The 57,671-nt window shown below is 41.3% G+C and carries 49 protein-coding genes (1 of these 49 running past the window's edge); 29 read left to right on the top strand and 20 right to left on the bottom strand.

Annotation, left to right across the window (positions count from 1 at the left end; genetic code table 11):
* Positions 1 to 134 precede the first annotated feature (134 nt).
* Entirely contained in the window at positions 135 to 2,450 is a 2,316-nt protein-coding gene (locus tag H6F42_RS03455) for an NB-ARC domain-containing protein (protein ID WP_190397972.1), read from the top strand.
* Between the two features lie 110 nt (positions 2,451 to 2,560).
* On the opposite strand, the gene H6F42_RS03460 is transcribed toward H6F42_RS03455, so the two are convergent.
* A complete protein-coding gene (locus tag H6F42_RS03460) occupies positions 2,561 to 3,664 on the bottom strand; it encodes a potassium channel protein (RefSeq protein WP_190397973.1) in 1,104 nt (367 codons plus the stop codon).
* A gap of 390 nt (positions 3,665 to 4,054) precedes the next feature.
* Between H6F42_RS03460 and H6F42_RS03465 the strand changes: the two genes are divergently transcribed.
* The gene (locus H6F42_RS03465) at positions 4,055 to 4,594 is read left to right on the top strand and encodes a hypothetical protein (protein WP_190397974.1); all 540 of its coding nucleotides are present in this window, start codon (positions 4,055 to 4,057) and stop codon (positions 4,592 to 4,594) included.
* Between the two features lie 110 nt (positions 4,595 to 4,704).
* Entirely contained in the window at positions 4,705 to 5,256 is a 552-nt protein-coding gene (rsmD, locus tag H6F42_RS03470) for a 16S rRNA (guanine(966)-N(2))-methyltransferase RsmD (protein WP_190397975.1), read from the top strand.
* Between the two features lie 30 nt (positions 5,257 to 5,286).
* On the opposite strand, the gene H6F42_RS03475 is transcribed toward rsmD, so the two are convergent.
* Positions 5,287 to 5,853, bottom strand: a complete 567-nt coding sequence (locus H6F42_RS03475; protein WP_190397976.1) for a hypothetical protein — start codon at positions 5,851 to 5,853, stop codon at positions 5,287 to 5,289.
* Between the two features lie 344 nt (positions 5,854 to 6,197).
* Here H6F42_RS03475 and H6F42_RS03480 point away from each other — a divergent pair, with 344 nt between their 5' ends.
* Entirely contained in the window at positions 6,198 to 7,847 is a 1,650-nt protein-coding gene (locus H6F42_RS03480) for an ABC transporter substrate-binding protein (RefSeq protein WP_190397977.1), read from the top strand.
* A gap of 60 nt (positions 7,848 to 7,907) precedes the next feature.
* Here H6F42_RS03480 and H6F42_RS03485 read toward each other — a convergent pair whose 3' ends face one another.
* Both H6F42_RS03485 and H6F42_RS03490 read right to left on the bottom strand, forming a co-directional pair.
* Entirely contained in the window at positions 7,908 to 8,363 is a 456-nt protein-coding gene (locus H6F42_RS03485) for a hypothetical protein (RefSeq protein WP_190397978.1), read from the bottom strand.
* Positions 8,360 to 8,917: a hypothetical protein gene (locus tag H6F42_RS03490; protein WP_242018313.1), complete on the bottom strand. Its 558-nt coding sequence runs from the start codon at positions 8,915 to 8,917 to the stop codon at positions 8,360 to 8,362. The genes H6F42_RS03485 and H6F42_RS03490 overlap by 4 nt, the downstream gene beginning before the upstream one ends.
* A gap of 545 nt (positions 8,918 to 9,462) precedes the next feature.
* Between H6F42_RS03490 and ftsH the strand changes: the two genes are divergently transcribed.
* The 9 genes from ftsH (at position 9,463) to H6F42_RS03535 (ending at position 20,619) form a co-directional block, all read left to right on the top strand.
* The gene (ftsH, locus tag H6F42_RS03495; RefSeq protein ID WP_190397979.1) at positions 9,463 to 11,349 is read left to right on the top strand and encodes an ATP-dependent zinc metalloprotease FtsH; all 1,887 of its coding nucleotides are present in this window, start codon (positions 9,463 to 9,465) and stop codon (positions 11,347 to 11,349) included.
* A gap of 176 nt (positions 11,350 to 11,525) precedes the next feature.
* Entirely contained in the window at positions 11,526 to 11,915 is a 390-nt protein-coding gene (gene crcB, locus H6F42_RS03500) for a fluoride efflux transporter CrcB (RefSeq protein WP_190397980.1), read from the top strand.
* Between the two features lie 44 nt (positions 11,916 to 11,959).
* Positions 11,960 to 12,373, top strand: a complete 414-nt coding sequence (gene crcB, locus H6F42_RS03505) for a fluoride efflux transporter CrcB (RefSeq protein WP_190397981.1) — start codon at positions 11,960 to 11,962, stop codon at positions 12,371 to 12,373.
* 169 nt (positions 12,374 to 12,542) lie between these two features.
* Positions 12,543 to 12,890, top strand: a complete 348-nt coding sequence (locus H6F42_RS03510; RefSeq protein WP_190397982.1) for an STAS domain-containing protein — start codon at positions 12,543 to 12,545, stop codon at positions 12,888 to 12,890.
* Between the two features lie 75 nt (positions 12,891 to 12,965).
* Positions 12,966 to 13,388: an ATP-binding protein gene (locus H6F42_RS03515; RefSeq protein WP_190397983.1), complete on the top strand. Its 423-nt coding sequence runs from the start codon at positions 12,966 to 12,968 to the stop codon at positions 13,386 to 13,388.
* 501 nt (positions 13,389 to 13,889) lie between these two features.
* A complete protein-coding gene (locus H6F42_RS03520) occupies positions 13,890 to 15,443 on the top strand; it encodes a SpoIIE family protein phosphatase (RefSeq protein ID WP_190397984.1) in 1,554 nt (517 codons plus the stop codon).
* Positions 15,444 to 15,863: 420 nt separating this feature from the next.
* Positions 15,864 to 17,780 carry a histidine kinase dimerization/phosphoacceptor domain -containing protein gene (locus H6F42_RS03525; protein ID WP_190397985.1) on the top strand — a complete coding sequence of 639 codons (1,917 nt, stop codon included), beginning with the start codon at positions 15,864 to 15,866 and terminating at the stop codon, positions 17,778 to 17,780.
* A gap of 15 nt (positions 17,781 to 17,795) precedes the next feature.
* Positions 17,796 to 19,313 carry an ATP-binding protein gene (locus H6F42_RS03530; RefSeq protein ID WP_190397986.1) on the top strand — a complete coding sequence of 506 codons (1,518 nt, stop codon included), beginning with the start codon at positions 17,796 to 17,798 and terminating at the stop codon, positions 19,311 to 19,313.
* A gap of 217 nt (positions 19,314 to 19,530) precedes the next feature.
* Positions 19,531 to 20,619 (top strand): hybrid sensor histidine kinase/response regulator, encoded by a 1,089-nt coding sequence (locus tag H6F42_RS03535; protein WP_190397987.1) that lies wholly within the window; start codon positions 19,531 to 19,533, stop codon positions 20,617 to 20,619.
* 136 nt (positions 20,620 to 20,755) lie between these two features.
* Here the strand turns inward: H6F42_RS03535 and H6F42_RS03540 are convergent, their stop codons facing one another.
* On the bottom strand, positions 20,756 to 22,666 hold the full coding sequence (locus tag H6F42_RS03540) for a M24 family metallopeptidase (RefSeq protein WP_190397988.1): 1,911 nt from the start codon (positions 22,664 to 22,666) through the stop codon (positions 20,756 to 20,758).
* Between the two features lie 207 nt (positions 22,667 to 22,873).
* A complete protein-coding gene (locus tag H6F42_RS03545) occupies positions 22,874 to 23,419 on the bottom strand; it encodes a hypothetical protein (RefSeq protein ID WP_190397989.1) in 546 nt (181 codons plus the stop codon).
* 315 nt (positions 23,420 to 23,734) lie between these two features.
* Between H6F42_RS03545 and H6F42_RS03550 the strand changes: the two genes are divergently transcribed.
* Positions 23,735 to 24,349, top strand: coding sequence for a DedA family protein (locus H6F42_RS03550; RefSeq protein ID WP_190397990.1), 615 nt, complete (start codon positions 23,735 to 23,737; stop codon positions 24,347 to 24,349).
* A gap of 83 nt (positions 24,350 to 24,432) precedes the next feature.
* Here the strand turns inward: H6F42_RS03550 and H6F42_RS03555 are convergent, their stop codons facing one another.
* A complete protein-coding gene (locus H6F42_RS03555; protein ID WP_190397991.1) occupies positions 24,433 to 25,047 on the bottom strand; it encodes a ribonuclease HII in 615 nt (204 codons plus the stop codon).
* Positions 25,048 to 25,108: 61 nt separating this feature from the next.
* Complete coding sequence (locus H6F42_RS03560; protein WP_190397992.1) at positions 25,109 to 26,662, bottom strand: serine/threonine-protein kinase; 1,554 nt, start codon at positions 26,660 to 26,662, stop codon at positions 25,109 to 25,111.
* A gap of 570 nt (positions 26,663 to 27,232) precedes the next feature.
* On the opposite strand from H6F42_RS03560, the gene hisG reads away from it, so the two are divergent.
* Positions 27,233 to 27,865 carry an ATP phosphoribosyltransferase gene (gene hisG, locus H6F42_RS03565; protein ID WP_190398038.1) on the top strand — a complete coding sequence of 211 codons (633 nt, stop codon included), beginning with the start codon at positions 27,233 to 27,235 and terminating at the stop codon, positions 27,863 to 27,865.
* A gap of 25 nt (positions 27,866 to 27,890) precedes the next feature.
* Here the strand turns inward: hisG and H6F42_RS03570 are convergent, their stop codons facing one another.
* On the bottom strand, positions 27,891 to 28,796 hold the full coding sequence (locus H6F42_RS03570) for a phosphoribulokinase (RefSeq protein ID WP_190397993.1): 906 nt from the start codon (positions 28,794 to 28,796) through the stop codon (positions 27,891 to 27,893).
* A 245-nt stretch (positions 28,797 to 29,041) separates the two neighbouring features.
* Here H6F42_RS03570 and dusB point away from each other — a divergent pair, with 245 nt between their 5' ends.
* The gene (gene dusB / locus H6F42_RS03575; protein WP_190397994.1) at positions 29,042 to 30,040 is read left to right on the top strand and encodes a tRNA dihydrouridine synthase DusB; all 999 of its coding nucleotides are present in this window, start codon (positions 29,042 to 29,044) and stop codon (positions 30,038 to 30,040) included.
* On the opposite strand, the gene H6F42_RS03580 is transcribed toward dusB, so the two are convergent.
* A complete protein-coding gene (locus H6F42_RS03580; protein ID WP_190397995.1) occupies positions 30,032 to 30,370 on the bottom strand; it encodes a CU044_2847 family protein in 339 nt (112 codons plus the stop codon). The two genes, dusB and H6F42_RS03580, sit on opposite strands and share 9 nt — an antisense overlap.
* Before the next feature lie 72 nt (positions 30,371 to 30,442).
* Here H6F42_RS03580 and H6F42_RS03585 point away from each other — a divergent pair, with 72 nt between their 5' ends.
* Entirely contained in the window at positions 30,443 to 33,244 is a 2,802-nt protein-coding gene (locus tag H6F42_RS03585) for an SUMF1/EgtB/PvdO family nonheme iron enzyme (protein ID WP_190397996.1), read from the top strand.
* A gap of 536 nt (positions 33,245 to 33,780) precedes the next feature.
* Here H6F42_RS03585 and H6F42_RS03590 read toward each other — a convergent pair.
* Complete coding sequence (locus H6F42_RS03590; RefSeq protein WP_242018314.1) at positions 33,781 to 34,071, bottom strand: type II toxin-antitoxin system RelE/ParE family toxin; 291 nt, start codon at positions 34,069 to 34,071, stop codon at positions 33,781 to 33,783.
* The gene (locus H6F42_RS03595) at positions 34,061 to 34,327 is read right to left on the bottom strand and encodes a hypothetical protein (RefSeq protein ID WP_190397997.1); all 267 of its coding nucleotides are present in this window, start codon (positions 34,325 to 34,327) and stop codon (positions 34,061 to 34,063) included. Before H6F42_RS03595 ends, H6F42_RS03590 begins: the two co-directional genes overlap by 11 nt.
* A gap of 226 nt (positions 34,328 to 34,553) precedes the next feature.
* On the opposite strand from H6F42_RS03595, the gene H6F42_RS03600 reads away from it, so the two are divergent.
* The 5 genes from H6F42_RS03600 to H6F42_RS03620 all read left to right on the top strand — a co-directional run bounded on the left by H6F42_RS03600 (position 34,554) and on the right by H6F42_RS03620 (position 38,561).
* Positions 34,554 to 35,180, top strand: coding sequence for a Uma2 family endonuclease (locus H6F42_RS03600; protein WP_190397998.1), 627 nt, complete (start codon positions 34,554 to 34,556; stop codon positions 35,178 to 35,180).
* Positions 35,181 to 35,192: 12 nt separating this feature from the next.
* Positions 35,193 to 35,408, top strand: coding sequence for a hypothetical protein (locus H6F42_RS03605; RefSeq protein WP_190397999.1), 216 nt, complete (start codon positions 35,193 to 35,195; stop codon positions 35,406 to 35,408).
* A 5-nt stretch (positions 35,409 to 35,413) separates the two neighbouring features.
* Positions 35,414 to 35,692: a hypothetical protein gene (locus H6F42_RS03610; protein ID WP_190398000.1), complete on the top strand. Its 279-nt coding sequence runs from the start codon at positions 35,414 to 35,416 to the stop codon at positions 35,690 to 35,692.
* Between the two features lie 58 nt (positions 35,693 to 35,750).
* Positions 35,751 to 36,878 (top strand): LPS export ABC transporter periplasmic protein LptC, encoded by a 1,128-nt coding sequence (lptC, locus tag H6F42_RS03615; RefSeq protein WP_190398001.1) that lies wholly within the window; start codon positions 35,751 to 35,753, stop codon positions 36,876 to 36,878.
* A 108-nt stretch (positions 36,879 to 36,986) separates the two neighbouring features.
* Positions 36,987 to 38,561 (top strand): glycosyltransferase family 39 protein, encoded by a 1,575-nt coding sequence (locus H6F42_RS03620; RefSeq protein WP_190398002.1) that lies wholly within the window; start codon positions 36,987 to 36,989, stop codon positions 38,559 to 38,561.
* Positions 38,562 to 38,779: 218 nt separating this feature from the next.
* Here the strand turns inward: H6F42_RS03620 and H6F42_RS03625 are convergent, their stop codons facing one another.
* From H6F42_RS03625 to H6F42_RS03650, 6 genes are all read right to left on the bottom strand, one after another.
* Positions 38,780 to 40,009, bottom strand: a complete 1,230-nt coding sequence (locus H6F42_RS03625; RefSeq protein ID WP_190398003.1) for a hypothetical protein — start codon at positions 40,007 to 40,009, stop codon at positions 38,780 to 38,782.
* A gap of 153 nt (positions 40,010 to 40,162) precedes the next feature.
* A complete protein-coding gene (locus H6F42_RS03630) occupies positions 40,163 to 40,903 on the bottom strand; it encodes an alpha/beta hydrolase (protein WP_190398004.1) in 741 nt (246 codons plus the stop codon).
* A 309-nt stretch (positions 40,904 to 41,212) separates the two neighbouring features.
* Complete coding sequence (locus tag H6F42_RS03635) at positions 41,213 to 43,165, bottom strand: WD40 repeat domain-containing serine/threonine-protein kinase (RefSeq protein ID WP_190398005.1); 1,953 nt, start codon at positions 43,163 to 43,165, stop codon at positions 41,213 to 41,215.
* Between the two features lie 140 nt (positions 43,166 to 43,305).
* Positions 43,306 to 43,863 carry a CDP-diacylglycerol--glycerol-3-phosphate 3-phosphatidyltransferase gene (gene pgsA / locus H6F42_RS03640; RefSeq protein ID WP_190398006.1) on the bottom strand — a complete coding sequence of 186 codons (558 nt, stop codon included), beginning with the start codon at positions 43,861 to 43,863 and terminating at the stop codon, positions 43,306 to 43,308.
* A gap of 49 nt (positions 43,864 to 43,912) precedes the next feature.
* Positions 43,913 to 45,193, bottom strand: coding sequence for a glycosyltransferase (locus H6F42_RS03645; protein WP_190398007.1), 1,281 nt, complete (start codon positions 45,191 to 45,193; stop codon positions 43,913 to 43,915).
* Between the two features lie 121 nt (positions 45,194 to 45,314).
* Positions 45,315 to 46,994, bottom strand: a complete 1,680-nt coding sequence (locus H6F42_RS03650) for a glycosyltransferase family 39 protein (protein WP_190398008.1) — start codon at positions 46,992 to 46,994, stop codon at positions 45,315 to 45,317.
* A gap of 542 nt (positions 46,995 to 47,536) precedes the next feature.
* On the opposite strand from H6F42_RS03650, the gene H6F42_RS03655 reads away from it, so the two are divergent.
* The 6 genes from H6F42_RS03655 (at position 47,537) to acsF (ending at position 54,706) form a co-directional block, all read left to right on the top strand.
* A complete protein-coding gene (locus tag H6F42_RS03655; RefSeq protein WP_190398009.1) occupies positions 47,537 to 48,886 on the top strand; it encodes a nitrate/sulfonate/bicarbonate ABC transporter ATP-binding protein in 1,350 nt (449 codons plus the stop codon).
* A gap of 114 nt (positions 48,887 to 49,000) precedes the next feature.
* Positions 49,001 to 50,731 carry an ABC transporter permease subunit gene (locus tag H6F42_RS03660; protein WP_190398010.1) on the top strand — a complete coding sequence of 577 codons (1,731 nt, stop codon included), beginning with the start codon at positions 49,001 to 49,003 and terminating at the stop codon, positions 50,729 to 50,731.
* A 168-nt stretch (positions 50,732 to 50,899) separates the two neighbouring features.
* Positions 50,900 to 51,628 carry a heme oxygenase (biliverdin-producing) gene (locus tag H6F42_RS03665; RefSeq protein ID WP_190398011.1) on the top strand — a complete coding sequence of 243 codons (729 nt, stop codon included), beginning with the start codon at positions 50,900 to 50,902 and terminating at the stop codon, positions 51,626 to 51,628.
* Between the two features lie 63 nt (positions 51,629 to 51,691).
* Complete coding sequence (gene hemN / locus H6F42_RS03670; protein ID WP_190398012.1) at positions 51,692 to 53,092, top strand: oxygen-independent coproporphyrinogen III oxidase; 1,401 nt, start codon at positions 51,692 to 51,694, stop codon at positions 53,090 to 53,092.
* Between the two features lie 4 nt (positions 53,093 to 53,096).
* Positions 53,097 to 53,513: a bacteriohemerythrin gene (locus H6F42_RS03675; RefSeq protein ID WP_190398013.1), complete on the top strand. Its 417-nt coding sequence runs from the start codon at positions 53,097 to 53,099 to the stop codon at positions 53,511 to 53,513.
* Positions 53,514 to 53,629: 116 nt separating this feature from the next.
* Positions 53,630 to 54,706: a magnesium-protoporphyrin IX monomethyl ester (oxidative) cyclase gene (gene acsF / locus H6F42_RS03680; RefSeq protein ID WP_190398014.1), complete on the top strand. Its 1,077-nt coding sequence runs from the start codon at positions 53,630 to 53,632 to the stop codon at positions 54,704 to 54,706.
* A gap of 70 nt (positions 54,707 to 54,776) precedes the next feature.
* On the opposite strand, the gene H6F42_RS03685 is transcribed toward acsF, so the two are convergent.
* Positions 54,777 to 55,757 carry an FkbM family methyltransferase gene (locus H6F42_RS03685; protein WP_190398015.1) on the bottom strand — a complete coding sequence of 327 codons (981 nt, stop codon included), beginning with the start codon at positions 55,755 to 55,757 and terminating at the stop codon, positions 54,777 to 54,779.
* Between the two features lie 48 nt (positions 55,758 to 55,805).
* On the opposite strand from H6F42_RS03685, the gene H6F42_RS03690 reads away from it, so the two are divergent.
* Entirely contained in the window at positions 55,806 to 57,539 is a 1,734-nt protein-coding gene (locus H6F42_RS03690) for an energy-coupling factor transporter ATPase (protein WP_190398016.1), read from the top strand.
* 91 nt (positions 57,540 to 57,630) lie between these two features.
* Here the strand turns inward: H6F42_RS03690 and H6F42_RS03695 are convergent, their stop codons facing one another.
* Positions 57,631 to 57,671, bottom strand: partial view of a tetratricopeptide repeat protein gene (locus H6F42_RS03695; protein WP_190398017.1) — the 3' portion only. The gene runs 2,959 nt beyond the window's last position; the window shows 41 of its 3,000 coding nt (coding positions 2,960–3,000); its start codon lies beyond the right edge, outside the window — the gene reads right to left on this strand; the stop codon is at positions 57,631 to 57,633.

The following is a 57,671-nucleotide window of genomic DNA, read 5'->3' on the forward strand; positions in this document are numbered from 1 at the left end:
GGATCAAAACTAAACTCAATCACTTTGCTCTCAAGTCTAAACTCTACTTCAATGCTATTAGGGCTAGTTTCTCTCAACTCCAAAAACTGGCTATTCCTTCCACGTAACATCAGTTACTAACAAGTAAATTCGCCATGCCTTTAAAAGCGTCAGTTCTAGGCTTAGCAAAAATCCATAAGGCGAGACAGCAAAGACGCTGGAAGCGACAGGATACGCGCTGGTGTCAGGCTGCCATCGTCTCTGTTTCTGGACTCAAGCGCTTTCTGGCGGGTGAAGATATCGGTGATGACTCGTTTATCAGGATTTGCCAAGCTGTCGGAATTGAAAATTGGCGAGATATTGCAGAAAGTAGTGAAGCATCCAACCTGACTCAAAAGAATTCTCGGAAACGCGATCGCCAGTTTGCTACTAGAAAACCAATAACCAAAATTGATCGTGCTGCCTTACTTTGCCTTCCAAATCAGCGATTACCACCGCAAACTAATGAATTTCTAGGACGTAAGAGCGACCTAGAGAAACTGCTACATTTTATGTCACTAGACTACCGATCGCCAATTATTACTATCAGTGGCATGGGCGGGGTCGGTAAAACTGCTCTAGTATTACAAGCCGCCTATCTGTGCTTAGAATATCGATATTTGCAGGAAAATAGAGGCGATTTAAAGTTACTGAGTACTCCAGATTTAGAAGTTTTACCGCCGCAATTTGAGGCGATTATTTTTGTGTCCGCAAAAGAGAGCAATCTACTACCCACAGGAATTACCGCCAAGCTCAAACGTCAGGTTAGTTTGCTCGATATCTTCCAAGCGATCGCCACTACCCTTGATGCGCCAGCCATTACCCAAGCAATTAATCCTGATGAACAATTCCAAAAAGTGCGGGAATCTCTGAGCGCCCAATCTACACTTTTGATCATTGACAACCTAGAGACTATTGAAGATAAAGAGAAAATCATTAGCTTTCTCAATGACTTACCCAACACAACCAAAGCAGTGATCACCAGTCGCGAACTGCAAGTTATCTATGCGCCACTGCGTTTAGGTGCATTATTAGAAATGGATAGTTTGCAGTTAATTGCCCAACAAGCAGATGAAAAGGGAGTCAATCTTAGTGATGAGGAGATATTCCAGTTATATCAACGTTTTGGCGGCGTTCCTGTAGCTCTGATCTATGCGATTGGACAACTAGCTAATGGGTTTTCCTTCGCTAATCTAATTGATCCAGCAATCCAATTATTTGCAGATATTGGTAGATTTTGTTTTGAAAATTCTGTTCAATCAATTTCCCATAGACCCGCTTATCAGTTGCTATTGGCGATCTCATTATTTCACCAAAGCCCTAGACATGAGGCGCTAATTTCTGTCGCAGGACTAGAAGCAAATGATGTCATTGCCAGTGAAAGTTTAACAAAGTTGCAGAGGCTCTCTTTGGTCTTTCAAGAAGGAGAACGCTATGGAATGTCATCGCTGACCCGTGAATATGCACTCCAAGAATTGCAAAGGAAAAGTGAAAAAGAAGCAGAAATGCGCGATCGCTGGATTAATTGGCATTTGGAATTTTCTCGGAAATATGGCGGCAAGGATTGGGGAGATTGGCATTCAAATTATGATTACCTAGAAGAAGAATGGGAAAATCTTGCCTCAGTTCTCGATTGGTGCGCGATCCGCGATCGCTATATTGATGGGCGCGACATTGGGGTTAGCCTTGCCTATTATCTCTATTTATATGGTCACTGGGATCGGGGTATGGCAATTTTAGGCTGGGTCGTTGAGGCGGGAGAACGCCGTGAAGACTGGCTTACGGTGGTACAGCTAAGGGCGATGAGTGGTTGGATCATGCTAATGATGGGACAGCTTGACTATGCCGAACATCATTTGTCCTATGGATGGCAACTCAGCAATGACTACGGCACGATGTTTACACGGTGTGAGATTGCCGATAATCTGGCAATTCTGCATATCCGTAGGGGCGAATACCCCAATGCACGTCAATGGAGTGAAACCTGCGATCGCCTCACCTTAGAACTTGAAGATCCCGACCGCACTCGTTTTCAAATTTATGGACTATGTACTAAAGCCGATCTTTTCTATGAAGAGCAAAATTATGTTAAAGCCAAGGAACTTTACCAAACTGCTCTAGATTTAGCTCTAGAGATTCAATGGCAACGCTACACCAATTACACAAGGGGCTGGTTAGCCGATATTGCGATCATCGAAGGTGATTTTCCAAAAGCTGAAAAATTGCTAATGACTGGATTTATTGTCGCCGAACGTAATCACGATCGCCAAAGAATCGCCTTTTTTGAGCGTTGCTATGCCAGACTCGAATTTGCTAAAGGCAATCTTGAGCGATCGCAAGAATGGGGAATAAAAGCCAAAGAAAGTTTTTACCGCTTAGGCATGAAATTAGAAATGTCTCATATGGAAAATTTTTTAGCGTTCAAAAATTAGGAATGTGCTCATATATAGCCATAGTCATTTGCATTAAAGCGAATGGCGGCGCAAAGCGCCGCCATTTGCTTCTTGGTTTTTGTGTTCTCACAAGACTGGCTACAGCCCTACTACTTAGTGCGGGGCAGACGCAAAATATTTTGTTTTTTCGATAAAGGGCTGAGAAGTTTATTTAAGGCGCGCAGTTGCTCAGGTGTACCCATCGAAATTAAAACATCTCCCTGTAAAATTTCTGTATTGCCGTCAGGGCCCGCAATTAAATCGCCATCTACACGCCGAATTGCTAATACTAATGCACCCGTTTGCGCTCGCAAGCTTGCTTGTTTGAGTGATATGCCCACATAACTGGGATTATCAATTCGATATTCCTCTATATAAAATGAACGATTAGAACCCGCAAGGATGCCATCGACAAAATCCATCACCTGTGGGCGCAATGCCACGGCTGCCATCCTTTTGCCGCCCGTAATATAAGGCGAAATCACTTCGTCGGCTCCACCTCGCCGCAATTTTTGGATGGCTTCTTCCGTACTTGCCCTTGCGATCGCCCTAATTTCAGGATTTAAGGTTTTTGCCGATAGCACCGTATATAAATTCTCAGCATCCGATGGCAATGCTGCCACAATACAAACTGCTCGCTCTATGCCTGCAAAAAATAAAGTGTGATCAAGAGCCGCATCACCTTGTACCGCCAAATATCCTGCCTGTTCTGCCTGCGCGATCGCATTGGGATCGCTATCAATCACCACAAATGTAACGCTTCCTTCGGCGGCAAACTCAGCCGTAATCTGTCGTCCTGTTCTCCCAAATCCGCAAACTATGTAATGTTTGTCCAAAGACTCCATTATTTTTCTCTGTCGCCTCGCCTGAAAAATATTGTAGATATGCCCATTGGCGATCGCCGCTGTAAACTGAGCGGCAATATAGCTGATGCTAATAACTCCTAGCACGATTAACGTAATGGTAAATATGCGTCCCTCAAGGTGTAAGGGATTCGTCTCCCCATAACCAATAGTCGCAAGGGTAATAATCGTCATGTACAGTGAATCAAACCAACTCCATCTCTCGATAAAGTGATATCCCAACGTACCCGTTACCGTTAGTCCAAGTAAAATTGCAACATTTAGGAGTAAAGTGCGTTTATATTGACGCAGTTCACGTTCTAAAAAAGTTGGTTGCAACTCTTGGTAGTTAAGCGAACTTTTAAGATGCATACATTTCTGTATAGTTTTAACCCGTAAGGAATTTAACTAATAACTTAAGTAAAAAAATGTTAAGCTTCTTATACCAATATTGATCAAGCTTCTGGGATAAACTTGTTGGCAGTTCTACAAAAATCGCCCTAAAAATTGGCTATTATTTGGGTCTAGATTGTTTAGCCTATTTACTCAATTACTTTTATTGAATAAATTAATGAACAAAGTTTATTTAATAAATAAGTCGCACCTAGCAGTCCAGCAATTCTCCTCATGAAACCAATTTTAGGGTTTCCAGAGCCTTTAACTCTGCAAACTTCAAAATTGGTTTTTGAAAGTCAAACTAAAAGTCAAACTATATTTGGCTTTCAAAAGTCCCTATAAGAAGCTCTCACTCACGAGACAAGTATGACATCAGAGCCTCCTTCAGATACTCAAATCAGTCGGGTTGTAACTTCTCCCTATCGTTCAGCCGTTGATATCAATGACGATAACTTGGAAAAGTTTCATACTTGGACGGGTTACAACACTCATAACGATATGAGTAGCAACACTAAATTTCAAATGCGAGATTTTCATATCGACTTGGGTATGGCTGTGATCGGCTTTGGTGTGCTGTGTGGATGGGAAGTACGTTCACGCAAAATCGAGTACAAGGGCAAAACCCATATTATTTATGAGTTAAGGGGTGATAGCGATCCTCAAGTTGTGCCAATGTTGAGGCAGAACTGTAGTGATGAGATGGCGACCTTTCTCCATAGTCGCTTAATTAGGACATTAGATTTTTTGCGTTCCTGCTCAAAATTTTCTGGTATTCCTCACGTACATATTATATCTATTCGTAATCACTATGTTATGAGTGCGGTATGGCGACCCTATCAAAATAAAATTTGGATGGTTCCTATCGATCAAATTGAAGGACTTTCATTTTCTAATCATTTGCTTTAATTGTTCGCTAAGAAACAAAACCCAGAAGCGCTGATTCGCTCGCGAAGCGAGCGAATCAGCGCTTCTGGGTTTTATATTTAATTGTGCCTACCTACTTAGTTGTAATCTAAATGTCCATTCGTATTAAAGGTGAGCGATCGCTAAAAACTCCAGCAGGGTTATCTACACGCCCTACACCAAGCAAGGTGAGGGCGGCTGTGTTTAATATTTTGCAAAGTCGGGTTTATGGCGCAAACTGGCTAGATATTTGTGCGGGTTCGGGGGCGATGGGGGCGGAGGCTTTGGTTAGAGGTGCTAATCAAGTTGTGGGGATTGAGTTATCCGCGATCGCCTGTCGCATCGTCAATGAAAATTGGCAAAAGGTCGCGAAATCAGTTCAAAGTTTTCAGGTAATTAAAGGCGATGCGGTTAAGGTTTTACCAAAGCTGCAACCGCAATTTTTTGATTTAGTTTATTTTGATCCTCCCTATCAAAGTGAGCTATATCAGCCTGTGTTAATGGTTTTACCTGCATTACTTGCAGAGGATGCTTTAGTAATCGCCGAAGGCGATCGCCTACGTCCTTTGCCCGACCATATTGGCAGTCTTACCTGTTGCGATCGCCGCCAGTATGGACAGACCGCTTTAACCTTCTATCGCAATCCTCGAGTAATACCCAATTAAGAAATGGCTACGCCATTTCTTAATTGGGTATTACTTCAACAAATTAGGCGGTATGTTGATTTTGCCTGAATTGTAGTCTTCCCATACTTTAAAAATTAACCTAGCTCTCTTTTCACCCGTTTCTTCATAGGCTTGGATTTGCGATCTCACTAACTTTTTCATCAATGGACGCTTGGCTAAATCCAATAATTCCATTAGTTCCATTTCAGAAAAGTTAGCTTCTAAACTGGCAACATACTGAGGTTCCACATACTTCCAGCCCGCCGACTGGGCAAGCATCTGTTGTAACCATTCACTAAACTTAGTTCTGGTTCCTGTTCCGTAAGCAAAGTCAACCATATTCCAGAAAGATAAGTCATATTGCTTACCAATCCCCAATTCAACTAAGAGTTCCCTTGCTAATTGTTTTTTGGATTTTATGGAGACAGTTGATGTAGGTGATTGCTGACTATTTTCCGCATTGGCGATCGCTGTAAAAGTGGGGCTATAGCTGAAGATAGAAATACAAGCTATAAATAGAAATTTAGATAAGTTGAGAGAAAGTCGAGCGTAGGATAAATTGGGGCTTAAGCGTTGATTTGAATTTTGCTTTTTCATAACTTTCTAGAATTTTTAAGATTCTATATTGCCACAATACTAATGCTACTCTCTTCTCCTTCAGAATTATAGCTGCCGCCATTCTGGTTAGGATATAAAGCCCCAGAAGATAGAGTTGCGGCGCTTTGCGCCGCAACTCTATCTTCTGATATAGTGGCGCGTCGTATCCTTATACCTGTAGGGAAAAGAGTAAAGAACCCGATTTTTGAGGGTGCAGCTTTGCTTCGTCATCAAAAATTGGTTCTTGATTAAATTGCGGAACCCTTACAACATTGTGAGAAGATTTAGCAGTAAGAAATACAGTTGTAGTTGTGTTTTCGGCTAATAAATCAATAAGTAGATCAATGAGATATTTGCTGCGTCGCTTTTTGGCTTGGTTTGCGATCGCCATCCTCTTAATAACCGTAATTTGGGGCTGCACCAACGGCAAAAATATTAATAATGGCAAACTGGGAATTAGCGATCGCACCGATGAGCGCATCGTTTTAGGCACAACCAGCAAAATCCGCACCCTTGATCCTGCCGATGCTAACGAATTTTTTGTTAGTAACGTCTTTTACAACACCCTTGAGCGTCTCTATACTTATAAAGAAGGGTCTAACGAGATCGTGCCGCAACTAGCGACCGAGATGCCCAAAGTGAGCGAAGACGGCTTAACTTATACCGTGCCTGTGCGGACAGGTATCAAATTTCACGATCGCACGAATTTTAATGCTTATACGATGAAGTTTGCTTTGGAGCGTTTTATAAACTTAAAAGGCACTCCCTCCTACATTTTGAACGATGTCATCGAATCGATCTCCACGCCTACAGAAAATGAACTCGTTTTTAAGCTCAAACAACCCTTACAGTTTTTTCCTAAGTTTTTAGCCTTCACTGGGGCGGCGGCAATTTCTCCACAGGTCTACAAACATATCAAGGACGAGAAAACTGGCAAATTGCTATTTTTGCCCGATAAACTCATTGGTACTGGCCCCTATCAAGTGACGCAGTTTGTCGAAGGTAGTTATTTACGCCTTGATGCTTTCCCTGATTATTGGGGTAAAAAGCCAGCTAACAAAGGTATTGATATTCAATTTTTTAGTTCTAATGCCAATTTGCTCAATGCTTTCAAAATTGGGGCTGTAGATGTCGCCTTCCAGACCTTGACCCCCACCCAAGTTAAGAACGTCGAAGCCAATGCTCAAAAAAACGGTTGGACGATCGCCTCAGGGCAGGGAGCGACAATTCTGTATATGGTTTTAAATACGCAGCAATCACCCCTAAATGATGTGCGGGTGCGTCAAGCTTTAGCCGCCTCTATTGATCGACCTCTTCTAGAATCGCGCATATTTTTTAATCAACGTGCGCCACTCTATAGCTTAATCCCTAGTGCTTTTCCTGAGTCAAAGCCAGTTTTTGAGCAGAAGTATGGGGAGGGTAATGGTAAGCTCGCAAGGCAGTTGCTCCAAGAAGCTGGTTATTCAGATGATAAACCTGCCCAAGTCACCATTTGGTATACCCCTAAATATGGTGGTAACGGTGATTTGATTGCTAGTACCATGCGTGCGGCGATTCAAAAAAATGTCGGCAAGATTTTGCAAGTTAAAACTGAACGAGTGGAAAATACTGTGGGCTATGCGTTTTTAGATAAGGGCGTATATTCTAGCTATCTCTTGGATTGGGTTCCCGATATTCTTGACCCCGATAATTACATCAAGCCATTTTTAGAATGTGAAGAGGCTGAAAAAAATGTCTGTAAAAAGGGAAGTAGTCAATTTCAAGGCTCTTTTTACAACAATCCTGAAATGAATGAATTAATCGCGAAACAGCGCAAAGAGCGTGATGTCACTAAGCGATCGCAGCAACTTCAGAGAATCCAAGATATTTTGGCTCAGGATGTTCCATTTATTCCCCTTTGGCAAAACAAAGAGTATGCCTTTGCCCAAAAAGGAGTACTAGGTGTAAAGATCGAACCTAATCAACAACTCCCCTATTGGAATATTTCTAAATAATCTCAAAGCCCAAACTAATCAATAAATAAAAAAGTCGGCACTTTGCGCCGACTTTTTTATTTATTGATTAGTTTCGCTAATTGATAATCGATAGGCGGTGCTTTCCCCATTGGCAGTACCTACCCAAATCTCATACCTTCCTTCTGCCCAAGCCCCCGATAGTTCAGCATTGCGACCATTACGACAATAAATGCCATCAGGACCTTTAACTAATAGCGAGAAGTTGCGATCACCCGATACCTTTAAGCTTAAAAATCCAAAACTCTTTTGGACAGTAAAAAAATGATTGGGCTTTTGGTTAGCAAGCCCTTGACATTGCCCATTAGCCTTGCCTGAAACAAGGGATTGCAGAGGTACATCTCCGCCTGATGTCCCCGCATATACTTGCGGATCAGGAGCAAATCTTGGAGCCACTGACTTTAATGACTCTTGGCTCATCGTCGGAGCTAAAGGCATGAAAAATATCGGTGCTAGTGCAAAGCCTAATAAAGCGATCGGCAGTTTCAAGGGTTTCATTTTTGACGTATTTCACTCAAAGACAAAGTATATCGAAAAGACTGATTAATGTTTTTAGAGCCGATCCATACTTGATAATTACCCTTGGGCAATCGCCTAGTAACTTGGGGGTTGCGACCACCAGACTCATCATCCGCACAAATCACAATTCCGTTAGGTCCTTTAATCAACATCGTCGGATCATCATTGATGTTGCTGCTATAGACCAACATATCCATTACAGGAAAATTCTCTCTCAAAGTAATAGTATGATTTGGTTTAGCATTAGCAAAACCACGGCAATTATCCGCAATACCTGCGATCTCGGCAATGCTTGCTGTTCCACTAGAGTTGCCCTGTAAAGCTACAGGATCAGGTCGAAAATTGCGTCCTAGGGATACAGTGTTTTGGGAAAAGCTAGGCGAAGCGATCGCCAAGGATAAGATCACGCTGCTGAGTATTCCCCCACTCAATTTCATCATAAATGATTGTCCAAAGGTTTTAGCGATCGATTTAGACTGATCGCCTTTTTTTGAGTCTATTTTCAAGCCCATTTTTGAACTGTAAGTGTCCATAATTAAATCCACTCAAGATAAGAAGACACAGGTTAAGAAACTAAAATTTAAACAAATAAAATTTAAAGAAAAAGCAACATACTATTTAGAGACTAGTCAAGATATTTGCATCCTGCTTGAATACTAGGACTAATTATTAAAGTCTTTGTTCCAGCTATAGCTGTGGTCACTAGCAGTAGGATAAATTAAAAACCAAGAAACGAGTGCAGCGTGAAGCGCTGTAACTCGTTTCTCGGTTTTGTGTCCTAACAAGAATGGCAACATCTATATATGATTTTTGGGGCCGCATTTGTGACCCAAAAAATTAGTACTTTATCTTACTGTAAATAATTTAGGGGTGCGTGGCTTCGCCGCACACCCCTAAATTATCGGAGTAATACCAAAGCTAAAGCAACCTATAGCCATCTAGAGTGGTGTAGAGCTTGCATTCAGTCGCTAGCTTCTCTTTGGATAGATATTTGCGATCGCGTTATTACATTACTTGATGATCGTGGTAAGTTAAGTTTAGTTAAGAAACTTTTTTTGAGCATGAGGCTCTCTGTTATATGAAATCCTCTTGGAGAACTGCACTGCTGTGGTTACTGCCCATAGCAATAATTGGCTTTTTTGGTTGGCAAACAATAGTTGCTCGTCCTGCTCCTAATCGCCCTACGGTCAATGCGGCAAATACCCGTATTGCCTACGGTAGATTCCTTGAATACCTTGATGAACATCGGGTACGCAAGGTGGATATTTTTGATGGTGGACGCACGGCGGTAATCGTAGCAAGCGATCCCCAAATTGAGGGTAAAGAGCAACGCGCTAGAGTTGATTTGCCTCTATACGCACCAGAGTTGATGGAAAAACTCAATGAAGGTGGTGTGGATCTTGCTATTTATCCACCTAGCAACAATGGTGCAATCTGGAATTTTGTTAGTAATTTAATTTTTCCGATCGCTTTACTTGCTGGTTTATTCTTCCTATTCCGTCGCTCCAATCAAATGGGTGGACCCGGACAAGCTATGGACTTTGGTAAATCCAAAGCGCGTTTTGCAATGGATGCCAAGACTGGCGTGATGTTTGATGATGTCGCGGGTATCGAAGAAGCGAAGGAAGAATTGCAAGAAGTTGTGACTTTCTTGAAGAAGCCTGAACGCTTTACAGCCGTTGGCGCAAAGATTCCTAAAGGCGTTTTATTAATTGGTCCTCCCGGAACTGGTAAGACTTTGCTAGCCAAAGCGATCGCTGGTGAAGCTGGCGTACCTTTCTTCTCCGTATCAGGTTCTGAATTTGTCGAAATGTTTGTGGGTGTTGGTGCATCCCGCGTGCGCGACTTGTTTAAGAAAGCCAAGGAAAATGCACCTTGCATCATCTTTATTGATGAAATTGATGCTGTCGGTCGTCAACGTGGCGCTGGTATTGGTGGCGGTAATGATGAACGCGAACAAACCCTCAACCAAATCCTTACGGAAATGGATGGTTTTGAAGGTAACTCTGGTGTGATCGTCATTGCGGCAACTAACCGCGCCGATGTACTTGACTCAGCCCTATTGCGTCCCGGTCGTTTCGATCGCCAAATCGGTGTTGATCCACCTGACATCAAAGGTCGTCTACAAGTATTGAATGTTCATGCTCGCGACAAAAAGATTAGCCCTGAAGTTTCTTTAGAAGCGATCGCCCGTCGTACCCCCGGATTTGCAGGTGCTGACCTTGCGAACTTGCTTAATGAAGCCGCGATTCTCACCGCCCGTCGTCGCAAGGATGCGATGACCATGGCAGAAATCGATGATGCCGTAGATAGGATCATCGCTGGACTCGAAGGTAAAGCTCTCGTTGATAGCCGTAATAAGCGTTTGATTGCTTATCACGAAGTTGGTCATGCGATCGTTGGTACTTTGATGAAGGATCATGATCCTGTTCAAAAGGTAACTCTCATTCCTAGAGGTCAAGCGGCTGGTTTGACATGGTTCACTCCTGACGAAGAACAAACTTTAATCTCTCGTGGTCAAATCCTCGCTCGGATTACAGCCGCCCTCGGTGGACGTGCTGCCGAAGAAGCAGTATTTGGAGCTGCGGAAGTAACTACTGGTGCGGGTGGTGACTTACAACAAGTAAGCGGCATGGCGCGTCAGATGGTGACTCGTTTTGGTATGTCAAATATTGGTCAACTTGCCCTTGAAGGTCAAAGCTCCGAAGTATTTCTAGGACGCAGCATGGGTGGCGGTTCTCAATACTCTGAAGATATTTCGGCAAAGGTCGATCAACAGGTTCGCGAAATCGTACAGAAGTGTTATCAAACGGCTCTGCAAATCGTGTATGAAAACCGTGCTGCAATCGATCGCGTTGTTGATCTTCTAGTGGAAGCAGAAACTCTTGACGGTGATGAATTCCGCCGTATTATCTCTGAGTACACAGCTCTTCCCATAAAAGAACGTTTTGTTCCTCAAATTTAAAAGCTATCAATAAAAAAGAGAGGACGCAATGCGTCCTCTCTTTTTTATTGATAGCTGTTGCCATTCTTGTTAGGAAACAAACCCAAGAAGCGAGTGGCGGCGCGAAGCGCCGCCACTCGCTTCTTGGGTTTTGATTTGTCCTAATATAAGTGACTACCGCTACACTGTAATCACCAATGTCAGATATAACTAATGCGATCGCGATCGCGTCAGGTGCAGTCTTTGGAGCTTTGTCGCGTTTTTATATTACAGAATGGACAAAAGCAAAATTTGGTAATCATTTTCCCTATGCTACTTTTGGAATTAATCTCACTGGTTGCTTAGCAATGGGCTTCTTTTTTGCGATTTCCCAAGGAATCACGGGTTATCCTACCGAATTAGATTTATTAATTAGAACTGGATTTTTAGGTTCTTACACCACATTTTCTACTTATGGCTTTGATACGCTGACGTTATGGCGGAGCAAGCAGATGGTAGCAACGGCTTTTTATTGGGCGGGGAGTGCGCTCTTTGGTTTGGGCGCAGTGCTTTTAGGGGGAGCGATCGCCAAACTTTTTGTCAAGTAATTCAAACTTCAATGCGTAATTATTAATTCTCAAGCCAAGTAACAATGAACTTTTTGAAAGGACGTTTTCCACTAGCGATCGCGATCGGTGCAATTTTTGGAGCATTAAGTCGTTTTTACATCACAGAAGGCGTAAAAGCTATATTTGGAGAGGGTTTTGGCTTTTACGGCACATTCTTTATTAACGTATCGGGCTGTTTATTGATTGCCTATATTTTGACGCTAGCGGTTGAGAAGATTCGGATTATTTCACCAGAATTCCGATTGATGACAACTACAGGTTTCTGCGGTGCATACACTACCTTTTCTACCTATGGCTTAGAAACAAATAATTTTTTAACTAAGGGCAACATCACCGCGATGTTAATTTATGGGATTGGTAGTGCGATCGCAGGCATGATTGGTATCCAAATCGGTGTTTTATTAGCTAGAGCAAGCGATCGACAAGCAGAGCCTTAGCTTCTAGAGGCATTTAGAATCCGTACTAATCTGTTGCTACGGGATCGCCTTAGCATTGGCTCTATGTATCCTGAGTCACTCGCTAGAAAGTTAGCTTTAAATTATAATTTTAAGAATTGCGCCTGCTTTATAGTAAGCTTCCAAACTGAGTTTATAGGGTCATACAAGAATGAAATTAGAGATTAGCGATTTAAGTAACGGTATTCGGCAGGCTAAGTTAATCGGGCGCATGGACATGAAAGGGACTCTGGAGATTGACAATGAGTTTGCTCTAAAAATTGGTAGTAGTAGTCAGCCAGTTGTAGTAGATATGTCAGAGGTAGAGTTTTTAGTTTCTTTGGGAATGCGTACTCTGATTTCCGCAGCTAGGGGCGTGAATAATCGAGGTAACAAAATGGTATTGCTTCAACCTCAGCCACTTGTCCGCGAAGCTCTAGAAACGGCAGGATTTTCTCAACTGATTCCTATGTTTGATGATTTAGACGAAGCTATTATTGCTTTAACCGCTCCCGCTTAATCAGTGAATCACCGCCGAACCTGTAACTGAGCTACTAACTAATTAAGTTGTACTTATCCTCCTCAATATAAGCTCATGTCATACCAACTAACCTTAAAAAATCGGTTTGAAGACTTGGAGGTTTTGAGTAACTGGATTGGCGATCTATCTAAATTACTAGGTATTTCCCATAGAGGTACTTTTAGATTACAACTAGCCACAGAAGAAGCAGTCACTAATATTATTCAAAATGCTTATGAAAATATGGGTGAGCATGACATCTTTGTGGACTTGTTGAAGGAAGAAAATACTGTAACGGTATCTCTGCGCGATCGCGGCTTTTTCTTCGATCCACTTGCTTACCCAGAAGCTCAATTGCCAAATAGCTTAGAAGCAGCTCAAGAAGGTGGGCTTGGTATTCATTTAATTCGCAATTATGCGGATGAGTTTCTCTATGAAAGGATTGATAATGAGAATATCCTGACATTAGCTATTAAAGATTTGGATGCAGTTGCATAGTTCAAGCTCAATGCTTATTGAGCTAGCAATTTTCATGATGAAACAAATTTGGGAGTTTTTAGCGACTTTGGTACTAAAAACTCCCAAATTTGTCTTTTAAAGCCAGTCATAGGCTTAGCTTTTAAAAAATAAATTTACTTTAAGCTTTGATATAGCCTATTGATGCTTTGAGTGGTACAGAAATATTTTTGAAAGCGGTGCGAAGCAACGCTTTCAAAAATATTTTTGGGTTTCAAATAAGCGCAAAGCGCTGTATATCCTTTTTTAGGTTAGCTCTGAGTTTATGAGAGTGTGGTTGCATTTTTATAAATTAGTGTTGCCGTTTGGTTTCAGAAAGGAAATAGATAATAATAGTACAACCCAAAAGCTCAGAAGCAGATTGCGGTGCGAAGCGCCGCAATCTGCTTCTGAGGTAGGAAAACTTGCTTGCAATAAAAGACTTATTTCTGTAAGTCTGTGAGGCTATGAAGCAGTGTAAAGCACTGTAATTAAAACAATAAAATGGTCAAAGCTATTCAAGATTTTAGTAGAGAAAAAAGGATGTATCTGAGGCAAGAATTAGCCTATGGGACATCTGTGGCAGTTGATCTGAGCATAAATGCTCAAACGGAGAGCTTTTTGCCCTTATCAAAAGGAATAGTGATTGATTCTTCTTTTGGGGGTTGCGGTATTCTCTGCGTTACATCGGAACCTATCCAAAAAGATACTCTTTGTCGGATTAAAATTGACAATCTGGAGCCGATTATTGTCAAGATTATTTGGGTAAAAATACTGGATGATAGTGTTGTCAAATTTGGGGTTACTTATGACTTTAATCCAGAGCTATTGCCTATAGATCAAGATCAATTATTAGACAGCGATCGCTCTGTCGTAATGGCAATTTTTTCTTGCTCTATTTTTAAGGGGGTTGATATTAAAACTATCGAATTATTATTACCTCAGTTTGAATTTGTAAAATTAAGAGATGGGGAAATTCTAATTACTCCAGGGCAAGAAAATCATAAATTATATTTGTTACTGTCAGGTAATTTACAAGTTTGCCTAGCTAATGTTAATGAGTTAGTTATTGATGTTAATTTAGGATTTATGATTTCCTCAGGGGAATGTATTGGTGAGATGTCTATTCTTGAGAATAAACCTGCTTCCGCCTATGTTGTTGCGGATGGCGATTGTCAAATTGTGGCAATTCAGGAAACTGTTTTTTGGGAAAGACTAGTTACTATTCCTCAATTTGTGAAAAATTTACTTCAAGGGCTATCTAGTCGAATGCGAAGACATAATGAAATCGCTTTAGAAAAGCAATTATTTTTTGAGCTAATCAATAGGGATTTAAAGGCTGCTAGTAAAATTCAGTCTAATATTTTGCCTCAGATGCCAGTTTTCCCCAATCATCCGCGAGTGGATGTATTTGCAAAAGTTATTCCTGCTAAAGAGGTAGGGGGAGATTTCTTTGATTGTTTAGAGTTGGATGAGCGTCATATCTGTATTGCAGCTGGCGATGTTTCAGGGAAAGGTATTCCTGCTGCCTTATTCATGATTCGTGTAATTACTTTGTTGCGATTAATGATATCTAGACTTAATTCTCTGGACTCAATTTTTAGTTCTATCAATCAATATTTGTGTGAAAGCAACAAGGATTTTATGTTTGTGACCATGTTTGTCGGGATTTTTGATGTCAATGAGGGCAAGCTGATTTACGTCAATGGTGGGCATAATCGACCTTTTTTAAAGCGTGGCGATCGCTCTGTAGAATTAATCAACGTCCCAAAGGGAATGCTACTCGGTATTTCGCAGCAAGCAAACTATGGGATAGCGGAGTTGACTCTAGAGCCTGAGGATACTTTGCTGGTTTACACAGACGGTGTAACTGAAGCAGAAAATGCACAACGGGAATTTTTTACAACCCAAAGAACAGGTGAAGTGTTGGGTGAATTCCCCCCTCAAATCACTTCGCAGGAAATAGTTGAGAGACTGGAGAGTAATATTTTTGTGTTCTCTGGTAATGTTGCTCAGTCAGACGATATTACAATTCTTTCCTTACGATATTTGGGCTAGATATTTGGGCTAATTATTCAGACAAAAATACTTTTCGCTCTTCTAAGAATTGGTATGCAGCACTTCATTAATTATTCTCACAACCCCAGAAGACGAGTTGCGGTGCGAAGCACCGCAACTCGTCTTCTGGGGTTGGTGACCATATCCATACTAAGTAGGTTGGCATAATTAAATATAAAACCCAAATAAGCTAATTCGCCCGCTTCGCGGGCGAATTAGCTTATATTAAGCCGAGGTACTTACATAAAGCTGCAACAGACTGTATTGCTGGGGATGCGTTAATGCTGTCCTTTAACAGGATTATAATAAAAATATAAATCTTCAGTATGAATTCGATTCTTTGGATTTTATATTTAATTGTGCTTACTTTAGAATTTGCTAATTTAATTTATCAATATAAATTTATTTAAAATGGAACTAATGCTGGAGTTTTTTGATTCTGGTTCATTTATCCCCCACGGACATTGCTATCTATGGAATCCTTGGCTGGTATGGCTACATATTCTATCTGACCTGTTCATAGCGATCGCCTATTACTCAATTCCGATTGGACTACTCTATTTTATTCGCAAGCGCAAAGATTTACCTTTTCAGCGAATTTTTTTGTTGTTTGGTCTATTTATCATTTTTTGTGGAACTACCCACGTAATGGATATATGGACACTTTGGCATCCTAGTTACTGGCTGTCAGGAGTGATTAAATCGCTCACTGCCATTATATCCATCTATACTGCGGCAAGTTTTATCCCCTTAATTCCTCAAGCTCTAGAACTTCCTAGCCCATCTCAATTAGTGGCGATGAATGAAGAACTTGCGAAAGAAATTCAAGAACGCAAGCAAGTAGAGATAGAACTTACCCGTAGTCGAGATCTTAGGGAAGCAATTTATAACGAATCAACCGATGCTCTTTTTTTGGTCGATCCCATCAGCCTGCTGATTTTTGATTGCAATCAACGGGCTGTGGAAATGTTTGAAGCCAATAGCAAGTCAGAGTTAATCGGTATTGAGGTTCAGCCCCTTCAGAAGCAACAATTTACCGATGATGAGATTATCGCCAGAGTTGCAGATATGCAGAAATTCGGTTTTTGGACTAGTGAAATAGAATATGTCACTAGAAAAGGTAAGTCTTTTTGGGGTAGTATCGCCTCTAAGCCTATTAATGTGGCGGGGAAAAATATTCATTTGGTGCGGGTTAAGGATATTAACGATCGCAAACTGACTGAAGAACGTATTCATAACCTGAATATTGAGTTAGAAGCGAAGGTTCAAGAACGCACCCTTGAGCTATCTCAAGCTAATGCTGAATTAGAGATAGAAGTTAATGAGCGCAAGCTTACAGAAGAACGCTTTGACTTAGTGCTTAAAAATTCACCCATCACAGTTTTCATGCAAGATCTGGATTTACGATACACTTGGATTTATAACCCCGCTTTAAATATTAATCCTGACGAAATAATTGGCAAGAAGGATTTCGATCTCTTTTTAGTTCCAGAGGAAGCTCAAAAAATAAGTAATATCAAACAGCGAGTACTGACAAGCGGCGTGGGCGGGCGAGAAGAGGTATTTGTCACTGCTGAAGGTCAAAAGCGATATTTTGATTTGACAGTTGAACCCCATCACGATCACAATGGAGAAATTAATGGAATTGGCTGTGTGGCTCTCGATATTACTTGGCGCAAACAATCAGAAGCGGAATTAAGGGCTTCCTATGAGCGCGAAATTATTTTAATGAAAGAAGTTCATCATCGGGTGAAAAATAATTTGCAAATTGTTTCAGGCTTGCTATATCTACAAGCTAGACAAGTCCAAGATCAGAAAATGCGCGAAATTCTCTATAGCAGCCGCGATCGCATTCAGTCCATGGCGCTACTCCATGAAAAGTTGTACCAATCAAAGAATATCGAAAATATTGATTTTATCGCTTATATCCAAAGCTTAACTCGAAATTTACGAAAGTCCTATGCATCTCAATCCATGGCGATTTCTTTGAATATTGATGTCGAGTCCATTAATGTGGATATGGATACAGCTATGTATTGCGGCTTGATTATTAACGAATTAGTCTCTAATTGCTTTAAGTATGCCTTTCCTGAAGGTCAAACGGGGCAAATTATGATTGAGTTCGCTAAAAACGGTCAAGACAGCTATGAACTGATCGTCCGTGATGACGGTGTAGGGATGGCTGAAGAAATTGATCTCAAATATGCTAAGAACTTAGGATTACAACTAGTTTATTCTCTGGTTACTGAACAATTGAAAGGAGAGGTTTTATTAGAAAATTTTCATGGTACAGTTTTTAAAATTTCATTTAAAATTAAAAGCATTGTAGCGATTTAAAGGGGAAAGCTGAAAATGTCAGCAATCAAAATTCTAGTGGTTGAAGACGAGGTAATTACAGCGCGAGTCATTTCTGAAGAATTAACTTCATTGGGATATATTGTCACCGATATGGTTACTTCCGATGAAGCGGCTCTGGCTAGCGTCTGCCAAAATATGCCCGATTTGGTATTGATGGACATCATTTTAAGGGGGTCGGCACAAGATGGCATTGCGATCGCCACGATCTTACGCGAAGAATTTCAAATTCCTGTGGTTTACATTACGGCGCATACAGATGAGTCAACTCTTACCCGCGCCAAAATTTCTGAGCCATTTGGCTATCTTGTCAAGCCCTTTGATGAAAGAGATTTGCGGGTTGTGATTGAAACATCCCTGTACAAACATCAAATGGAAAGGAAACTAGCCGAACGAGAGAACTTTCTTTCCACGATTTTGAGATCGACCAGTGATGCCGTAATCGCTACTGATAGCGTAGCCATCGTTACTTATATGAATCCTGCTGCCGAAAGTTTAACAGGATGGTCACATTTAGAGGCTTTAGGAAGAAATGTGACTGAGGTCGTTCAATTGATCGATGAAAATAGCGGAGCTGAAGTCGCAAATCCAGTTCCTGCGGTATTACAAACTGGGAAAGTAGCGTATCTCAAAGATTATACGGCGGTAATTGATCGGTATGGCATCAAAAAATCTGTTGGCGATAGTGCATCACCAATTCGTAAAGTCGCAGACTCAATCGATGGAGCGGTTTTGGTGCTTTGGGATATCAGCGATCGGCGCAAAGCCGAAACCTTGGAGTCCGAAAAAAGTGAAATTAGCCGAGCGCTAAACAACGAAAAAGAACTTAACAAGCTTAAATCCCAATTTATTGCGATGTCATCCCATGAGATGCGTACTTTTCTGACGAATATTATGCTTTCAGCCAATCTTTTAGAAGAACCTAATTATCCCGATGACAAGAAATTAAATCGATTAAAGCGAATTAAAGATGCGGTTGTGCAGATGACTATTTTAGTCGAAAATATGCTGACTCTTGGCAAATTCGCGCTGGGGCTATCCAATTTCAATCCAACTTCCATAGATTTAGAAAAACTTTGTTTAGACATTGTGGAGGAATTTAAGTACTTTCCTACTAAAAATGTACCGTTGGCGATTGACTTTTCCTGTGATGGCGATAATCAACTAGTTGATATTGATGTGAATTTGATAAGTTACATTCTCCGAAACTTACTGTCTAATGCGATTAAATATTCTGGCGAAGACGTTGATATTCAGCTTAGTCTTTCCTATGAGAGAGGCAGTCAGCCTAAAGCAATATTGCAGATTCAAGATCACGGTATTGGAATTCCTGAAGACGATTTACCCTCTGTGTTTAATCTTTATCATCGAGGATCTAATGTCAGTGGCATTAAAGGTACGGGGCTAGGATTGGCGATCGTTAAACATGCCGTGGATATTCATGGAGGTGAAATTACCTTAAAAAGTAAAGTCAATCAAGGAACTATTTTTACGGTGATTTTACCAATTAATTAATAGGAGGCTTAGAGCGTGTTTGAGAAGTTTTTTACCCCCTCTAACTCCCCCTTGAAAGGGGGAGGATTCAAGTTTCCCCCCTTTCAAAGGGGGGATTAAGGGGGGTAAAAGCAGAAATTTATGCTAGATAGGAGACTTCTCAAACACGCTCTTACGCCTTGGTTAAATGTGTTTTCTCTTCCTTATAAATTAATTGAGCAGTCACGGATCGGCTTTTATGAAGCGAATTTTAGTTATTGAAGATAATTCCCTAATTTTAGAAGATATTCAAGATATTTTATCCTTAAATAATTTTGATGTAATTACTGCTCAAAATGGGATTATTGGCGTGCAAATTGCCAAGGCAGTAATTCCTGATTTGATTTTGTGCGATGTGATGATGCCAGAATTAGACGGATTTGGAGTTTTAATAGCGTTACGTCAGAATTCTTTGACAGCAACAATTCCAGTCGTTTTTCTCACTGCCAAAACAACTCGCGAAGATATTCGCGAAGGCATGGAGTTGGGAGCCGATGATTATTTAACTAAACCATTTACGGCTCTAGAGTTATTAAAAACAATTTCGGCAAGAATTGAGAAACAAGAAGCCCTTAGGCAAGCAAGTACTGCGAAATTAGACAACTTGAGGCGCAATATAGCTTCCTATTTACCCCATGAACTCCTAACGCCTCTACATGGGATTATGGGAATGGCAGATTTGCTATCCAACTTCCATGACAATATGACCGCTAATGAATTGATCGAATCCATTGCGGTTATTCAAAATAGTAGCGATCGCCTAAATAGATTAGTGCAGAATTTTATCATCTTTTCTGAGTTGGAAGAGAAAGCAGCAGGTTCGCAAACTTGGCAGGATTATCCTCAAAATAATGATACTGAATCGGTAATATTGCTAGCTGCGCGTACCTGTGCAGAAAAGGCAAATAGGACTGAAGATTTAGAAATGAATTTGGAAAGTGTTCCCCTCAGAATTGCGTCTAAGCATCTCAACAAAGTAATCGAGGAACTAGTTGATAATGCTTTTAAGTTCTCTCCAGTGGATAGTGCTGTCCGATTGTTTAGTACGCTCGATCAGAAATTTTTAAGCTTATATATTTGCGATCGCGGGCGTGGGATGACCACCGAACAAATAGCTAATATTGGCGCATATATGCAGTTTGATCGCCAATATTATGAGCAGCAAGGGAATGGATTGGGTTTAATCATATCTAAGCGAATTATCGAATTATACGGTGGTGAGTTATCAGTAGAAAGTATTATCGGCAGACAAACTTCTGTCTGCATCAAGTTCCCTATTGGGCATTAGGGATGTGCGGCGAAGCCGCACATCCCTAATCTCAGCTTATACCAAATCACAAAAGTGTTGTCACACTTTTGTGATTTAAAACCCAAATCTTGTAATACCAAATGAAGAAATTGCTACGCCATTTCTTCATTTGGTATTACAAGGTACAGTTGGTGGTGAGCCATGCTCTTTCTTCTTCGGTAAGCAGGGGTGATAGTTTCTCGATCACTTTGGTGTAATAAGCCTCTAGCCATGCAATTTGTGACGGATTGAGCTTAGAGCGATCAATTAACTTTTTGTCAAAGGGAATATAGGTCAAAGACTCAAATTCATACCAAGGCGTAGAATTAGCTTCTTTCTCAGTGGTATTAGCTGATTTAGGCTGGAACTCCTTTACAAAATAGAGATTTTCTAAGCGAATTCCACCCCACTTGGGCTGATAATATCCCGGCTCAATGCTGTTGATTGTACCGAGTTCAAGGGATTGGTTGACGCGCTTACTGATACCATTCGGTCCCTCATGGACATTGAGAAATACGCCCACCCCATGCCCAGTGCCATGTCCATAGTCTAGTCCACTTTGCCAAAGCGAAGAACGGGCAATCCCATCGATTTGACTACCTGTGGTTCCTTTGGGAAATCTTTGCATGGCGCAATTGATATGAGATTTCAGGACTTCGGTGTAGCGATCGCGTTGTTCGGCGGTAGGTTCGCCAATACTTAGCGATCGCGTATCGTCGGTAGTACCACCGTAAAATTGGGAGCCTGAATCTAACAGCAATAAATCCCCCTTGATTAACTTGCACTCAGGATTGGGATTGCTGTAATGCACAATGGAGCCATTTGCGCCCGTTCCTGCAATCGTCGGAAAACTAAGATCATAGAATCCTTCTTGCTGTTTATATAAACCTTCGATTTCATTAGCTACATCGCGCTCACTAATCGAAATATTGGCGCTGATCTGATCTTCTATCCATTTAATCGTTAAGGTCTTAGCCAAACTTGCATTGAGGTTAGCTTGTTGCATTTGAGCAATTTCAATCTCATTTTTATGGGATTTGAAATTTTCTACGGGATGTTCGCCTTCAATGATTTTCGCCTTTGCTTCCTTCAGTTGCAGATAAGTTCCGAAGGTCGTTTGGGCGATCGCCATTAAGACATTTGGGACATTGTGATAATTAGTGACTAGCTCTTGAAGCTTCGGTAGATATTGGTTATATTCTAAAAGCTGTACCTGTCCCTCAAGGTGTTGCCGCACTGCGTCATCAATACGAGATGTATTCGTAAATAGATAGGCTGCATTTTTGGTAACGATCGCATAGCTAATGAAGACAGGATTGCATTCCACATCACGACCGCGCAAATTATAGAGCCATGCGATCTGATCAAGTTTAGTTACAGGCAAAATTGAGGCTTTCTTTTTGTCCATTACTTGACGGACGCGCTCTAACTTTTTGGCTAGGCTTTCGCCAGTAATGGAGTCAGGCAATGGAATAACGGGCTGGTCACCAAAGGCGGGTATTGGCTCACTTTCTGCCCAAGGATTCTGCGATCGCACGGCATCCACCAGATTATCCACAATCGGAACTATCTCGATTCCACTAGCTCCTAATTTTTCGGAAAATTGCCGATATTGAGAGACTGTAATCGTAAAGGGATCGATTCCTAGACGGAAGGACTGCAATTGATTAAGAGACTTCTGTCCAAGTTCCTCAAGGACTTCGGTTACGGTTTGATGCCCATCTAATCCCACTTTACAAACTTTTTGGAGATTTGCCTCCACTTGCATATCTGCTTGTTCGTAATAACGGGAATCAACAAATATCCATGCTTGATCGGCACTAATCAAGAAATCTCCTGCCGAGCCTGTGAAGCCACTAATCCATTGACGACGTTGTTTTGCTTCGGGAAGATATTCATTGAGATGTTCGTCCGCCGAGGGGACAAAATAAGCATCTAGTTTATGTTTGATAAGTTGCGATCGCAAAGCAGCAAATTTATAGGCAGTTCCAGTTAAATCAACGGATGTCAGTGGCAATTCGGTGGGCAAAGACTGTGATAAAACCATGAATTTTTTTGCTATTAGAGATTAAGACATATTATATTCAGTCTAACCGATCTCGTTATAGCGATTAAGTACCTCGGCTTAATAAAACCAAGAACCCCAATAAGCTAATTCGCCCGCGAAGCGGGCGAATTAGCTTATTGGGGTTTTATATTTAGTTATGCCTATGTGGATTAGAAGCAAAAAGATTGGGAAGCAATCTTTTTGCTTCTAATCCACGTAGGAACCACGATATTTAATTCTTTCCTTGGGTTTTGCAGCTTTTTGAGGAGAATCTTCGGGAGATAAAAGTTCTGCTTGGCTTTCAGAAGGAATATTTTGACCGTTAGGAGAATTTTCTATAACTACTCCTCGATATTTAAATACAGGTTGCTCTGTTTTTACTGGGAGTTCTTCAACTTCAATATCTGATTTTGTCCTTAAAGCTTCTCCATAGGAACTTCCTCGATAGCGCATAGTTTTACTAATATCTGCTCCAAGCACCTCCCTCTCTTCGGGATTTAATGGGGCATTTGGGCTAGATGAAGAATTATCCATAGCTCTTGAGGCGGGAGGTGTGTAGAGTTTCGCTAATGCTTTAAAGCAGAAGTAGGGAAATACTACGGCGATCGCCAAAATCACTAATAGAGAATTGATACTCGTAATTGTATTAGAAACGATATCTACATGATTTGTGGAAGCCCATACTGAAGTCAAGGAATAAACTGCAACAGCAGAGGCGATTTGCAAAGCTCGATAAACAGATGACTTTTTCATGAGCAAGCGGGCATATGTGCCTTGGATGAAATTGAATTAATTTCAGTGTGTCTAGGATAACAACAATCTATGAATTGATATTACTCTATAGACTCAATAAGATACTTTAATTAAAGTAATGCCTATATTTAATAGCGATCGCCATTTTCGCTACGATTTCCTAACTTTGTCTCTAGCGAGTGGCGGCGCGAAGCGCCACCACTCGCTTTTGGGTTTGGGGCTTAACCAGACAAACCCAGAGCGTCACGTCACAATATTTGGCAACAGGACTGGCGACAGCTATATTATGGTATCGCCGTAATTTTGGTAAGCGCAATGCAGGAATGGATCACAAACACAATGAACTCCCTAGGTTATCTGGGGATTGGGCTATTAATGTTTTTAGAAAATCTGTTCCCCCCCATTCCCTCAGAGTTGATTATGCCCCTCGCAGGCTATACGGCAACTTTTCCTAATTCTCAGATTCAAGTCTTGCCCGCGATCGTGGTGGGGGTAATTGGCACGATTTTAGGCGCAATCCCTTGGTACTACGCAGGGCTGCTCTTGGGACAGAATCGTTTGGAGGTGTTAGCAGGACGCTATGGCAAATGGATCGGCATTTCCGCAGGCGATATTGATAAATCTGTGCAATGGTTTCAAAAGCATGGCGCTAAGGCGGTATTGCTAGGGCGATTAGTTCCGGGGATTCGTACTTTGATTTCTGTCCCTGCGGGGATCAGTAAAATGCCCCTGTTGCCATTTTTTCTTTACTCGACCATTGGCACAGTGGGCTGGGTGGCTTTATTAACCTATGCGGGTTATTTTTTAGGCAAAAATTACAAGTTGGTGGAAGATTACATTGATGTGATTACAAAGGTTGTTGTTTTTGGGGTGCTATTCGCGATCGCTGCTTTTATTGGCTATCGCCTATGGAAGCGATCTCGATCTTAAAAAATTTCTTAAAAGTGTTGCGAAGCAACACTTTTAAGAAATTTTCAAAATAAAAGAGATTTAACCAACTGCTTAGCAGTTGGTTAAATCTCTTTTATTTTGAAAGATTTGCGGTGTAAGTCACTGTAGCCAAACTGGGCGATCGCCTGTCGATGCTTTGCAGTGCCGTAACCCTTATTAGTAGCAATATCGTAATCCTTGTAAATTTCTGATAATTCAATCATTTGGCGATCGCGCCATACCTTTGCCACAATACTTGCCGCCGCGATCGCCAATGAGTGCGAATCCCCTTTAATTACAGTGGTTTGAGCAATAGGCGCGATTAGCTGAAAGCGTAGAGGCTGATTACCATCGATGAGACAATGTTTTGGCTGCGGTTGTAACTGGGCGATCGCTCTTTCCATCGCCAATAAACTCGCTGACAGAATATTCATCGCATCTATTTCGGATACTGAAGCGGAACCAATTGCATAGGCGATCGCGACTTCACGAATAACTAGATCTAGTTGCTCTCGTCTTTTGGCGGATAACTTCTTACTGTCGGTTACACCTAAGTTTTCTAAGTGGGTTAATTTATCCAAGGGCAGAATTACCGCCGCCGCCACAACTTCCCCAAATAATGCACCTCTCCCAACTTCATCTATCCCTGCAACAGGATGATGTTCTATTTCCAATAATCTTAAATCTTCTTTTTCCATATTTTTGGTAACTAAAAGTCACACCTAAATAACAGAGAAAATGGCTCTGCCATTTTCTCTGTTATTTAGATGCTGAGCATTTGTAAAAGCTCGACATTCTCTCTAAATTTTTATTGGGATCGCGGAGTAAAAATGGTAAATGACCAATGGGCGGGCTTTGAAAATTGGGCTGACGACCTTCGATATATTCCCATCTAGAAGCTGCGCGATCGTATGCAGTATCGATCGCTAACTCTCCCGATGGACTTATCCAGCCGCTTATCTCGTAGGTTTTACGAATATCTTTACCATTCTCTTCATAGATCTTTTTCTGAGGACTTAAGCCCTGCTTACCGTTGCTAGCCTGTGTCCATAGTTGATCGATTAAAACCAAATCAGCGCAACTAATTCGATTAAATTCATCACTATAAAAGGTTCCATCTCTATAGGATTGACTACCTGCTGCTTTTAGCAATTGGAGATAGGTTTCTTTATCGGCAGCTTTCCAGTTTTTGTCTTTGAGATAGATTTTTAGTTGGGTATAGTCAGGTTTACCATCATTAGATGTTTCACTATTGGGAGTTATCGAAGGACTAGCCGAAGGAATGGCGGTCGGTTCTGGATTATTTGTAGGGCTAATTTTAGGGCTTTGGGGAGGACTAGCGATTGGTGAAGGAGCTATCAAATTTTTGAAAGTACCTGTACTAATTAGATAAAATCCTGAAGCACATACCATTAGTACAATTATCGATGGTAATAGCCAAGGATTTACGCTCACTTCGCGATCGTCCATGATTCGCGGCGATTGGTTACTCAATTTCGGCAACTTCACCATGTCCTTCAGGACTTCATCAACATTTTGGTAGCGATCGCGAGGATTGCAACGGGTCATGCGATCTAAGACTGTGGCAAATTCACGGCTAACTTTGGCATAGCTGCGCCAAGTAATCTCATTGTCGCGATCCCGCGAGAATTGGCTGGGATGTTTGCCAGACAGCGCTTGCAGGGCTACCATTCCCAAGGAGTAAATATCGCTACAGGCGACAGACTGTCCGCGCTCCTGCTCGTAGGACATATAACCGGGGGTTCCGATGGGCAAAGTTACCCTTGCTTTGTTATGGGCGCTAGCAACTTCCATTTGCACTTGCTTCACAGTGCCAAAATCAATGAGAACTAATTTGCCATCATTATGGCGGCGAATAATATTACTAGGCTTAATATCGCGATGAATCACATTATATTTATGGACAAAATGGAGAATCTCGAGAATTTCTTTGATAATCTGCGCTACTCTTGCCTCAGCCATTTGACTAGCAGGCGGCATTTCAGTACTGAGAGGATGCCCTGCAATATATTCTTGAACTAGATAGAATTCTTTGTTTTCTTGGAAATAGGCATATAGTTGCGGAATGCGATCGTGTCTTCCTAATTCCTGTAATGTCTCCGCTTCTGCTTTAAAAAGCTCTAAAGCCTTTTGGGTAAAGACAGGATCGTCAATGGTGGGATTGAGATGTTTCACCACGCATTTAGGATTTTTGGGCAAACGGGTATCTTCAGCAAGGTAGGTTTGCGAAAATCCTCCTTCTGCTAATTCCCTAAGAATGCGATAGCGGCGATCGAGTAACTTGCCTTGCATAGTTGCCTTATAAATGAGCGCAGGTGCTAAGCACGCTCTCTATTTTATGGCAAGTTTTCCTATGTAGTTATGTTTAATTTATAAATTACTCCCTTCCCACCCCCAGAACCTGCCTTATAGTTACAGTCACTTGCATTAGGAAAAACTAAAACCCAAGAAGTGAGTGGCGGCGCTTCGCGCCGCCACTCACTTCTTGGGTTTTGTGTCTTAACAAGACTAGCTATACAAAGTGAATAATTAGGCGATCGCGGCGAAGCCGCGTAGGTCTAATACGAATTCACTAAAGTGTGACAACACTTTTGCGAATTAAAAACCAAGCTCAGTAAGGATTTTAAAAGCACTAGGTGGCATAGCCATTTAGTGCCTTGGTATAATTATTCACAGGGAAGAAGGATTTGAATAATTTTTATATAAATATGTTGAGATGTTAACTTAAGCCTACCCACATGGGAAGCCTGCATATTTGCCGATCAACGTCGCTCATGATCTCGCTGGTTCTGACTAAGAAGGAAAGGATGTTTTGATATAGATATAGAATGAACTATGACCAACGCTGTACCCAACCCTTCCATGTTTACCTTCGCACTGCCCAAAGGCTCACTCTTAAAAGACTCCATCCGCTTACTCCAAGATGTAGGACTTGACTTTAGTGTTTTTCTTGATCCTGCCAACCGTCAACTGCAAATTTTAGATCCCACAGGAACCGCTAGAGCCTTACTGGTCAGAGCGCAGGACGTGCCTGTATATGTGGAATATGGACAAGCCCAAGCGGGCATTGTCGGCGAAGATGTACTGCGTGAAAAAACGCCAAAGGTTGCCAAATTATTAGACTTAGGATTCGGTGGTTGTCGGATGTCGATCGCTGTGTCAGGAGAGAGTCGCTATCGATCGCCCCTAGACCTGCCGCCCCATAGCCGCATTGCTTCTAAATATGTCGGTTGCGCCCGTGCATACTTTGACAGCATTGATTTACCCGTCGAGATTATTCCCCTCTATGGTTCCGTCGAGCTTGGACCCATTACGGGCATGGCTGAGGCGATCGTCGATTTAGTTTCTACGGGCAAAACTTTAAAGGATAACGGACTGATTGAAATTGAAGTGTTGTATTACAGTACCGCCAGATTAATTGCCCATCCCCTTAGTTATCGCTTGTATAGCGATCGCTTTAGCGAACTAATGGACAAGATGCAAGTAAAGGCATAAAAAAAGGGCGCTTAGCGCCCTTTTTTTATGCCTTAAGCTTTTTCGATTCAGCTACGAGCGACTCGATTAATGGATTCAAAATTAACTCCATCGCAAAGCCCATCTTGCCACCCGGTACGACCAAAGTGGTATGACGAGACATGAAGGAATCATGAATCATGTCTAGCAAATAACGGAAGTCAATTTGGAACTTCTCACGGAAAACACGATTGGTGTGGATAATTACAAAGCTTTCATCAAGAGTGGGAATGTCGCGAGTAATGAAAGGATTGGAAGTATCAACAGTAGGAACGCGCTGGAAGTTAATGTGAGTATTCGAGAACTGAGGCGCAATGTAATTTACATAGTCTGGCATCCGACGCAAAATTGTATCGACGATCGCTTCAGCACTATAGCCACGCTCGGCATTATCACGATGAATTTTTTGAATCCATTCCAAGTTCACAATCGGAACCACACCCACCAACAAATCAACATACTGAGCAAGGTTAATATCTTCGGCAACTACACCACCATGCAAACCTTCGTAAAAAAGCACATCTGTGCCAGATTCAATGCTTTCCCAAGGAGTAAATTCGCCAGGTTGATTATTTGTACCTAAACGACCATTGTGATGTGTAGCTTCTTCAGGGCTGTGTAGGTAGTAGCGTCTTTGACCATTACCAGTTTCACCATATTCATGAAACAGGGCTTCAAGCTTATCTAAGAGGTTAGCATTCAACCCAAAATGGCTGAGACTACGACCTTCAGCCGCCGCTTGCTTCATGGCTTCGCGCATTTCTACGCGGTTGAACTTATGGTAGCTATCACCTTCGATAACGGCTGCTTTGATATCTTCCAATCTGAAAATATGTTCAAAGGCTCGCTTAACGGTACTAGTACCTGCACCCGATGAACCTGTTACTGCAATAACTGGATGTTTTTTAGACAAATTTTTTCTCCTTAAAGTTATTTTAATTAATGTGTTTTGATTAACGTGATGGCGATCGCTCGCTGCCCAAAAATCACAAAAAATATTAAAACTACTATACCGTTGTATCTACCTTTATATATACAGCAGTGCGAAATGAGTTGTGAGAGGCGCACCTTGCGGGTGGGACTCACACACTCTTAAAAGCTATAGTAGTGTTGCCCCGCCGAAGGTAGCAACACTCATTTAAGGCAAAACTTGAAGACATGGCTGAGCCGCTATCCCAAAAACTTATACAACCTTTAATGGTTGGCAATGTCGCCCTTAAAAGTCGGGTACTACAATCGCCTTTATCGGGAGTGACGGATTTAGTGTTTCGGCGGTTGGTGCGGCGCTATGCCCCAGACTCAATGCTCTACACCGAGATGATCAGCGCAACGGATCTGCATCACAGGTCGGCTTTGCCCAAGCTCATGGAGATTGATCGCCACGAAACCCCGATCAGCATTCAGCTTTTTGATTGTCGTCCTGATTTTCTTGCCGAAGCAGCCCAAAAAGCAGTATTAGAGGGAGCCGACACCGTAGACATTAATATGGGTTGTCCTGTCAATAAAATCACAAAAAAGGGCGGTGGCTCATCCCTATTACGTCAACCCGAATTAGCCGAGCAAATAGTGCGATCGGTGGTCGAGGCGATCGATATTCCCGTCACCGTAAAAACTCGCATTGGTTGGGATGACAACGAAATTACGATCTTAGATTTTGCTAAACGCATGGAGGATGCAGGAGCCAAGATGATTACTGTCCATGCGAGAACGCGATCGCAGGGCTATACGGGTCAGGCTAAGTGGGAATGGATTCGCAAAGTTAAAGAAGTACTGACGATTCCTGTAATTGCCAATGGTGATATTTTTTCCGTTGAGGCGGCGATCGCCTGTTTAGAGCAAACGGGAGCCGATGGCGTGATGTGTTCGCGTGGGACTTTGGGCTATCCATTTTTGGTGGGACAGGTGGATTATTTTTTAAAGACAGGTGAACGTTTGCCTGACCCTTCACCAATTGAATGTTTAGAAGTCGCGAAAGAGCATTTACAAGGGCTATGGGATTACAAAGGCATACGCGGCATTAGGCAATCCCGCAAGCACATGACTTGGTATGCGAGGGGTTTTGCAGGAGCAGCGGTGTTGCGCGATCGCCTCTGTCGAATTGAGTCATTGCAAGATGGTCTGGATTGTCTAGATGGTGCGATCGAGGATCTATTTTGATGGAAATTTGCATTCTACTTGAATCTCGAAATTACTTTCGGCAGAGCCTTCGGTGAGCATGGGAATACCTGCTTTACCGCCAATTTTGAGACTGAATTTGAGGGTGATTTTATCGACTTCAACGGTGCTAAGGTTGCGAAATGCGCCGATCGCGTAGGTGGTGTAGCCGCGAATGGTGCTATGCACTTTTTGGAGATCGACAGGAGTTAAGTCTGCCGAGCGATAACCTTCTTCGTCATCAGGTTCGTCAAGCTGTTCTTTAGGAGCTATATAAATTGAAAATTCTTCGCCATTTTCATCTTTGACTACTAGTTGTTGCACTTCTGACATCTTAACTACACCTAACAATCGTGATTGTTGTATAAATATACATGATCGCCCGAACTCCAATTTTAAAAAATTATGGCTAAAGTTGCGCTTGTAATTGGTGTTGCGCGTTATGGCAATTTTAATAATCTTGAAAAAACTGCTAACGATGCAGGGGCGATCGCGGAGATATTTGAACAAGATGGCAATTATGTGATTGAGCCATTACCCCGCAAGCTAGATGCGAATAATGAAAGTCGTTATGAGTTCGATGCTGATCCGAAGAAAGAGGTTAAATATAAAGATCTGCTGGCTAAGATTAAACATTTTTTAGGGGAACAAGCAAAAGGGAAAGATGCACTGATCTATTTTGCGGGGCATGGGTTTGTTGCCAAAAATGATGCAGATGATGATATTGGCTTTTTTGCCGCTACGGATTCTAGCAAGGACGGACAGAATAGTTTGAGTTTTGATATTTTCACTACGCTAGTGGCAAAATCGGAACTAAAGAGTTTGGTAGTATTGCTGGATTGCTGTAATGCGGGGAATCTATTGGAACGCAGTCAATATCAGGGGATGCAGAAGGTATTCAATGAGAAGAATTATTATTTGATGGCGGCTTGTCAGGGTTCGGAACGGGCTAGGGAAGGTAAGGAGCATGGTATTTTTACCGCTGGAATTTTGAATGTTTTACAGGCAAAAATAAAGGAAGGGGAAAGAATCGATTTGGATCTTTTATTTAGTGAGGTGTCTAAGCAACTACAACAAAGTGGTCAGGAAGTAATTCGCACGGCGGGAGGTGGCGCGATTATTTTGATTGAGAAGGCGAGGGGGAATGTTGCGCCTGTAGTTGATGAAACTTGTCCTTATGTGGGGTTGAATGCTTTTGACCAAAACACAGCCAAGTACTTTTGTGGTCGAGATAGTCAGATTGATTTGTTGTTGAGAAAGATCGAAGCATCGCGGTTTGTGCCTGTGATTGGGGCATCGGGTAGCGGTAAATCATCGCTGGTGAGGGCGGGTTTGATGCCAGCGTTGAAAGAACAAGGTTGGTGCGTCTTGCCGCCGATTAAGCCTTGGTTCAATCCATTAATGCTCTTAAAACAAGCTTTAGTTGAGCAGTTTTATAAGTTGCCGACAGAAATTAAGAAGGCTTATGCAAAATTGGAAAGTGAAGGTTTAAATGCGATTTTGCCTGAACGATCGCCGCGAGTTTTGCTGGTAGTGGATCAGTTTGAGGAGTTATTTACAGTTTGTACCAACGAGCAGGAGCGTCAAGAGTTTATACGGTTACTGGCGGAAGGAGCCGATCACGAGGGACGTTTGACGATCGCCACGACGATGAGGGCAGATTTTGTGGAGCAAGCCTTGCAATATCCTGCTTTGGCAAAGTTGATTCAACGCGATCGCGCCTTTTGGTTAGTGCCATTAGAGCCATCGGAACTTAGGGATGCGATCGCTGAGCCTGCAAGAATGCAAGGCTGCGAACTAGCCGAAGGTTTGCTAGAGGTGATTTGTCAGGATGTGGAAGCGGAGAAAAATAGTTTGCCGTTATTGGAGTTTGCGCTGACGGAGCTATGGGAAAAACGCGATCGCCAAAAGCATCGATTGACTTTAACGGCTTATGCCGAGATGGGTAAGTTGCGCGGCGCGTTGGATCGCCATGCTAAGCAGTTGTATGAGGGATTGTCATCGGATTTGGAACGCAATTGGACGAGGCGGTTATTTTTGCAATTGGTGCGGACGGGGCAGGATGTCAGGGATACGCGGCAGCGTCAAGCCAAACAGTTTTTGTTAGAGATGGCGCGATCGGAGGAGGATCGAGAGGCGATCGCGAATTTATTAGAAGTTTTTGCGGGGGCTGAGGGGCGACTGTTGACGATGGGTGAGGAGAATAATGTTGCTTTTATGGATTTGGCGCATGAAGCGCTGATCGATGGTTGGCAAATGTTTAAGGAATGGCGATCACAGGATCGTGATTTGCGAAGACTTTGCGATCTCGTGAAGGATAATTTTCAGGGATTTAATAACGCTAAAGAAGAAGATAAAGATAAGTTTCTATTATCTGAGGGGGTGATTGCTCAAATTGAGGAAAAGGGAACGGCGATTAATGATTACCCATTACCCGAAGAATTTGTGCAGCGCAGTCGTTATAAATATAAGCCTTGGCTCGATCCTGCGAATTTCCCTGAAATGGTGGATATTCCTAGTGGTACGTTTTGGATGGGATCGCCTGAAGGGAAAGGCGATGACGATGAGAAACCCTATCACCAAGTTACGGTAAAAGCGTTTCAGATGGGCAAGTATCTGGTCACTCAGGCTCAATGGCGGACGGTGGCGATGTCACCCAAGGTGGCGATCGATTTGATTTTAAATCCTTCTTATTATCGCGGTGAAGATTGCCCAGTTGAAAAGGTGAATTGGTACGAGGCTCAAGAATTTTGTGCGCGGCTGTCAAGTTTGACAGGAGAGAGCTATCGGCTCCCTAGCGAGGCAGAATGGGAATATGCCTGTCGCGCTGGATTAGAAGAATATATGGAATATTGCTTTGGTGGTGATGCAGATCAACTTGGAGAATATGCTTGGTATGACAAAAATAGTGAACGCAAAACCCATCCTGTGGGACAGAAATTACCTAATGCTTGGGGACTTTATGATCTCCATGGCAATGTTTGGGAATGGTGTGCCGATGATTGGTATGACAGTTATGAAGGAACGCCAATAGGTTCACAGAATTGGATAAAAGATATTAAGAATTATAAAGAGGGCGACGGAACGACAAAATCTCAGCGTGGCGGCTCATGGTTCAGCAACGCTTACAATTGTCGCTCAGCAAATCGCAATAGGAGCTTTACAGATCATCGCGACTATTACCTCGGTTTTCGCGTTATTCTCTAAATTCTTTCTTGCGTAAGGACTTTTTCTCTTCTGTTTTTTTCCTCCTTTCCCCTTCTTTGCATTTTTTCCTTCTTTATCCTTATTCGTTGCTAGGTAGTCAAATTTTTTTAACAATCCATTCATAAAATTTATTCCCAGAACCTTCTATTTGCCATTTAAAACAAAATTGGTAGGGGCGATGCCCCCGTGCTCGCCCTTCTGTCGCAGATCACAAACCATTTTTATAGGCGGTGACAATTTCCAAATCCAACGACAAAATTGCTATCGCCACCAATTTTTATCAATAGCGATGAAGCATGGGAGATATGTCTGGAACAAGGAAAAAGTAGAAAGGTAAAAGGAAAAAAGAGGGGTTTCTAGAGATCGCTTTGTGGACAAGATTGAGCTTAATGATGCTGATAGCGATCGGCTTATTTATAGAAGACTTAAATAATGGAGCAAAATACGATTTCTAAATTTCTGATTGCTCTTGTTGCTGCTTAAATGCCTCAACAATTTCTTCAATCTCCGTAGTAGAGATACTTGATTGATCAGATTTAGCATACATAAATGGCTAACAAGATAATCCTAGTGGTCGTTTTAACGTGATAAATGAGTCGATAGCCACCACTTTTCCCCTTTTGAATATCGCTATTCTTGACACGCACTTTAAAAACAACGATATTTAACCCCGACAGGCGATCGCCTAATACTTCTCCAGCCTGTAACTGCTCGATCACAGGTTGTATATCTGAGCGAATTTTACGATAGCGTTTAAATAGAATCCGAAACTGCCTCTCAAAGTTTCCAGAAGTTTCAACTTGAACAATAGGCTGATCAGTTTCCATCCAGACTATCCCAAAGTTGAGAAATTGGTTTGGTTTGTCCAGTCTTTACCTCATGCAATGCTCTATGAAGACTAGCTGCAATTTGCGATGGACTTGGATCGAAGACTTCATTCTGCTCTTCCAAATTAATATCTAGCAACTCTTCAATCAAAACAATGACTCGAACTTGCGGCTGCTTCGGTAAATTTTTTAGATGTTTGGGCAGTTCGAGTTTCCCATCAGGCGTAATCGTAGTAGAAAATTCGTAGGCTTTCATAGTTTTATTACGACAGATAATTTCAGTATAAAAATAAAATCAGTATCGAGCAAAAATCTTAAGATATTTATTATTTTAAATTAGCATGACGATTGAATTTTGGGCTGATGAGTTAGGCGATCGCCTCTGTCGGATTGAGTCATTGCAAGATGGCATGGATTGTCTAGATGGAGCGAGCGGGGAGATTGCTATACTATGACGATATCGCTCATCGTAGGAATCCATCATGACCCAAGCGATCGCTGTTACCACTGAAAATGTTAATAATTCCATCGTTGCTGAGGCGGCGATCGCTAAGCCAGAAGAGCAGCTTCTTTGGACTAGTGCTGACCTAGAACTGATGCCCGATAACGGCAACCGTTATGAAATTATTAATGGAGAACTTTTTGTGACTAGAGCGCCTCACTGGAAACATCAAACCACCTGCGGCAGATTTTTTACTGCTTTGGATATGTGGTCAATCGCCACAAAATTAGGCAAAACAGCAATGGGTGCGGGTGTAATTTTTGGCGATAAGGATGATGTGATTCCTGATGTGGTGTGGGTCAGCAAAGAGAAGTATGAAATTTTGATTGATCAGGCTGGACACTTGCTGGGTGCGCCTGATTTGGCGATCGAGGTGCTTTCGGCGGGAACGGAAAATGAAAAGCGCGATCGCGAAATCAAACTTAAACTATATTCATCAAGGGGAGTATTGGAATATTGGATTGCGGATTGGCGAGCCAAGCAAATTCAAGTTTATCGACGTGAGAATGGTGTTCTCAAACTCGCAATGACTTTATTCGAGAGTGACACGCTCACATCGCCACTTCTGCCAGATTTTTCCTGTTTAATCTCCCAGATTTTTGAGTAATAAATTTTTGATATGAGTGTCCCAGCCAAAATCTCTGAGCTAGTCGATCGCTTCCAGCAAAATGCATCGGAATATCGCTCAGCAACCTATAACGAAACTCAAGCAAAAAATGATTTTATCGATCCATTTTTTGAGACTTTAGGTTGGGATATTCGTAAGCCTCATCACTGGTTATTGTTTCCCCATAAATTGAATGATGGAAAAGCAGTTTTAATTTCTCAAGATTAAGTTATATGCAGGGACTATTGAGTTCTCGCCTGTTAGATTTTTATTTGTATCAAGTCAGCAGTCCGTTTCGAGGGGGATATTGGTCTTATGGGAAAAGATTTATTGAGCAATTACCTATTCGCCTTATAAATTTTGGTATTAAGAGCGATCGCGATAGTCATGATCGCCTAGTTTCTCTGGTTGAACAAATGATGTCATTACACAACAGTTTGAAAACGGTCAATTCACCTAGTGAGAAAAAAGTAATTCAAAAACAAATAGTAGAAATCCTTTTAATCGCATAAATAAAAACGGCTTGCTATGTAAAATATTGGCAGTCTCATAAACTTATCACCAAGCATCATGCAACTACTTAGCCGTCGTAACATCCGCCTGTTTTCAATTTTATTTTTTATAACAGTGCTGATTTCCGCGCTGGGATGGTTTGTGTTTTTGCGTCCATCAGTTACTAGTCTCAATAAAACGGCTCAGATTGCTGGCTCTAGCCTCCAAAATATTACCCTTACGGAATTTGATGCGGAGGGAAAATTACTATGGGAAATTACTTCCAAAAGTGCTGATTATCGACAGGATCGGAAGATAGCTGATGTGCAGGATGTCAAAGGGAAGTTTTATCGTAATGGACAACCTCTGATGGAGGCTACGGGCGATAAGGGAACTATTGATCAAGTTTCTAAGGAAATTTCTCTAGAGGGCAATATTAGAGCGATCGCTACTCAAGAAAAAATTAATATGAAAGCCGATCGCATGGTGTGGAAAGCTGAGCAGGACATTCTCAAGGCTACGGGAAATATTCAGATTGACAAGATTGAAGATAAGTTACGAATGACGGGTAACGAGCTAACGGCTAAACCGAGTACGAATGTCTATAGTCTCGAAAAGAAAGTGATTGTTACCGCCGTAGAGCCACCGTTAGAGATGAGGAGTGAGAAAGTTACTTGGGATGCTCAACGCGATCGCGTTTTTACAGAAGTTCCCATTTCCGTGATTCAAGTTAAGGACAAAATGCAGCTATCGGCTGATAAGGGTGATTGGAATATTAAAAAGAAAGAAGTTACTTTTACGGGCAATATTCAAGCCAAAGATCCTAAATTAGATGTGGAATTAGTGGCAGCTCAGGCTCTCTGGAATTTAGACAAAAAATTAGTGACTTTACCTGTAGAGTTTACTGCTACTAGCAAGAGTCGCGGCATCACGGTCACGGCTCAGCAGGGACAAGCCCAACTCGAAGAGGAACGCATTAATCTCACAGGGCAGGTTTCGGCTAGTTTTCAGTCTACGCAGGGTGTGGTGAATGCCGATAAGGTGGAATGGAGCATTCCCTCAAAGACGATTACTGCCGAAGGTAATATCATTTATCAACAGCCTGATAAAAATCTCAATGTCAAGGGCGATCGCGCCGTATCGAATCTCGAAGAACAAAAAGTTACCGTTACTGGCAGTAATGTGGTTACGACATTAACGCCTTAAATTACTTGACGCTATGGGCAACTAAATTAGATTTGAGGTTGCTCAAATGGGTTCAGGCTATTAGGGGAAAATATTTTCACATCGGGTATAATTGACAAAAATTTCAAAATGAACCGAGCAAAGTTTTTAATAATTCTGTTAGTTTTAGTTGGTATTTATTTACGTATTCCTAGTCTTGATCTAGGTTTATGGAGAGATGAGGCATCTACTTATTTTGATTCACTTCCTAATAACTTTGAGGAAATTATCAATACCGTCACATACAGTGAACTTAATCCTCCAATTTTCTATTTGATTATGCATCAATGGATGCAATGGTTTGGTGACCAAGAACTAATATTTAAGATCCCAGCATTATTATTTGGATTATTGCTCATTCCTTCCACCTATGTCCTAGGTAAATTAACAGGCTCCCCAAAAGCTGGATTAATTGCAGCAACTATTGCTACATTTGCCCAAGAATCTGTTTACTACTCCCAAGAAGCTAGACCATATACATTAGCGGCTTTACTAGTCTGCTGGGTAATGTTTTTTTACTGTAAAGCTCTTGCTACAACAAAACACCAAATATGTTATTTGATTGGCTTTGTAATTTGTTCAGATATTCTACTATACGTCCAATATAGTGGCTTATTACTTGTTAGTAGTTTGATTATACTTACTTTATTTCTACTGCTCACCCACACGATAAAATCGGCAATGCCTTTCGCATTAGCTTTTGGTGTAATCTTTTTATTATTCATGCCATGGCTACCAATTTTTATTTCTCATTTATATACAGGCACTCCTTGGACTATTAAGGAGCCTTTTTTAAGGATCTTTTATGAGAATATTGGATATACATTAATAAATCCAAGAAAGCTAAATTTATTGTTTATTATTTTGGGATTAGGTATTATATTAAGAAAATTCTTTCAAACTAAATCAACAATTCGAGACTTTCATATTTCTCCAGAAATATATACATTCATCTTAGGTATATGCTTCATATATATAATAGCTATAGAAGCAATATTTTCCTATAAAGGGCGTTACATTTTGCCATTTGCACCCATTGCTTGGGCTTTTTATGGAAGTTGTTTACTGGCTCTGTCAAAATTTTTATTGGATTATGTTAATAGTAACAAGACTTCTAAATGGCAGTATTATGTTCGTCAAGCAATTCTAGGATTGCTTGTCATCCTATTGATATTCTCTGTTATTAATCGAAATAAGTATGATTTGAGTTTTGGAAATATTGATAAATCTGGCATTAAGACCTTAGCAAAATCTTGGCAAACACGAAAAGATGATAAAAAAACTCTATACATTCTAAGTCCAGATTTTTTGGCTCCAACTTTTGGCTATTACTTCTCAAAGCATCCAGTCCAATTTTATGGTTTTGCACGGTGGGATAAACCAGAAATCTTTAGCCCTCAAAACTATGCAGAAATATGGGCTAATCCAATGTTGTTGGAAGAGACGGAACGTCTGATTCAAAAAGAGATAAAAAAAGGCTATAGAAAATTAGCTCTTATTAGTGACAACAATATTAGTAGTGATTTAGGGAAAATGAAATATAGTAAAACTATTCAGTTTTTAGATACCCTTAAGAAAAGGTATAATCTTCTAGAAAAGGCGGATTATCGTGGTCTGAATGAATCAATTTCCTTATACTTATTCGACCTTAATTCTAATAATTAGAAGTCAAGCTAAAAAATGAATAAATTTACTCTAAGTAGCTCGGCGTAATTAAATATAAACCCCAAAAACTTGTGGCATACGTGTAGCGTGCGCCACAGGTTTTGGCTCTGTTTTTTAATTATGCCCCGCTACTTAAGCGTTTATTTGTAAGTTTTGATCCTCTAAGTTCTCCTTAAAAAGTGGCGTGGCACATGTTCATATTTAGGACTACCTAATGCTTACGAAAAACTGCCGCGCATTACTTGATTGAGCATGGATTCCACTTTGGATGCAAGCCCTGTATCACTCATACCCATTTGATCTAACACGCTGAGAGACAACTCTAGCGATCGCAAAGACTTACCTTGATATTGATATTGATATTGTGAGCTACCGCATAACTGGTAAAGACAGGCTAAATCATAGAGAGATTTGGCATATTCCACCATCATGCCAAATTGCTCAAAGGATAGAGAAGCATCTAAGAGAGAGTCTTCCGCAGTTTCAATGGCATCTTCGTCAAGACTCTCTAGACCTTCTAATAGACGATAGACATAAATCCGTCCGCGTAGATGTTTGGCAATAGCAATTCCCCTTGCGTATTGAAAATCGCGAAAACGTGGTAACACATTAATACGGATGCAAATCAAACTATCTTCAATTTGGCGATCGCCTAGCATTGCTTCAGCGAGATCGCAATATAAATAGCCAATTTCAATGCTGTCTACAGGTTCCTTGAGTAAAGAAATCGTGTCTTTGATGAAGGAGATCGCTTCTTGCCATTGAGACTGGGCGATCGCCACCTTGGCGAGTCCCTTGAGAGCCTGTATTCGCAAGTAATTATTAGAATGGGTCAGGGCAATCTCTAAAGTATTTTGAAATAGCCCAGCCGCTTGATTGATATCGCCAATTAGTAAATACAACTGACCTAGATAGGCATAACTTTTGGCAATAGCACATTCATCCTCAGTTTCTAGACGTACTGATAGCGATCGCTCCAAACTCATGAGAGCCGAATTATAATCGGCAATTTTTAGGAAATATAATCCAATCGCATCATCCGTTAAAGCTTTTCCTTCCCCATTATCACCATAGCTGTGATAAGCCCGTTCTAAAGCTGGTAATACCTCAACTAACTCCCCCGATTCCAGTGCTAAAATTGCACTTACATAAAAAAAATAAGCCTTTTGTTCGTCAACAGTTTCGAGATTTAGATTCTCTAGATTTTGATTTAAAGTACTTCCCGCCCGTTTTACAAGGTCTTTAGCTCTTTGCAAAGACTCTGGTTGTTTTGTCGCAATCAACTCGGCTGCCAAATCCAGTAACATTCTTGCCGTTGTAGGTAGATCTTCCTCCGAACTACCACCTATATTCGTATTTTGCAGACATTGTTCAAAATACGCGATCGCCGAAGTTCGATCTTGCTGCCGCAATTGATGCCCTTGAGTAAGAAACTCAGCTAACTTCATGGGAATCTCCAAAATTATTTGTATAAATCAACTAATCACTTAGGGCTTGCACTTAATATCCTACCCAAATCCTACCCAAAAAGTGAATAGCTTAGGCTAAACCCTAGCCAAGAAGAGAAAGTCGGCGCTTTGCGCCGACTTTCTCTTCTTGAACTATACAAAGATCGCATTAGCAACCAAAGATAAAGACTGCCAAAAATTGTGAATTTGTTTACTAACGGATTGGCTTTGCGAATAATGAAAAAAATGCTTGCCATGCTGACTTAGCCATAGGCGATCGCTATCTTTAAAATAAGATTTCCATTTTTTATACACCTGTTCTCCAATCACATAATCATCTACTGCGCCACAAATCAGCATTGGCACGGATAGTGATTTTGGTAAGATATAGGTGGGTGCATAGATAGAATGCGGAACTAGGGAATTATCTAGATCTTCTTTCAGTAAATTTGCTAACCAATACAGAATTTCTTTGTCGCGATAGCCAAATAAATAAAAAGCACTACGAGTTAAGATTGTTTCGCGGCTACAGCACATTAATTGGCGTTGTTCGTAGTAATGACTATGCCAACTAGTGGCGAGGTTTACTCCTACCGATAATAGGGTGAGCGATCGCACTCGCTCAGGATATTGGCGAGTGTAAAGCCATCCCACTAATCCTGCAATTCCATGTCCGACCAGATGTACTTTATCTTGGCAAGTTTGCAAATAGTCATGGAGCGAGGCGATCGCTGAGTTTAAATCAATAGATTGATCGGGATCTTGGCAAAATTGCCACTGAGCTACTGGATATTGGCGTGATAGCGATCGCAGTAGGGGCAAATCAAAACGCTGGAGAGGTTGGCTAGTGGAAATACCCACAACTTGGGGGCAGGTAGCCTGTTTAAATGCCATAAATTTATTGCAATTAATTATTAATAAGTTTGTAAGATTAAAAATAAAATCCGTGACCACACGCGCATTATAAATAAAGGGATGAAAGACGAAATCGTACTTTTACGGCAATTTAAGTTCAGCAATTTTCGTAAAATGACCTCATCCTCCATCCCATAAACGCATTTGAACTATGAATAATGAAACGGTGCTGAGTCAAACATCCGCGTCAGAACTTGATATTCAAGTTAGCCTTATTGATTATAATTGTCAATAGTTTGCTATAAAAAAGAGTGAAAATGCTTCACACCCTACTCTTTTTTATAGTTGTTAAGGCTTTTGCGCGGCTAATAATTGCCACACTTTCACTGAGCGATCAGCGCTGCCACTAACGAGAGTGGCATCCTTGGGGCTGAAACTTAAGGACAAGATGGGAGCCTCATGATTGCTCAGGGTCTGCGTGATTTTACCTGTTGCGGCATCCCAAATCCGAATGGTTTTGTCCGCACCGCCCGAAGCGATCGCACTGCCATCACGATTAAATGCTAACGCCAATACGCCGCCTGTATGCCCTGATAGAGTGCGGACTAATTTACCCGTCGCGGCATCCCAAATTTTCACGGTTTGGTCTTGACTACCACTCGCGATGAGTTTGCCATCTGGACTAAAGGCGATCGCATTTATGGGTGCGTTATGTCCTGAAATCGATAGAATCTCCTTACTTGACTCAATATCCCAAATTTTGATGGTTTGATCGAAACTACCACTAGCTAACTTTTTGCCATTGGGATGGAAAACCACTGAGACCACCTTATCTTGATGTCCTTCAAAGGTTTGGATTAGCTCACCTTTACGCCAATTCCAAAGTTTAACTGTTTTGTCTGCACTCGCACTGACTAGGTTTTTGCCATTGGGGCTGTAGGCTACGCTATAGACCTGTCCATTGTGACCATCCAAATTTCGTACTGGCTGACCACTGCGGAAGTTCCATAATTTAATGGATTTATCAATACAAGCTGTGGCGAAGGTATTGCCATTGGGATGCACTGCGATCGAATTAATCCCTGAAATGGAACCAAGGTGATTGGATAAGGTTCCAAAGGATTGATTGTCGCGAACGTTCCATAATCTCAAAGTGCGATCGTAACTACCACTAGCGAAACTGAAGCCATTGGGAAAGAAAGCCACTGCTCTGACCCACCCTGTGTGTCCTGTTAGGTTTAGTCTAAGTTGATAGGATAGAAGTGGTTTTGCAGGTTCTGTAATAGTCTCAGGTTTAGGGGAACTATTAGGAACAGAGGAAAGTTTCGGTAAGTTTTGATAGATATTAATTGCGCCCCAGCCCAACCCTGCAATACAAACCAAGGCGATCGCCCATTTTTGAAGCCCCGATCCTCCTTCAAAGGATGGCATCTGGAAACTATTGGAATCTTGTCCCACTGGTAAGTTATCAAGATCGTAGATAACTTCTTGAGCAGTTTGATAGCGTTCCTCTGGACGATGTTTCACCATCCGATTGAGAATGGTAGCAAGTTCGGCACGAATCGTAGAACCCATCTGCCAATCGAGCAAGTTCAAATCTTCTCGTCGCACTAATTGGCTAGGATGCAAACCTGTGAGAAGTTGAATGGCAGTTAATCCCAGCGCATAAATATCACAGCTAGGGGTAAACTTGCCGATCGCCTGATCAAAGGGCATATAGCTGGGCGTGCCTAATACAACGCCATTGCGTGCCGAAGTCGCATAAATTCCTTTGAGAATGGCAAAATTGGTCAATACGAAATGATGATTGCCGCCACTACTACCTTTGCGACGGATTAAATTGCGAGGATTGATATCTCCATGCACCATATTTGAATTATGGGCAACCTGTAAACTTGTGAGCAGTTCTTGCAGAAATTGAATCACTTCGGATTCGCTATAAAGCCTGCCAGAAGCAAGCTCCTCACTCAGGCGAGTTCCATTAATTGCTTCTTCAACGATATAAAATTCCTCTTCTTGTTCAAAGTATGTCGTAATTTTAGGAAAGTCGATACTCTGATCGCTAAGTTGCTGCAATTTGGGAACTTCATTATGAAATAGCGATCGCGCCCAGTCGAGTTGGAGATTAGTTTTGTTAATTAGACAAAAGCTTTTGGCAATCCATCGCGGCATTTCCGCCGCCACGGTATCTTCAACTAAGTAAGTTTGCCCATAGGTGTCATCAGCGATCGTTTGGACTACTCGAAAGCGTCCACCTAAGAGATTGCCAAACGCTTTACCCAGTGTTTGTGATGTCGCCATGAGAACCTTACTCCAACTGCAACCCTTATGTTTGATTATAAGCTAGTCTGCCGTGAAGTCAAACTAACACAGGCTCATTCAAAACTAGAGGATTGCACCGCAATTCTCTAGTTTTGCTGGCTAGCTGTACTGCATCATAACTAAGCTTTTGGTGCTGGCACAACATAGAGAATGCCTGAAATCAACGTAAGTAATAGTGCAATCCAGAAAAAGGTGATCGCATAGGGAATTTTGATTAATAAAGTGGCGATCGCCACCATTTGCATCACAGTTTTCGCTTTCCCCCAAAAATTTGCGCCAATAATTTGGGGCTTATTTGCTTCGGTAGTTGTCTCCTGACTCGGCGCACTTGGCTTAGTGGGCGCACCACGCCAAGCCGTAATCAATAACTCTCGCGTAATAATCAAAAAGACTGCCCAAGCGGGAACCTGACCCAGTTCAATAAACAAGAGAAATAAAGCAATCGTGAGAACTTTATCGACTAGCGGATCGAGAAATTTACCCAGTTCAGTAATTTGATTAAGTTTTCTTGCTAAATATCCATCTAGCCAATCAGTAATCGAAGCAATTAAAAATACTGTTAAGGCAATTAGGCGAGTAAGTTCGCTATCTTGCCAAATAAATAGCCCAAAAATAATAGGAACCGCAATCAATCTTGAGAGAGTTACCCAAGTTGGCAATGTAATTTCGGTGAGCATAATTTAATCAAATAATATAGAAATGGGCGCGATCGCGCCCATTTCTATATTATTTGGTTTGCGTCACCCGCCAGCTAAGTTTGAGATTGAACCAAAAATTCCAAATGGTCACGATCGCGATCGCAATTAGGTTAGCCAGATACTTATTGACCCCAAAATGATTATAGAGAATATTGAGAATAATCAAGTTTAAACCAATCCCAATCAAGCAAATGAGATTAAATTTGACGAAGCGCTTAGTGAGTTTCCGCCACCCTGACTGTTGACTAGAAAAATCTCGAAAAGTCCATAAATCATTCCATAGGAAATTATTCAGAATTGCCACTTCCGAAGCAATGATTTTACTGCGTGTTAATCCCCAACCTAGTGTGGAAGCGTCGCTCAGTAAGTAGAGGATTACCATATCGACAAATACTCCACTAAAACCAACTAGTCCAAATCTTAAAAAACGTTTGACAGGGAGACTAAATTTTTCGCGGATTTTGCCAATTCTGCCGCGCGATCGCAATCGTACTAAATGCAAAATATAGTCCATATATTGTCGCCAAGTTACCTTACTTTCTCCCTCTTGGCGCTCCTGAAAGACATAACCAACTTCCGCAACTCTACCAATATTGCCCCGTCCTAATACTTCAATCAAAATCTTGTAACCTAGAGGATTCATCGGACAATTGGCGATCGCGCTACGCCGCACCATAAAGTATCCACTCATTGGATCGGATACGCGCCCAATTACATTGGGCAAAATGATTAATCCTAGCATTTGCGCTCCACGGGACAACAAGCGCCGAGCAAAGCCCCAATCGCTTACCCCTCCACCCTCCACATGGCGACTAGCCACTACTAAGTCGGCTCCATTTTTCATCTCATCAAGCATCTTGAGCAGGGTTTCAGGGGGATGCTGCAAATCGCCATCAATTACACCTAGAATTTCTCCCTGCGAAGCTTGCCAACCACGAATCACTGCCGTTGATAGTCCTTTCTCTCCTTGCCGACGCATAATCCGCAGATGTGGATAGCTAGCCATTAAATCAAGTCCCACTTGCCAAGTCAAATCGGGACTATTATCGTCCACAATAATTAGCTCATAGTTTCCCCCTAAAGATTCATTTAATAAATCACTAAGAACTTTAACTAACTTTTCTAGATTTTTACTTTCATTATAAGTAGGAACTATCAGAGAAAATATAGATATATCATTTTGATTTGGCTTCAATCTGTTCTCTGTTTCTTGCAAAACATCGTTGTCAAATGATATGACATCAATGTTTTGGATAAGTTCATTAACCTGAAAAGAGCCGACAGGAACTTCAGTGAGTAAATTTGTCATAATTATTAGTATCGAAAATAAATATTGTTTTTTTTACTGATTTGATTTTTACATGATCTGGAATATCTCTACAAATTTTATTTGATGACAAAATTTAAGAATCCTAGCAATAGATACAAAATTACTTCCTAGTAAGTTTACGCAAATCACTGCCAATACTTTTGCCTGTACGAGTATTAGGTAAAAAAACTTGAGTGATATTGAACTGGCTATCAAGCTCTGAAGGTACCTCGGAGTTAAGAATAAAAACGTCACTAAATTCGTTAAACATTGTAGATATCTGATTTGCAATTTCGGAAGAATTGTTAACAAACTTAGTAGAGCATGTATAGCAGGTGGGCTGAGATAATATTATGATATTGGGTCTAAGATAATAACTAAGGGTTAGTAAATCTGAAGCACTTCCAAAATTAGTGGAAACTATAAGTGGATTAGAAGATTTATTGATTTCATTTGCGACTAAATGATTATATTGACCATGTCCCTTAATCCAAGATGTTTGAGACTGAGTAATTACCACACAAGAAATTATACTCATGCAGCAAAAAAAAGCTAATGCAAGTACCTTTAAATTATCTAGCCAAGATTTAAAAGTAAAAGAAGAATCCAAAAAAATATTAGACACCAAATAAGCAAGTGACAAATTAATACCTACATAAGCAGGATTAAACAAACGACTAACCATAGAGCGGTTATCACCTACTGCTAAATCTGGCAATATTAATAAGACATAATTTACCGCAATAATTGAAAATATAAATATTACTGGCTTTAATGGATTTTGTTTAGTATGTTTGAAGAGGTAATATATTGAATAAACAGTAACTGTGAAACAAGCAATTACTATAAATAACAAAAATATGGTTAAGGGAGAGAGGAGATTTGACGTAGCTCCTGAATCCCCAACGATATCTACAAACAATCTACTTAGATTAACCAACCATTCCTTTGAAATAGTTGCATAGAAACCTAAGCCTGATAATTTTTTTGATCCACCTGTGACTTTATTTATGTGTAATACATTGTTTAAAACCACATAAAGCCATGGTGAAAATATGATTATTCCTAGTAAGGTAGAGGCTAAGTATTTTATAAAAGTTTTACTTATTTTAAATCCTTCGATTGCGAAGACATAAATGCCATGACTGATAATCAAAAATATAGACAACAAAAAAGTGTAAAGAGAAAGAGCTAAAGATATTGAATATAATAGCCACCCATAGTTAGAGCTTTTTCTTAAGGAGCGTAGCAAACATGTACTAGCGAAAATAATCATAAAAGTCCATAAGCTATATTGCCTAGACTCTTGGGCATAAAGAAGATGAAAAGGTGATATTGCCATTAAGGCAGTTGCAGTTAAAGCAATGGAAGATTTTTTAAATAATTCTATACAGAGCCAGTAAATTAAAGGGAGAGAAAGCAAACTCGCTACTGCTGATAAGCTACGCCTTGCAGAAATAGTATTACCGAACAATTCCACCCATGTCTTGGAAATTAAATAATAGAGTGGCGAGTGCTGTGGATCTTCGGCAGCCAAAGAATTGAGAACACTAAGATAACTTCTATCAGGATTGCTGTATTGATAGGCTTGCAAGTCGCCAGATTTAACAATCTTTTTATCTCTTAAATATTGAACTAGTTCAAGTTCAGTATATCCAGAAGCTCTTAAAGATGTATAGGTCTCATCTGTCCAATAGACCTTATTATCAAGATTGACGAATCGAAATACTATACCTAATAAAATTATTATGACAAGAAAAAAACTAAACGATGTTTTTAATACCTTGGAGTTAATAATCATATTAATTTATTTCAACGGCAACCTATTCTAACTACCCATAATGAAAAAATCAAGTATTCTAATTGCTACTTACTTAGATCTTTTTTGTAATTAAGATAATTCTAGAACTACTGTAGCAATATAATTTTTGCAAAAGACAAGTGGTAGTGAGAAATGCTAGCACTTGTCTTTTGGATTTTGATTTGCCCTAGCTATCATTTGTACTGTTACATATATACATATATTTATTAATTAAAAATATTAATTTACTATTCAAAAAATTGCCAAATAGTAAAAAACTACATAATACTTACAAAATTGGTTTAGCTAATAATTTTGGATGCTGAAATTAGTGTTACTTCCTTCCCAGTCTAAAAACAAACCTTCCAACCCAAGCATTAGCGGTGCGCCGCATCGCTAATGCTTGGGTTGGAAGAGGTTTGTCCGAATGCAACTGACCACAGCTATAGGAGCATATGAGCGTAATTAGACGATAATGTACTGGGTTGGGTAGCGAAAACTTCCCTATCTATGTAGCTCACAATACCTGCACAGATAACACTATGGTTCAAAACGTCGCAAAAACCAGCTTTATTGCTTTAGAGAATATTGGGAAGTCTTACTTACAACCAAATGGGCAGACGATATCAATTATTGAAAATATTAATTGTCAGTTGCAAGTAGGTGAAATTATTGCTTTACTGGGCCCTTCTGGCTCAGGTAAGTCCACGCTCATGCGCATGATTGCTGGATTAATTCCGCCTTCTAGTGGCAAGGTGTTGTATTACAATCGTCCTTTGGTGGGTTTAAATCCGGGGGTAGCGATCGTTTTTCAAAATTTTGCGCTCTACCCTTGGCTGACGGTTTTAGAAAATGTGGAATTGGGGTTAAAGGCAAAGGGAGAGCCAAAAGATACGCGCTTACAAAAAGCTTTGCGAATGATCGATGTGATTGGTTTAGATGGATTTGAAAATGCTTATCCCAAGGAATTATCAGGGGGAATGCGTCAGCGCGTTGGTTTTGCGAGAGCTTTAGCGGTTGAGCCTGAGCTATTGTGCATGGATGAGCCATTCTCAGCTTTAGATGTGCTAACCGCAGAAAACCTCCGCTTTGAATTACTTGATCTTTGGTTAGAGCGACGAATTCCGACGAAATCAATTTTAATCGTGACCCATGGGATTGAGGAAGCCGTGACCCTTGCCGATCGCGTCATCGTTTTAGGTCGAAATCCCGGTCGAATTCGGGCAGACTTACCGATCGCATTGCCGCATTATCGCGATCGCAAAAGTCCAGAATTTCAGGCTCTAGTTGACCAAGTTTATAAAATTCTGACCAATCCCGACTTGCCTGACGCACCGAGCCAAACCACTACTACTACCTCCACATTGGAGCCAAAAGTATCATCACAACCCAAGTATCAATCCTTGCCCCATGTGCGAATTGGTTCAATGGCAGGTTTGCTCGAATTACTGGAGGGGCGGCAAGAGAAGGATCTCTATCGCCTTGCTCAAGAGCTATTGTTGGAAGTTGATGACCTTTTGCCGATTGTTGATGCGAGTAAGTTAATGGAATTGGTGACAGTGACGGAGGGAGACATTCAACTATCGTCACTGGGTGAAAAGTTTATTAACTGCAATATTGACGAGCGTAAAGCCATTGTTCGCGACTTGTTACAGCAAAATATTCGCCTTGTGCAGCAGATCTTTCAGTTACTCCAAGCTAAGCGCAATCATCGAATATCTGAAGAGTTGGTTCTCGATATCTTAGAGAACTATTTCACTAGCAAAGAGGCACAGCGACAACTCAGAACTGCCATGGACTGGGGACGTTATGCGGAACTCTTTAGTTATGATGAGCCTTCGGGGGAAATCTTTATCGAAGAAACTACTTCTGAAACTGAAGACTTGGAATAGCTTTAAAATAGCTTTGTCTGTCAATCCAAATAATTTTTTAGAAGCCTTGCTCCGTAAGACTTCTAAAAAATTATTTGGAAATCCTCTTGTTGTAAATCTTAGATTGGATTGCTTATGTTTCAGCCAACTATTGATCCTAAATCAGAATTTCGCTCACGATGGAGTGTCGGGGATATTTTACTACCCTTAGCGATCGTGTCTTTGATTTTTATCATCGTGCAGACTGCTAGTAAATTTACAGGTACTTACGATAGTGAATATGTAATTAATCTGTCCCTTAGTTTTCTGCCTACCTATGCCTTGCAAACCTTAGTGAGAATGCTTGCCGCCTATGGATTATCACTAATCTTTAGTCTTATGTATGCTTATATTGCCTATCGTTCGACTACATGGTCAAAGGTTCTCATTCCCTTATTAGACATTTTGCAATCCATTCCTGTTCTCTCATTTCTTCCTGCGGTGGTGTTAGCTCTGGTGGGCTTATTTCCGGGGCAAAGATTGGGTATTGAAATGGCTTCGATATTGCTGATTTTTACGGGTATGACTTGGAATATGACCTTTAGCTTTTATCAATCGCTGAGCAGTATTCCTAAGGAACTAAAAGAAGCGAGTGAAGTGTATCGGCTCAGTGCTTGGCAACGTTTTTGGACTTTAGAACTTCCTTCAGGGGTGGTGGGATTGGTTTGGAATAGTGTCATGTCGGTGGCGGGTGGTTGGTTCTTTTTGATGCAGACTGAATCCTTTACGCTTTCTAAGCGTAATTTTACTTTGCCTGGTTTAGGTTCCTTTCTGAAAGCTGCCGCCGATCAAGGTGATAATGTGGCTATTCTTTGGGGAATTGTGGTTTTAATTAGCATTATTAGTATTATTGATTATTTTATTTGGCGACCACTGATTGCTTGGGCGGAAAAGTTTAAACATGAAACGGTAGAAGCAACCCAAGTTCCTGAATCAAGGGTGTTGGATTTTTTAAGGCGATCGCCAACCATGCGAATTATTAGCGAACGAGTATTTATGCCCATATCGGAAACCTTTAACCATGGTTTTAGTAATAAGGCTGAAAAATCATCGCTTAAACAGCCCAAACCTTCTAAATGGCTTGGTTTGGCAAACTGGGTACTGATGGGGGTAGCAGGATTTATCGTTTTAGGGGGAACTATCGAAGCAATTTTGTTGCTTAGTAAGATGCCTTTGAGTTCTTGGCGACAGGTGGCGATCGGGGCGTTTTTTACTTCCATTCGGGTGGCAGTGGTTCTGATTATTTCACTTTTGATTACCGTTCCCATTGGCGTAACGATTGGACGTAGCCCGAAATTAGCCCAAATCTTACAACCAATTGTTCAAATTGCCGCTTCAGTTCCAGCGACTGCGCTATTTCCAATTTTATTGCTGGGCTTAGCCAATATTGGTGGAGGCTTAGATATTGGAGCCGTAATTTTAATGACTTTAGGAAGTATGTGGTACATCCTGTTTAATGTGATTGCAGGCGCACAGGCTATTCCCTCTGAACTTTTTGAAGCGGCTAGGGTCTATAAACTTTCACCAGTAGAACGTTGGCGGACATTGATTTTGCCGGGAATATTTCCCTATTTAGTGACAGGGATTATTACGGCAGTTGGTGGGGCTTGGAATGCGAGTATTGCGGGAGAATATATTAAATTTCAAGGAAAGTTATTAACGGCGACAGGGCTAGGTTCAACGATTACACAGGCTTCAGATATTGGCGATTTTCCGCTTTTGTTAGCTTCAACTATTGTGATGTCGTTGTTAGTAGTAACAACGAATCGTTTGGTCTGGCGACCACTCTATCGTTTAGCGCAAGTGAAGTATCAATTATTGGTTTAGCTCTGCTACACATAAAATAGCGTATCTATTTTGTGGTTTTGTATAAATAAAGGCGGCACTTCGTGCCGCCTTTATTTATTGGGTTTGGATTCTTAACATAACTTAGCTTGACATTATATATAAGTACAAGGTTTAGCATGACGCTACTAAGTTTTGTGGAAATGCCGAATGAGTCACCTAGCTACCCGTCTACGCGAAGGTACACAAAAATCTCATACTGCCGCCGAGAATACTGCATTTATGAAATGCTTTCTTAAAGGCATTGTCGAGACTGTTCCTTTCAGAAAATTACTAGCAAATCTCTATTTTGTTTACAGTACGCTTGAGGAGGAACTAAAACGCCACTCTCAACACCCTATTGTAGGCAAAATATATTTTCCAGAGCTTAATCGCCAACAAAATTTAGAACAGGATTTAGAGTTCTATTATGGTGATAATTGGCGCTCTGAAATTGTTCCTCTGAAAGCAGGACAAGTTTATGTCGATCGCCTCAAGGAAATTTCTGATAGTCAGCCTGAATTACTGATTGCCCATTCCTATACCCGCTATTTGGGTGATCTATCAGGTGGTCAAGCCTTAAAGCATATTGTGCGTTCGGCTCTGGATTTACCTAGCGATCGCGGCACGACTTTTTATGAATTTGACCAATTTCCCACAGTGGAAGCAAAGCGGGACTTTAAAGAAAAATATCGCCAAGCTTTAGATTCACTTGAGGTGGATGAGGAAACGGTTGAGCGAATTGTGGAAGAGGCAAATTATGCTTTTACCCTCAATCGGAATGTGGTCGATGAGTTAGAAGCGGACGTTAGAGCCGTGCTTGATCCCCATGTATTTGAATTGCTGACTAAGCAAGATCGGGCAGGTAGCACTGAGCGCCATCATAGTCACGCAGCATAGAAATGATCAGAATAAACAGCACTTCGCGCTGTTTATTCTGAAATACTTATAGGAATTGAATGAATGACTACAACCACACAGACAGTTAAATTTGATATTAATCTTTTACATAAATACAATCAGCCCGTCCCCAGATATACCAGCTATCCCCCTGCAACAGAATTAAACGAGAACTTTCAACAAATCGATTTTCGAGGAGCGATCGCCGCAGGGAATCTCCAAAAAACGCCACTATCTCTCTATGCCCATATTCCCTTTTGTGATGCACCCTGTTATTTTTGCGGTTGCAATACTGTAATTAGCACTCGCAAGGAAATTGCCGAGCCTTATTTGGGTTATCTGATTCGCCATATTGAGCAGGTTTCGGCAACGGTAGATCGCGATCGCTTGGTTCAGCAAATGCATTGGGGTGGCGGTACACCTAATTATTTCTCCTTTGATCAAGTGGAGAGATTATGGCAAAGCTTTCAATTGCATTTTACCTTTGCAGTCGATGCGGAAGTTTCCATTGAAGTAAATCCGCGATCGCTAACTCAGGAATATTTACAAGGCTTAAGAAATCTCGGCTTTAATCGCATTAGTTTTGGTATTCAAGATTTTAATCCCAAGGTGCAAGAAGCGGTTAATCGGATTCAGCCTGAAGAGATGCTCTTTGAGGGAATGCGATGGATGCGTGAAGTGGGATTTGAAGGAGTGAATGTGGATTTAATCTATGGACTGCCCTATCAAACTCTAGAAACTTTCCGCGAAACCCTTGCTAAAACTATCGAGCTTGATCCCGATCGCATTGCCGTATTTAACTTTGCCTATGTGCCTTGGTTGAAGCCATTACAAAAGAAAAAGATTGATCCAGCGACTTTGCCTTCTCCAGAAGAGAAGTTGCAAATTATGGAAATGACCATCGAAACCTTAACTAAGCATGGCTATGTGTTTATCGGTATGGATCACTTCGCTAAGCCCAATGATGAATTGGCGATCGCTCAAAGTGAAGGCAAGTTACATCGCAATTTTCAAGGCTATACCACCAAGCCTGAATCTGATCTGATCGGTTTTGGCATGACTTCCATCAGTATGCTGCAAAATGTCTATACCCAAAACCTTAAAGGTTTACAGGACTTTTACAAGGCGATCGATGCAGGTGAGTTGCCAATCGAGCGCGGTGTCACGCTTAATGCCGATGATATTTTGCGCCGTTCGATCATTATGGAACTCATGTGTCAATTTGAGCTTTCTCAGGAAGAGATTGAATCTAAATATCATCTGACCTGTGATCGCGATTTTGGTAAATACTTTGAGCCAGAGCGCTTGAAATTGCGTCAATTAGAGGCTGATGGCTTGATTGAACTAGAACGCGATCGCATTGAAGTAACACCTGCGGGACGGTTATTAATTCGCAATATTGCCTCAGTGTTTGATAGCTATCTCACCAAAAATGACACAGGAAGATTCTCAAAATCAATTTAAATCTATGACCACCACTTTGACGAAACCGATCGCTGCTTGGCACACAGCTTATGAAACTGGGAATCTGGAGGTAGATACACAACATCAAGAACTTTTTGAAATTGTTAATTCTTTGCATGATGCAGTAATTACGAGCAGAGATTTTTCTGTACTCCAAGAGATTTTGAATTGCTTAACTAATCATACAGTTGAGCATTTTCATACAGAAGAAGCTTTGATGATGTCAGCAAATTATCCTGATTATGAGCGTCATAAACAAATTCATGATTATCTCATTGCCAAGGTAGTTAATCTCTTGCACAAATTTCGCGATCGCGAGGCATCTATCACCACTGATATTACCCAGTTTCTAACCGAATGGTTAACTCATCACATTAAGGGTGAAGACCAGAAAATGATTCAGTTTTTTCAAAATAAATAGATCCCCCGGCCCCTTAAAAAGGGGGGAGAATTTTCTTCTTCCCCTGTTTAAGGGGAATTGAAGGGAATCAAAAATCTTTAATTTTATAACAAATCTCAATATAACTAATTACTACGATGGTTTCTATTCAATCTCGCCCCGAACCCGAACTTCTCCGTGATGGCATCAAAGTTCCTGTTAAGGAAACTCTCTTAACGCCAAGGTTCTATACCACTGACTATGACAAGGTTGCGAAGATGGATACTTCTTTGCAGCAAGCAGAACTCGAAGCTGTGGTGGAAGAACTGCGTACTGACTACAACCGCAACCACTTCAAACGTGACAAGGAATTTGAGCAATCTTGGGAGCATATTGATCAAGAAACTCGCGCTGCTTTCATTGACTTTTTAGAGCGTTCTTGCACCTCCGAATTCTCAGGTTTTCTGCTATTTAAGGAATTATCCCGTCAACTTAAAGATCGCAATCCTTTGCTATCCGAAGCCTTTAACCTTATGGCAAGGGATGAAGCACGTCATGCAGGCTTTTTGAATAAAGCAATGAAGGATTTCCATCTGTCGCTAGATTTAGTCAATATGACTAAAAAACGTAGCTACACCTTCTTTAAACCAGAATGGGTAATTTATTCCGTTTATCTATCAGAAAAAATCGGTTACTGGCGCTATATTCTCGTGCATTATCATATGCAAAATCATCCTGAAAACCGCTTCTATCCTCTATTTAAATATTTTGAAAGCTGGTGTCAAGATGAAAATCGTCACGGTGATTTCTTTAAGGTACTATTGCGATCGCAGCCTGATCTTTGGGGTACATGGCAAGCTAAACTTTGGGCGCGTTTCTTTTTATTAACCGTATTTGCCACCCACACCATCACCGTATTTGAACGAGCCGATTTCTATAAATCTATTGGTTTAGATGCGCGTCAATACAATAAAGAAGTGGTGATCAATACCAATCACACCGCCATTAGTGCCTTTCCTACGGTACTAGATACCGATCATCCCGACTTTTTCCCTAGATTAGAGAAATGTGTGGACTACAATTTCAAGCTGACGACAATTAATGAAAGCGATCGCCCTCAGTTGATTAAGAACTTGCAAAAATTACCTTTGCTTGTAGCGATCGTCTGGCAATTGTTGTTGGTATATCTAATTAAACCCATTGATGCCGAAGTCCAGCGTGGTACTGTTCTATAAAATTGGCTAGGAAATCTCCAAATAAAAGTTGCAGCACTTCGCGCCGCTACTTTTATTTGGGGGGCTAGCTTTACATCATAGTCATGATTACGTTTCTTTGAATATTGGTATTGAGATCGGCTAAGGGGATAAAGCGATCGCAAGCTTCTATCTCTGAATAGTAGTTGTAACCTAACTCTTGCAATAATTCCTTGAGCTTGTCACCTGTTGCGCCCGAAGCCTTGAGGCTATTAGGATGTACTTCAATAATTAGATTAGGCTTGAGGGTTGTAATCATCGATTTTGCGCCCAAAAGAAAGGCACATTCACTACCTTCTACATCCAACTTGAGCAGGACTTTGCCTGTGAATTTTTGCCAATCTACTAAATCATCAAAACGCCTCAGGGGAACGATAAAAGTACGATATTGATGAGTTGCGGAATGTTCAGCAAATACGCCTGCGGAGCCAGAAGTACCAAGGGGAACGATCAGTTCTATTTCACCATCGGTACTACCAACGGCTAAGTTATGGAGTTGAAAATTACACAGCGCATTCGCTTTTAAAGATTGCTCTAAGGCTTTAGCTAGACGGGGTTGTGGCTCTACAGCAAGGACAAAACCACTGGCTCCCACTAATTTACTCGCCACGATTGCAAAGCTGCCATGATTTGCGCCCACATCTAAGAAAGTATCACCCTCAGATAATAGCGCTGACAACACCCGCGTATCCGTCTCTTGGCTGGCTAACTCATTGACCACCTGAAACATTCGCATATCAATGGGATCGAGAAATACTTGATAGCCCGCTAACTGCATCTGCACATAGCTTTCGGGGGACTGTTGATAGAAAATATTGGAGAGGAATCTAAATAGATTGCGCCCCCCATACAGATAATTTTTGCCTGTGATTTGGAAATAAGCTTGGCTATACCAACCGAAGATTCGATATAAAAAAGGTAATTGCTTACGCAGGGAGGGATCGGCGATCCATCCTAAAACTGAGCGATCGTATAACCAAGCGTCGGGCTGATCTAATTGGTTTGATTTTGTGCTATGAGAGTTGTGCGGCATAAAAAAGCGAATGAACGGCAAATAAAGGGCAATAGCTTGGGAATATCTATGGAAGCGATCGCAGTATTAGATAAAGTTTCTTATATTTATCCTAACTCTAAGGAGACCGTCTTACAGGATATTTCCTTAACGATCCATCAAGGGGAGTTTCTTGGCATCATTGGCGCGACTGGGGCAGGCAAAACTACCCTCTGCTTAGCCCTCACAGGGATTGTCCCCCAATTTTATGGCGGGCGCTTTTTTGGCAAAATTGCGATCGCGGGTTTAGATAGCCTTGATCATCCCGTCAGTGAGCTAGCCCGTCATGTGGGCATCGTCTTTGAAGATCCTGAAGTCCAAATTACGGCTACCTCCGTCGAAAATGAAATCGCCTTTGCCCTCGAAAATCTCTGCGTACCCCGTGAAGAAATCCTGCGACGGATTCCCAGCGTTTTAAAATCAGTGCGTCTAGAAGGTTTTGAGAAGAAGAATCCTCAAGATCTATCGGGTGGACAAAAACAACGCCTCGCGATCGCCGCCGCCCTTGCCCTTCAGCCTGATCTATTAATTCTGGATGAGCCTACCTCCCAACTCGATCCCATCGGCTCCCAAGAGGTTTTTGCCACCGTCCGCGAACTCAAAGAAAATTTAGGGGTGGCGATCGTCATGGTTTCCCATGCTGCCGAAGAAATGGCAGAATTTTGCGATCGCATCGCCTTACTGTCAGAGGGCAAATTGCTGGCGATTGGCACACCATCAGAAATCTATGGACAGGTGGATTTGTTACACCAAAATAAATTACGACCTCCCGAAGTTGCTCAAGCCTTTAGTCAAATCCAACAAAAAGGAATTGAGCTTGATCCAATTCCCGTGACCTTAGCCTCAGGATTGGCGGTTTTAGGGCAGTGGCGATCGCAAGGTCACAGGATCATATCGCCAAATCTTTCCAATTCCCCCAATTCTAGCGATCAACCTAAATTCTCTAAACCGCCAATTCTCTCTGTTAAAAATCTGCAACATACCTATGCCGATGGAATGGAAGCTATCAAAAATATTTCTCTAGATATCCAAGAAGGAGAATATGTTTTAATTGTCGGACAGAATGGCGCAGGTAAAAGTACCCTAGTTAAGCACTTTCTCAATCTCCTCAAGCCTACATCAGGACAAGTTTTCGTGGGCGATCGCGATACTTGCAAATTATCCGTGAGTGAACTCGCTCAATCCATCGGTTATCTCGCCCAAAATCCCGACAATCAAATATTTAATACCAGTGTCGAAAAGGAAGTATCCTTTGCGCTTCCTTTTTTGGGCTACGCTCCTGAAGCAGTTAAACAAGAGACGGCTCGCAGTTTACAAGCGATGGGACTCTGGGAAAATCGCCATGCCCATCCTCTCTCGCTTCCCAAAGGTGAACGCGGACGGATCGTGATTGCCGCCTTACTTGCCATGAATCCCGATATTATTATTTTTGATGAACCCACCACAGGACAAGACTATCAAGGCGCGTCTTCTATTTTAGAAGTGAGCCGTCAACTGCATCAAATGGGGAAGACGGTAATCGTAATTACCCACCATTTATACCTAATGCCTGACTACGCTGATCGCGCGATCGTCATGGGCAAAGGTACGATTTTGCTAGATGCGCCCCTGCGCCAAGCCTATCATCAAGTCGATTTGCTAGAGTCCACCTACCTCACACCTCCGCAATCGGTATTCCTATCACAATATTTAAGCAAAACTAGCGATCGCTCCTATCCACTCATCACACCCACAGAATTTGCCAGTTGCTTTGCGGCGCTATAGTACCAATGCTCCCAATGCATCGCCACTCGATGCTGATTAGTTTCCAAAGGCTCTCTATCATCAAATATTAAATCTGTGGGCGGCATGATTGTTACATTCCATTACCGATCGCGAAAAATGCTGACCAATATT

It is taken from the genome of Pseudanabaena sp. FACHB-1998, from assembly GCF_014696355.1.
Lineage (GTDB): Bacteria > Cyanobacteriota > Cyanobacteriia > Pseudanabaenales > Pseudanabaenaceae > Pseudanabaena.

Bases quoted from the DNA above. Each gene is read 5' to 3' on its own strand.
- H6F42_RS03455 (WP_190397972.1), top strand. From the start codon at position 135: ATGCCTTTAAAAGCGTCAGTTCTAGGCTTAGCAAAAATCCATAAGGCG.
- H6F42_RS03460 (WP_190397973.1), bottom strand. From the start codon at position 3,664: ATGCATCTTAAAAGTTCGCTTAACTACCAAGAGTTGCAACCAACTTTT.
- H6F42_RS03465 (WP_190397974.1), top strand. From the start codon at position 4,055: ATGACATCAGAGCCTCCTTCAGATACTCAAATCAGTCGGGTTGTAACT.
- rsmD (WP_190397975.1), top strand. From the start codon at position 4,705: ATGTCCATTCGTATTAAAGGTGAGCGATCGCTAAAAACTCCAGCAGGG.
- H6F42_RS03475 (WP_190397976.1), bottom strand. From the start codon at position 5,853: ATGAAAAAGCAAAATTCAAATCAACGCTTAAGCCCCAATTTATCCTAC.
- H6F42_RS03480 (WP_190397977.1), top strand. From the start codon at position 6,198: ATGAGATATTTGCTGCGTCGCTTTTTGGCTTGGTTTGCGATCGCCATC.
- H6F42_RS03485 (WP_190397978.1), bottom strand. From the start codon at position 8,363: ATGAAACCCTTGAAACTGCCGATCGCTTTATTAGGCTTTGCACTAGCA.
- H6F42_RS03490 (WP_242018313.1), bottom strand. From the start codon at position 8,917: ATGGACACTTACAGTTCAAAAATGGGCTTGAAAATAGACTCAAAAAAA.
- ftsH (WP_190397979.1), top strand. From the start codon at position 9,463: ATGAAATCCTCTTGGAGAACTGCACTGCTGTGGTTACTGCCCATAGCA.
- crcB (WP_190397980.1), top strand. From the start codon at position 11,526: ATGTCAGATATAACTAATGCGATCGCGATCGCGTCAGGTGCAGTCTTT.
- crcB (WP_190397981.1), top strand. From the start codon at position 11,960: ATGAACTTTTTGAAAGGACGTTTTCCACTAGCGATCGCGATCGGTGCA.
- H6F42_RS03510 (WP_190397982.1), top strand. From the start codon at position 12,543: ATGAAATTAGAGATTAGCGATTTAAGTAACGGTATTCGGCAGGCTAAG.
- H6F42_RS03515 (WP_190397983.1), top strand. From the start codon at position 12,966: ATGTCATACCAACTAACCTTAAAAAATCGGTTTGAAGACTTGGAGGTT.
- H6F42_RS03520 (WP_190397984.1), top strand. From the start codon at position 13,890: ATGGTCAAAGCTATTCAAGATTTTAGTAGAGAAAAAAGGATGTATCTG.
- H6F42_RS03525 (WP_190397985.1), top strand. From the start codon at position 15,864: ATGCTGGAGTTTTTTGATTCTGGTTCATTTATCCCCCACGGACATTGC.
- H6F42_RS03530 (WP_190397986.1), top strand. From the start codon at position 17,796: ATGTCAGCAATCAAAATTCTAGTGGTTGAAGACGAGGTAATTACAGCG.
- H6F42_RS03535 (WP_190397987.1), top strand. From the start codon at position 19,531: ATGAAGCGAATTTTAGTTATTGAAGATAATTCCCTAATTTTAGAAGAT.
- H6F42_RS03540 (WP_190397988.1), bottom strand. From the start codon at position 22,666: ATGGTTTTATCACAGTCTTTGCCCACCGAATTGCCACTGACATCCGTT.
- H6F42_RS03545 (WP_190397989.1), bottom strand. From the start codon at position 23,419: ATGAAAAAGTCATCTGTTTATCGAGCTTTGCAAATCGCCTCTGCTGTT.
- H6F42_RS03550 (WP_190397990.1), top strand. From the start codon at position 23,735: ATGCAGGAATGGATCACAAACACAATGAACTCCCTAGGTTATCTGGGG.
- H6F42_RS03555 (WP_190397991.1), bottom strand. From the start codon at position 25,047: ATGGAAAAAGAAGATTTAAGATTATTGGAAATAGAACATCATCCTGTT.
- H6F42_RS03560 (WP_190397992.1), bottom strand. From the start codon at position 26,662: ATGCAAGGCAAGTTACTCGATCGCCGCTATCGCATTCTTAGGGAATTA.
- hisG (WP_190398038.1), top strand. From the start codon at position 27,233: ATGTTTACCTTCGCACTGCCCAAAGGCTCACTCTTAAAAGACTCCATC.
- dusB (WP_190397994.1), top strand. From the start codon at position 29,042: ATGGCTGAGCCGCTATCCCAAAAACTTATACAACCTTTAATGGTTGGC.
- H6F42_RS03580 (WP_190397995.1), bottom strand. From the start codon at position 30,370: ATGTCAGAAGTGCAACAACTAGTAGTCAAAGATGAAAATGGCGAAGAA.
- H6F42_RS03585 (WP_190397996.1), top strand. From the start codon at position 30,443: ATGGCTAAAGTTGCGCTTGTAATTGGTGTTGCGCGTTATGGCAATTTT.
- H6F42_RS03590 (WP_242018314.1), bottom strand. From the start codon at position 34,071: ATGGAAACTGATCAGCCTATTGTTCAAGTTGAAACTTCTGGAAACTTT.
- H6F42_RS03595 (WP_190397997.1), bottom strand. From the start codon at position 34,327: ATGAAAGCCTACGAATTTTCTACTACGATTACGCCTGATGGGAAACTC.
- H6F42_RS03600 (WP_190397998.1), top strand. From the start codon at position 34,554: ATGACCCAAGCGATCGCTGTTACCACTGAAAATGTTAATAATTCCATC.
- H6F42_RS03605 (WP_190397999.1), top strand. From the start codon at position 35,193: ATGAGTGTCCCAGCCAAAATCTCTGAGCTAGTCGATCGCTTCCAGCAA.
- H6F42_RS03610 (WP_190398000.1), top strand. From the start codon at position 35,414: ATGCAGGGACTATTGAGTTCTCGCCTGTTAGATTTTTATTTGTATCAA.
- lptC (WP_190398001.1), top strand. From the start codon at position 35,751: ATGCAACTACTTAGCCGTCGTAACATCCGCCTGTTTTCAATTTTATTT.
- H6F42_RS03620 (WP_190398002.1), top strand. From the start codon at position 36,987: ATGAACCGAGCAAAGTTTTTAATAATTCTGTTAGTTTTAGTTGGTATT.
- H6F42_RS03625 (WP_190398003.1), bottom strand. From the start codon at position 40,009: ATGAAGTTAGCTGAGTTTCTTACTCAAGGGCATCAATTGCGGCAGCAA.
- H6F42_RS03630 (WP_190398004.1), bottom strand. From the start codon at position 40,903: ATGGCATTTAAACAGGCTACCTGCCCCCAAGTTGTGGGTATTTCCACT.
- H6F42_RS03635 (WP_190398005.1), bottom strand. From the start codon at position 43,165: ATGGCGACATCACAAACACTGGGTAAAGCGTTTGGCAATCTCTTAGGT.
- pgsA (WP_190398006.1), bottom strand. From the start codon at position 43,863: ATGCTCACCGAAATTACATTGCCAACTTGGGTAACTCTCTCAAGATTG.
- H6F42_RS03645 (WP_190398007.1), bottom strand. From the start codon at position 45,193: ATGACAAATTTACTCACTGAAGTTCCTGTCGGCTCTTTTCAGGTTAAT.
- H6F42_RS03650 (WP_190398008.1), bottom strand. From the start codon at position 46,994: ATGATTATTAACTCCAAGGTATTAAAAACATCGTTTAGTTTTTTTCTT.
- H6F42_RS03655 (WP_190398009.1), top strand. From the start codon at position 47,537: ATGGTTCAAAACGTCGCAAAAACCAGCTTTATTGCTTTAGAGAATATT.
- H6F42_RS03660 (WP_190398010.1), top strand. From the start codon at position 49,001: ATGTTTCAGCCAACTATTGATCCTAAATCAGAATTTCGCTCACGATGG.
- H6F42_RS03665 (WP_190398011.1), top strand. From the start codon at position 50,900: ATGAGTCACCTAGCTACCCGTCTACGCGAAGGTACACAAAAATCTCAT.
- hemN (WP_190398012.1), top strand. From the start codon at position 51,692: ATGACTACAACCACACAGACAGTTAAATTTGATATTAATCTTTTACAT.
- H6F42_RS03675 (WP_190398013.1), top strand. From the start codon at position 53,097: ATGACCACCACTTTGACGAAACCGATCGCTGCTTGGCACACAGCTTAT.
- acsF (WP_190398014.1), top strand. From the start codon at position 53,630: ATGGTTTCTATTCAATCTCGCCCCGAACCCGAACTTCTCCGTGATGGC.
- H6F42_RS03685 (WP_190398015.1), bottom strand. From the start codon at position 55,757: ATGCCGCACAACTCTCATAGCACAAAATCAAACCAATTAGATCAGCCC.
- H6F42_RS03690 (WP_190398016.1), top strand. From the start codon at position 55,806: ATGGAAGCGATCGCAGTATTAGATAAAGTTTCTTATATTTATCCTAAC.